Source organism: Pseudomonas fluorescens, assembly GCF_040448305.1.
GTDB classification, from domain to species: Bacteria; Pseudomonadota; Gammaproteobacteria; order Pseudomonadales; family Pseudomonadaceae; genus Aquipseudomonas; species Aquipseudomonas fluorescens_BH.
The window spans coordinates 288358-344785 of sequence record NZ_CP148752.1 but is presented as its reverse complement, the minus strand read 5'-3'; the positions used below and the strand labels follow the sequence as shown (position 1 = coordinate 344785).

The window sequence follows — 56428 nt, the reverse complement described above, 5'->3', positions numbered from 1 at the left end:
CGGCGAAGCGCCGGCGATGCAGGAAGTGTTTCGCGCCATCGGACGCTTGAGCCACTCCAACATCACCGTGCTGATCAATGGTGAATCGGGTACCGGTAAAGAACTGGTGGCCCACGCGCTGCATCGCCACAGCCCGCGCGCCGCTTCGCCGTTTATTGCGTTGAACATGGCGGCGATCCCCAAAGACCTGATGGAATCCGAACTGTTCGGCCATGAAAAAGGCGCATTTACCGGCGCGGCCAACCTGCGACGCGGGCGCTTCGAACAGGCGGATGGCGGGACACTGTTCCTCGATGAAATCGGTGACATGCCAGCCGACACCCAGACCCGCTTGCTGCGGGTACTGGCCGATGGCGAGTTCTACCGCGTCGGCGGCCATGTGCCGGTGAAGGTCGATGTGCGCATCATCGCCGCGACTCACCAGAATCTGGAAACGCTGGTGCATGCCGGGAAATTCCGTGAGGACTTGTTCCATCGCCTCAACGTGATCCGCATCCATATCCCGCGCCTGTCCGATCGCCGCGAAGATATCCCGACCCTGGCCAAGCACTTCCTCGGCCGCGCCGCCCAGGAGCTGGCGGTCGAGCCGAAACTGCTGAAAAGCGAAACCGAGGAATACCTGAAGAACTTGCCGTGGCCCGGCAACGTGCGTCAGCTGGAGAACACCTGCCGCTGGATCACGGTGATGGCTTCGGGTCGCGAAGTTCACATCGGCGACCTGCCGCCGGAGCTGCTGAGCCTGCCGCAGGACTCGGCACCCGTGACCAACTGGGAACAGGCCCTGCGCCAGTGGGCTGACCAGGCCCTGGCCCGTGGTCAGTCGAGCCTGCTCGACAGCGCCGTGCCGGCCTTCGAGCGGATCATGATCGAGACCGCCCTCAAACACACCGCCGGTCGCCGCCGCGATGCCGCCGTATTGCTGGGTTGGGGCCGCAACACCCTGACCCGCAAGATCAAGGAATTGGGGATGAAGGTTGATGGCGGGGATGATGATGAGGGGGATGAGGGTTAAACAGCCTTTAGTACTTCGCTGTCAGTTACATCCAATCGCGAGCAGGCTCGCTCCCACAGTGGATTTTCGGTGTTTTCACTATCGTGTAGACACCATCGAACCCTGTGGGAACGAGCCTGCTCGCGATGCTTTTAGAGCCATCAATGCACCGACTGAATGCACCGTGAACCGCAATCGCGCACAAAAACAGCTTCGAAACCCTGCCTGCTTTCGCAATCGAATACCTTTCGAAAAAACACGAAAGCCCCGAATTTCGGGGCTTTCAGCGCTTCAAACCGGCTTTTTGTTTCTCTTTGTGAAAACTGGCACGCCCCCTGCAATAACCCTTTCAAGTGAATCAGTTCACCCACCCGGTTTCGGGGACCTTGGTACAGGCAGGCCGGGGATTCCCCTCTTTACATCGGCTCACACCGCACCCGCGACGAGCCCAGCCGTTTTGGGGCCCTTGATACAGGCAGGTCAGGGGTTCCCTCTTTACACCAGGCTCACACCGCATTCGCGACGAGCCTCCCGTTTCGGGAACCTTGGTACAGGCAGGCCGGGGATTCCCTCTTTTATTGCTCCCGGAGATGGATCTCCAGCCGCCAGCGGTCATCGACCTCGCTACCGGCCCACTCGCCCTGCAGGGGCCGGGCCGCCACCAGTGTCAGCAACAACCCCCCATCGCTCAAACGTACCCGCCAGTTCACGTCCTTGCCGCCGAGCTTGAGCTGACCTTTCTGCGCCTTGCCCTCGGCGCCAAACAGCAGCGCGACACTGCCATCAACCATCTCGCCGTGGGTCTTGGGTTCGTTGTTGAACCACACCACCAGCCCGTCGTTCGTCACTTCCACCTGCTGCAACTGACTGGGGTCTGGCGTGGTCAGGCGACCGATCATCATCCCGACCATCACCCCGACAATTGCCAGCGAGCCCATCACCCGCAGGAATAGTTTCGAACGCACGCCGGCTTGCGGCGTAGAATGCGCGTCATCTTTACCTTCGGAGCCGTGCATGTTTCACGTCATCCTTTTCCAACCAGAAATTCCGCCGAATACCGGCAACGTTATCAGGCTGTGCGCCAACAGTGGCTGCCACCTGCATTTGATCGAACCGCTGGGCTTCGAGATGGACGACAAGCGTCTGCGCCGGGCCGGTCTCGATTACCACGAGTATGCCACCCTGCAACGCCACGCGGACCTTGCCAGCTGCCTGGAGAGCCTCGGCCATCCACGGCTGTTCGCCTTCACCACCAAGGGCTCGCGGCCGTTCCACGATGCCAGCTTCGTTCCGGGCGACGCGTTCCTGTTCGGCCCGGAAAGCCGTGGCTTGCCCGCCGAAGTGCTGGACGCCCTGCCCGGCGAGCAACGCCTGCGCCTGCCGATGCGCGAGGGCTGCCGCAGCCTGAACCTGTCCAATACCGTGGCGGTGGCCGTTTACGAAGCCTGGCGTCAGAACGACTTCAAATAACACTGCATAAAAAATGTGGGAGCGGGCTTGCTCGCGAAGGGGTCATCAGCTTCAACATGAATGTTGACTGAAAAACCGCTTTCGCGAGCAAGCCCGCTCCCACATTGGACTTGCTTCGACGTTCAGAAATGCTTACTGAACGGTCGGAGTCTCGCCAGCAGCCTGCATGCGTTGCAGCTCTTGCGCGTACAGCGCATCGAAGTTCACCGGAGCCAGCATCAGTGCCGGGAACGAGCCGCGGGTCACCAGGCTGTCCAGGGTTTCGCGAGCGTACGGGAACAGGATGTTCGGGCAGAACGCACCCAGGGTGTGGCTCATCGAAGCGTCGTCCAGGTTCTTGATCAGGAAGATACCGGCCTGTTGCACTTCAGCGATGAATGCCACTTCGTCACCGTTTTTCACGGTAACCGACAGGGTCAGCACGACTTCGTGGAAGTCAGCTTCCAGCGTCTTCTGACGGGTGTTCAGATCCAGAGCAACGCTCGGCTCCCACTGCTGGCGGAAGATCGCCGGGCTTTTCGGAGCTTCGAAGGACAGGTCACGCACATAAATGCGCTGCAAGGAGAATTGCGGTGCAGTTTCTTCTTCGTTCGCAGCAGTGTTCTGTTGGTCAGTCATCGCAGATCCTTCTTGATCCAGTGTTCATTTAGGTTTGCTTGTTTGGGGTATTGCCGTCAGGCCCTGAGCAGCGCGTCGAGCTTGCCGGCGCGGTCCAGGGCGAACAAATCATCACAACCGCCCACGTGAGTGCTGCCGATCCAGATTTGCGGCACGGACGTACGCCCGGCCTTCTGGGCCATCGCAGCGCGCACCTGCGGCTTGCCATCGACCTTGATCTCTTCGAAGGCCACGCCTTTGTTCTCGAGCAGGTATTTGGCTCGCGAGCAGTAAGGGCAGTAATCGCTGGAATAGACGACGACGCTACTCATATCACTTCACCAACGGCAGATTGTCGGCTTTCCAGCTGGAGATACCGCCGGACAGCTTGGCGGCGGTGAAACCGGATTTCATCAATTCGCGGGCGTGGGTGCCAGCGGTCTGGCCCATGGCGTCGACCAGGATGATGGTCTTGGTCTTGTGCTTTTCCAGCTCGCCAACGCGGGCGGTCAGTTTGTCCTGAGGAATGTTCAGCGCGCCGACAATGTGACCGGCGGCGAAATCCTTGGTCGGACGAATGTCGATCACTACGCCTGCGTCCTTGTTGACCAGGCCGGTCAGTTCGCCGGTGCTCAGGCTGCGGCCGCCGCCCTGCATTTGATAGGCAATCAGCAACGCCAGCAGAACGACGAAGATACCGACGAGAATGTAGTGGTTAGTGGCGAATTGAATCAGGTTAGCAACCATCGAAGGAGGTTCCAGGGCGTTAAAATGTCGGCCAGTATACACAGCCACTATGGTGGGCCAAACCCCGTCCGGCGGTGACGTGGCTGGAACTTCGCTTTAAACTGCGACTCCTTTTTCCATTACCCCTTTTACCTCAGCCACGAGTGGATTCCATGACTACCACGCCTAAACCTTTGGTCCTGATGATTCTCGACGGCTTCGGTCACAGTGACAGCCCCGAATCCAACGCCATCTATGCGGCCAGGAAGCCCGTACTCGACCGTTTGTGGGCCACAGTACCGAACGGCCTGATCTCGGGCAGCGGCATGGACGTCGGCCTGCCGGATGGCCAGATGGGCAACTCCGAAGTCGGCCACATGAACCTGGGCGCCGGCCGCGTGGTGTATCAGGACTTCACTCGCGTGACCAAATCGATCCGCGACGGCGAGTTCTTCGAGAACCCGACCATCTGCGCTGCCGTAGACAAAGCCGTCGCCGCCGGCAAAGCCGTGCATTTCATGGGGCTGCTGTCCGATGGCGGCGTACATAGCCACCAGGATCACCTGGTCGCCATGGCCGAACTGGCCTTCAAGCGCGGCGCCCAGAACATCTACCTGCACGCCTTCCTCGACGGCCGCGACACCCCGCCGAAAAGCGCGCAGTCGTCGATCGAACTGCTCGACGCGACCTTCCAGGCCTTGGGCAAAGGCCGGATCGCCAGCATCATCGGCCGCTACTACGCCATGGACCGCGACAACCGTTGGGACCGTGTATCCCAGGCCTACAACCTGATTGTCGATGGCCAGGGCGAATTCAACGCCGCCACCGCTCAGGAAGGCCTGCAAGCAGCCTACGAGCGTGGCGAGAGCGACGAATTCGTCAAAGCCACCTCCATCGGCGAGCCGGTAAAAGTCGAAGACGGCGACGCCGTAGTGTTCATGAACTTCCGCGCCGACCGTGCCCGCGAGCTGACCCGCGTGTTCGTCGAAGACAACTTCAGTGAGTTCGAGCGTGCCCGCCAACCGAAACTGGCCGGTTTCGTCATGCTGACCCAATACGCCGCCAGCATCCCTGCGCCGTCGGCTTTCGCTGCCGGCAGCCTGGAAAACGTGCTGGGCGACTACCTGGCGAAAAACGGCAAGACCCAGCTGCGCATCGCCGAAACCGAAAAATATGCCCACGTGACCTTCTTCTTCTCCGGCGGCCGCGAAGAACCGTTCCCGGGCGAAGAGCGCATCCTGATTCCGTCACCGAAAGTCGCCACCTATGACTTGCAACCGGAAATGAGCGCGCCGGAAGTCACCGACCGCATCGTCGATGCGATCGAAAACCAGCGCTACGACGTGATCGTGGTCAACTACGCCAATGGCGACATGGTTGGCCACAGCGGCGTGTTCGAAGCGGCGGTCAAGGCCGTTGAATGCCTGGACCTGTGCGTGGGTCGCATCGTCGATGCCCTGGAAAAAGTCGGCGGCGAAGCCTTGATCACCGCTGACCATGGCAACGTCGAGCAAATGTCCGATGAAACCACCGGCCAGGCGCACACCGCGCACACCACCGAGCCGGTGCCGTTCATCTATGTCGGCAAGCGCGACCTGAAGGTCCGCGAAGGCGGCGTGCTGGCGGACGTGGCGCCGACCATGCTGAAGCTGCTGGGCCTCGAGCAACCGGCGGAAATGACCGGGACTTCGATTCTGGTGTAACCCGACCGCTCAAACACCGAAATACCCTGTGGGAGCGAGCCTGCTCGCGAATGCGGAGCATCAGTCGACATCATTGTTGCCTGACACACCGCTTTCGCGAGCAGGCTCGCTCCCACAGTGGTTTTGGGGTGTTTTTAGATGCAACTCCTGGCCAGTTATCACACAGTCAGAAATGGGCATTTTTTTTGCCGCCCATGGCGGGCATACTAGGCCGTCCCTTTCCCTGGTGCCGCCCGCCCCTATGCTCCGCATCCTGACTGCCCTAGCCCTGACCTGCCTGCTCCAACCGGCTTTCGCTGACGAGCGCGCAGATACCCAACAACAGTTGGACGCCACGCGTCAGGACATTGCCGAGCTGAAGAAGCTGCTGGGCAAGCTGCAGGAAGAAAAGTCCGGTGTGCAGAAAGAGCTCAAGGGCACCGAAACCGAAATGGGCAAGCTCGAGAAGCAGGTCGACGCCCTGCAAAAAGAGCTGAAGAAAAGCGAAGCCGAGCTGCAGCGCCTCGATGCGGAGAAAAAAAAACTCCAGAGCGCGCGCATTGAACAGCAACGACTGATCGCCATTCAGGCCCGGGCGGCCTACCAGAACGGTCGCCAGGAATACCTAAAGCTGCTGCTCAACCAGCAGAATCCGGAAAGATTCGCCCGTACCCTCACCTATTACGACTACCTGAGCCAGGCTCGCCTGGAGCAGTTGAAGAATTTCAACGAAACCCTGCGCCAACTGTCCAATGTCGAGAAAGACATCGCCATGCAGCAGGCGCAATTGCTGGTGCAGCAAAGCAGCCTCGACACCCAGCGTGACGAGCTCGAGAAAGTCCGCAAGGAGCGCCAGCAAGTCCTGGCCAAGCTCAATGACGACGTAAAGGCTCGCGATCAGAAACTGGCGGCGCGCGAGCAGGATCAAGCAGACCTGTCTAAAGTCCTTAAAACCATTGAAGAAACCCTGGCACGCCAGGCTCGTGAGGCAGAAGAAGCGCGACAAAAAGCGCTGATTGCCCAGCAGGAAGCCGAAAAAAAGCGTTTACGTGAGGCTCAGGCGCAGGCAGATGCCAGCGACGACGCCCCACGCAAACCGGTCAGGTCGACACCTGGCGCACTGGTTTCCAGTTCCGGCGAGACCTTTGGCGGCCCGTTTGCGACAACCCGCGGCAAACTTCCCTGGCCTGTCGATGGTCGACTGCTGGCGCGCTACGGTGAAAGCCGTGGCGACGATGCCCGGACCAAGTGGGATGGCGTGATGATCGGCGCATCTGCCGGCAGCACCGTGCATGCGGTGCATGGTGGTCGCGTAGTGTTTGCCGACTGGCTGCGAGGCGCCGGGTTGCTGGTGATCCTCGACCACGGCAACGGTTTTTTGAGTCTTTATGGTCACAACCAGACGCTGCTCAAGTCTGCGGGTGACGTGGTAAAAGCCGGTGAGTCCATCTCCACTGTGGGTAGCAGTGGCGGACAAGATACACCGGCATTGTATTTCGCGATTCGTCAGCAGGGTCACCCGAGTGATCCGGCACAATGGTGCCGCGCGCAAGGATAAGCGCGTTACCTAATTCAGGAGTTTGTTAGACATGCTGCATTTGTCCCGCCTTACCTCGCTGGCCCTGACGATCGCCCTGGTGATCGGCGCGCCTCTGGCGTTTGCCGCTCAACCAGCTCCGGCGGTTGCGCCTGCGGGCACTGCTGCGACCACCAAGGCGCCACTGCCGCTGGATGAGTTGCGCACTTTTGCCGAGGTGATGGACCGGATCAAGGCCGCTTATGTCGAACCGGTGGATGACAAGACCCTGCTGGAAAACGCCATCAAGGGCATGCTCAGCAACCTCGATCCGCACTCGGCCTATCTGGGCCCTGAGGATTTCGCCGAGTTGCAGGAAAGCACCAGCGGTGAATTCGGCGGCCTGGGCATCGAAGTCGGTGCCGAAGACGGCTTCATCAAGGTGGTGTCGCCCATTGACGACACTCCAGCCTCCAAGGCCGGCATTCAGGCCGGCGACTTCATCGTCAAGATCAACGGCCAGCCGACTCGCGGCCAGAGCATGACCGAAGCCGTCGACAAGATGCGCGGCAAGATCGGCCAGAAAATCACCCTGACCCTGGTGCGCGACGGTGGCACGCCGTTCGACGTGACCCTGACCCGCGCCGTCATTCAAGTGAAGAGCGTGAAGAGCCAGTTGCTGGAATCGGGCTACGGCTACATTCGCATCACCCAGTTCCAGGTCAAGACCGGTGAAGAGGTTTCCAAGGCCCTGGCCAAGCTGCGCAAGGACAACGGCAAGAAGCTCAAGGGTATCATTCTCGACCTGCGCAACAACCCGGGCGGCGTGTTGCAAGCGGCGGTGGAAGTGGTCGACCACTTCATCACCAAGGGTCTGATCGTTTACACCAAGGGCCGTATCGCCAACTCCGAGTTACGTTTCTCTGCCACCGGCAAGGACGAAAGCGAAGCCGTGCCAATGGTCGTGCTGATCAACGGCGGCAGCGCCTCGGCTTCGGAAATTGTCGCCGGCGCCCTGCAGGACCAGAAACGCGCCGTGCTGATGGGCACTACCAGTTTCGGCAAAGGCTCGGTTCAGACGGTTCTGCCGCTTAACAACGAGCGCGCATTGAAGATCACCACGGCGCTGTATTACACGCCGAACGGCCGTTCCATCCAGGCCCAGGGCATCGTGCCGGATATCGAAGTACGCAAGGCCAAGATCACCAGCGAGCAGGACAGCGATTACTTCAAGGAAGCTGATTTGCAGGGTCACCTGGGCAATGGCAACGGCGGCGCCGACAAACCGACCGGCACCAGCGGCAAGGCCAAACCTATGCCACAGGACGATGATTACCAATTGGCCCAGGCCCTGAGCCTGCTCAAAGGGCTGAGTATCACGTCCGGCCGTTGAGATGCTTCTGCGGTTGCTGATCGGTCTGTTGTGTTGTCTGGCGGGTGTTGCTCACGCAGAACCCGCCGGATCGACACCCCACAAAGCCTACCTGAGCCTGATCATCGATGACCTGGGGCAGAACCTGCCCCGGGATCGCCGCGTGCTCGCCCTGCCCGGCCCGGTGACCACGGCAATCATGCCCGACACGCCCCACGCCACCGAATTCGCCCGCGAAGCCCATCGCGCCGGCAAGATCGTCATCCTGCACATGCCCATGGATCCGGCCACCGGACCGTTCGCCTGGCATCCCGAGTTGCCCGTCGACGAGCTGGAAAAACGCCTGAACGCTGCGTTCAAAATGGTCCCGTACACCAGCGGCATCAACAATCACATGGGCAGCCGCATGACCGCACAGCCAGCCGCCATGGCGTGGTTGATGGCGGATTTGCAGCGCCGGCATAAATTCTTCGTCGACAGTCGCACCAGCGCCCAGACCGTGGCCGCAGCCCAAGCGCAGAAGATCGGTTTGGCGAGCGTTTCGCGGGATGTGTTTCTCGACGATGAGCGTACTGAAGCAGCGATCCTGACCCAGTTGCAGACAGCGATCAGCCTCGCGCACAGACAGGGCTCGGCGGTGATGATCGGGCATCCGTATCCGCAGACATTGGCGGTGCTGGAACGCGAACTGCCCAAGCTCAAGGCTCAGGGGATCGAGTGGATTGATATCCGGCAGATGATCAGTGTGCGTGGCAATCGGGCGACGGCTGCGCATGGCAAGGATGGCCAGTACCGCCTCCCGACCACCCGGTAATTCCTCGCAGCCCACTCCATTTCGCGATAACTATTTATACCTGTCGGTACACGGATGCGTGCCACGATAGCGCTCACCCTGAATTTCATCACCAAGGAATGGACATGAAATATCTCAGCTTCTTCTTCGCAGGCCTGATTGGCCTGCTGGCTATTTCCGCAGTGCAGGCCCGCGACCTGGGCGAAGGCGCCGTCAACGATTCACCGTCGAGAGCTTTGCAAAACAGCGAACATCTTTATGAAATCTGGAGCGGTGTGGGACGACTCAGCCTCCAATCGGGCGAGACCTGCAGCGCCGTTCTACTGGATACGCGGAACAGACAAGGCCGAGCCACTGGCCCTGCTTATCTGCTCACCAGTGGTCATTGCGTATTCTTTCAGTACGGTTCGGCGCGGACCAATCTGCCTTTGAAAGCCAGCGTCACCTTCCACTACTTTCATGACACGCCTCAGCGTAAGCGCCGATACGCCATCCGGACCGCCCGATGGAGCAGTCTGGTCGGGACCGATCTTGCAGTACTCGAGGTCGACGCGACATTGGCGTCGCTGATCCAGGCCGGGGTCAATCCGCTCAAGCTGGCGTCCCATCAAATCTACGAGAGTCAGGATGCGCTTAACATTGGCGCGCCGAACGGCTTTACCGAACACGGGCTTCGATTGAGCGCCTGTGCTGAACAAACTGCCGGAACATTCATCGATCACCCTGGGGTGTTCCCTTTGGCCATGAAAAACAGCTGCGATCTTCACGCTGGCAGCTCCGGTAGTCCGATGCTGAACCGCCGCACCAACGAAATCACCGGCATCGTCAGTAAAGTCGTGGTTTCGCGCAATACACCAGCGCCGCCTGGCTGTGAGCACTCGACGTCTTGCAGGGCCGCCCGCTTCAACTACAGCTACTCTGCCAACTTCCTGCACAAGTGCTTTATTGACGGTGTCTTCACCAGCGATGGGGCAAACTGTTCGTTGGAGCCGGTCGAGCTGACTGTCACGGAGCCCTGGAAGCTCAAGTCATACGTTCATAGAACGCAAAACCCGGATGGGCAGATCGTATTGCCTACGTGGGACTTCAGGTTCTCCCTCGAGGCGCCCTTCTATCGCTACAAAACGGCCCATAACGCCAGGGACTGCTATGCTCCCGACAATTACAGCGCCGCCATCAGCGCTGAAGACGCTTACATCAATACAGAAATCGGGCCACAAAGCGGCGCACATGCACTTTGCATTATCGGCATCAGTTCCGGGGAACAGCACCTGACAAGGGCGACATTGAATAACGTGTTTACAAGTGCCGTGTACTTGAGCGCTACGCCAGCCGCTCCGTCTCAGGTTGTATCGAAGTGATGGTTACAGATACTTCGCCATGATGTCGTCCACCACGCCTTCCTTGCGCATCTGATCCAGCGCCGCCTGGAGCTTGGCCACCGTCTCGTCCGGCACGTCCTTGTTCAGTGCCAGGTAAAGTTCGGCACTGTTGAAACGCAGTACGGTTTTCAACCCGTTAACCCCTTCCTGGCGCGCCAGATAGCGCCCGGCCGGGTCACCGGTGGCCCACAGGTCGATCTGGCCGTTGACCAGCTTCCTGGCGTTGTCCTGATCACGCAGCACAACGATCGGGTTGAGGCCTTGCTTGGCCAGAGTCTCGGCAATCGCATCGCCCTTGTAGGCGCCGATCTTGTATTTGCGCGCGTCATTCAAGGTTTCGAGGGTGATCTTGCTGTCAGCCTTGGCGAGCATGATCCAGTCGTCCGGGCCAATCGGGCCGACCCACTTGAATAGCTTCTCGCGATCCGGCAACCGGGCCATGACGAATACGCCGTAACCGGGTTTCTCCAGGGTGAGTTTGTAGATTCGCTCCCAAGGGAAACGCAGCGTCAGGCTGTAGGTAATGTCGGCGCGTTTGAACATCTCGCGGACGATATCGGTGGCGATGCCATTGATGTTCTCGTCCTGAGCGAAGTTCTTGCCGTTCTTCGCCATGTTGTACGGCGGGAAGTTCTCCGTCAGCAACACCAGATCGGTATCGGGGCTTTCGGCAGCGTGCGCCCCGTTGATGAGCAACAGAGAAGCACTGGCGAGAACGAGAAGAAAGCGTTTAAGCATGTCTGGCTACCGAAATCCATGGCGTACCCAAGAGTGCCTTGGGTACGCCATGGTGTCCACTGGCCTGTTGTTTAACGCATCACGATTCCGCGATGGGCCATATAGGCCTTGGCTTCCTGCACCGTGTATTCGCCGAAGTGGAAAATACTCGCCGCCAGTACCGCGCTGGCGTGGCCTTCGATAATGCCGTCGGCCAGGTGTTGCAGGTTGCCGACACCGCCGGAGGCGATCACCGGAATGCCCAGCGCATCGCTGATCGCTCGGGTGACGCCCAGGTCGAAACCGTTTTTCATGCCGTCCTGGTCCATGCTGGTCAACAGGATTTCGCCGGCACCCAGGCCTTCCATTTTCTTCGCCCACTCAACGGCGTCGAGGCCGGTTGGCTTGCGACCACCATGGGTGAAGATTTCCCAGCGCGGGGTTTCGCCCGGTCCGGAAACCTTCTTCGCGTCGATGGCCACCACGATGCATTGCGAACCGAAATGCTGCGCGGCTTCGCCGACAAACTCCGGGTTGAACACTGCTGCAGTGTTGATCGAAACCTTGTCCGCACCGGCATTGAGCAGGTTGCGGATGTCCTGCACGGTGCGCACGCCACCGCCCACGGTCAGCGGGATGAACACCTGGCTGGCCATGCGCTCAACGGTGTGCAGCGTGGTGTCGCGGCCATCGACGCTGGCGGTGATGTCGAGAAAGGTAATCTCGTCGGCGCCCTGCTCGTCGTAGCGACGGGCGATTTCCACCGGGTCACCGGCGTCGCGGATGTTTTCAAATTTCACACCCTTGACCACCCGGCCGTTGTCCACGTCCAGGCAAGGGATGATGCGTTTGGCCAGCGCCATGATCAGTCCTCAGCCTTTGTACGAATCGCAGAAAGCTTGCGCTTCAGCGACATCGAGGGTGCCTTCGTAGATCGCACGGCCTGTGATCGCACCGATGATGCCCGGCGCCTTGGCGTCGAGCAGGGTCTTGATGTCACCCAGGTTGTGGATGCCGCCGGAAGCGATCACCGGGATCTTTGTTGCAGCAGCCAGTGCGGCGGTGAACGGTACGTTGCAGCCCTGCATCATGCCGTCTTTGGCGATGTCGGTATAAACGATCGAAGACACGCCGTCGGCTTCAAACTGCTTGGCCAGGTCGATCACCTGGATGGTGCTGATTTCAGCCCAGCCGTCAGTGGCGACAAAACCGTCTTTGGCATCCAGACCCACGATGATTTTGCCCGGGAACGCGCGGCAGGCTTCGGCGACGAAGGCCGGATCTTTCACGGCCTTGGTGCCGATGATCACGTAGCTCACACCCGCTTTCACGTAATGCTCGATGGTTTCCAGGGAGCGGATACCGCCGCCGATCTGGATCGGCAGGTTCGGATAGCGCTTGGCGATGGCAGTGACCACTTCGCCGTTGACCGGCTGGCCTTCGAAGGCGCCGTTCAGGTCGACCAGATGCAGACGGAGGCAACCGCCCTCCACCCACTTGGCAGCCATGCTCACCGGGTCATCGGAGAACACCGTGGAATCTTCCATGCGGCCCTGGCGCAGACGAACACAGGCACCGTCTTTAAGATCGATAGCGGGAATAATCAGCATCTGGCAAACCTTCAAATTTGAATGTTCAGCTTGGCTCGGAAATCAGTTTTTCTCGAGCGCCCACAGATCGCTTTCGATGCTTTCGAACCTCTCTTTGAGGTGCGCCTGCACATCGAAAATCGCCCTGTTGTAATAATGCGGAGCAATTTCACGGGTAAACAACTCAAGAATCTCCGCCGCCTCGAACGAGCCGAGGTCGAGTTCGAAGCGGTCTTCCATGAAGCGCTTGATCTTGCGATTGGCCTCGCTCTCCTGCTCGGGAGTGAGGGTCAGAATCGGCGGTTTCTTCTTGATTGCCATTTACCAGCGACCGTCCCACGCAGCGAAGTTCTGCAGCAACTGCAGGCCATGAGTATGGCTTTTCTCCGGGTGGAACTGCACGGCGAAACGCGAGCCTTCGGCCAGCGCGGCGGCGAAATCGACACCGTAGTGACCGCCACCCACCACCTGCCGCGCGTTGGCGGCAGCAATGTAGTAGCTGTGCACGAAGTAGAACCGCGCCAAGTCCGGAATGTCGTGCCACAGCGGGTGACTGACCTTCTGCTTCACTTCGTTCCAGCCCATGTGCGGGACTTTCAGGTGTTCGCCGTCTTCATGCAGGTCTTTGCCGAAGAACTTCACCGCGCCCGGGAACAGGCCAATGCAGTCGACACCGTCGTTCTCTTCGCTGGTGTCGAGCAAGGCTTGCATGCCGACGCAGATGCCAAGGAACGGACGGTCCTGGCTGACTTCACGCACCAGCGAATCGAAGCCGAGGCGACGGATCTCCGCCATGCAATCGCGAATCGCGCCGACGCCGGGGAAAACCACCCGGTCGGCTTCGCGAATCACATTGGCATCGCTGGTGATCAGGACCTTGCCGGCACCGACGTGCTCGAGGGCCTTGGCCACCGAGTGCAGGTTGCCCATGCCGTAATCGATAACCGCGACTGTCTGCATTACAGGACGCCCTTGGTCGATGGCATTTGCCCGGCCATGCGGTCATCGAGCTCGACGGCCATGCGCAGGGCGCGGCCGAAAGCCTTGAACACGGTTTCGATCTGGTGGTGGGTGTTGGTGCCACGCAGGTTGTCGATGTGCAGGCTGACCAATGCATGGTTGACGAAGCCCTGGAAGAACTCCTGGAACAGGTCAACGTCGAAGCCGCCGACGGTGGCGCGAGTGTACGGCACGTGCATCTGCAGGCCTGGACGGCCGGAGAAGTCGATCACCACGCGCGACAGCGCTTCATCGAGCGGCACGTAGGCGTGGCCGTAGCGGCGGATTCCTTTCTTGTCGCCGATGGCTTTGGCAAACGCCTGGCCGAGGGTGATACCGACGTCTTCCACGGTGTGGTGGTCATCGATATGCAGGTCGCCCTTGCTGACAATATCCAGGTCGATCAACCCGTGACGGGCGATCTGGTCCAGCATGTGCTCAAGAAAAGGAACACCGATATCAAATCGGGCCTTTCCGGTGCCATCGAGGTTGATCGAGGCTTTGATCTGGGTTTCCAGAGTGTCGCGCTCGACAGACGCCTTACGTTCGGCCATCACCAGCTCCGCAAAATCATTGGGCGAAAAAGGCAGCCATTATAGGCGTGCGGGCGCCAAACAGAAACACGCGAGGTGATATCCCTGACGGAGTGAATTCGGGGGTGTCGGCGATAGACATGTCCATACAAGCCATTTCAGACACCCCAAAACAACTGTAGGAGCGAGCCTGCTCGCGATGAGGGTCGTTCATTCAACATTTCTGTCGACTGTCAGACCGCTATCGCGAGCAGGCTCGCTCCTACAGGGATAGTGCGTTTTACTTAGTGAAACAGTACCGCCGTCTTCTGCAGAGTCACCCAAACACCCCACGCCAGCGGAATGCCCACCACCAGCCACGCCGCAATCGCCAGCGGCTTGCTGCCCGGTGCGGCTTTCCACTCCAGCACGCTGCTGCTGTCAGCGCCTTTGTCATGGCCCAGCGCCTGTTCGGCGGCCAGTTCGGCGTCGGTCATGAAGTACTTGTCCGCCACCGGACGCACCAGCAGGTTGCACAGGAAACCCAGCACCAGCAGGCCGGCGAGGATGTACAGGGTGATGTCGTAGGCCGCTGCACGCTCGACGCCGATGCTCAACTGATATTCGCGCAGGTAATTCACCAGCACCGGGCCGAGCACGCCGGCAGCAGCCCACGCCGTCAGCAGGCGACCGTGAATCGCACCGACCATTTGCGTACCGAACAGATCCGCCAGATACGCAGGAACAGTCGCGAAACCACCGCCATACATCGACAGGATGATGCAGAACGCTGCCACGAACAGCGCGATGCTGCCCAGGTGACCCAGGTTCGGAATCAGTCCGTACAGGGCAAAGCCCAGGGCGAAGAACACGAAGTAAGTGTTTTTACGGCCCAGGTAATCCGAGAACGAAGCCCAGAAGAAACGCCCGCCGATGTTGAACAGACTGAGCAAACCGGTGAACCCGGCAGCGATGGCGGCAATCGAAGCCAGTTGCGAGGCGTCCAGTTGACCGAAGGTCAGGTCATTGCCCAGCAACTTGCCAGCGAACACTTCCTGCAACAGCGGCGACGCCATGCCGAGGATGCCGATACCGGCCGATACGTTCAGGCACAGCACCAGCCACACCAGACGGAACTGCGGCGTCTTCCAGGCCACATTCACGTGAACATGACGATGAGTGATCATCGCGTTCGAGGCTTTTTTCGCCGGGGCCGTCCAGCCTTCCGGCTTCCAGCCGGTTGGCGGAACGCGGTAGGACAGCGCGCCACCGATCATGAACACGAAGTAGATCGCGGCCATCACCAGGAAGCTCTGCCACACGCCGACGCTGGTTGGCGAAGCGAAATGCCCCATCAGCGCCGCCGCCAGCGGAGCGCCGACCATTGCGCCGCCGCCAAAGCCCATGATCGCCATGCCGGTCGCCATGCCGCGCTTGTCCGGGAACCATTTGATCAGGGTCGACACCGGCGAAATGTAGCCCAGGCCCAGGCCGATACCGCCAATGACCCCGGAGCCGATCCACATCAGCCAGATCTGGTGGGTATACACCCCCAACGCCGAAATCAGCAGGCCACCACACCAGCACAGAGCCGATACGACACCGGCCTTGCGCGGTCCGGCATGTTCCAGCCAGCCACCCCAGATGGCGGCCGAGCAACCGAGGAAGATGAAGAACAGGGTGTAGATCCAGCCGAGCATCGAGATCGGCCAGTCACACTGGGACGAAAAGACTTGTGCGATAAAACTCATGTCCGGTGCGCAGGCCGCTGGAGCGGTGATGCCCAGCGCCTTGGACAGCGGCAACCAGAACACCGAAAAGCCATAGGCCATGCCGATGCACAAGTGGATGGCCAGCGCGGCCGGTGGCACCAGCCAACGGTTGAAACCGGGCTTGGCGATGATCCGCTCCTTGGACAGGAACGCAGGCTGGTCGGCACTGAAGCCGTCCGCCGTGATGCTCGTGGTCATTGTGTATCCCCCAATTATCAGTATGGTTCGCCAGCCACAGTTCACTCCCGGCCTTTATGCACGCAGGCATGACCGTTTTTTTCGGTGGAGCGCCTAGTTGTGCGACAACAGGTCGCAGAAGGACGGACGAACGGGCAAAGGTTACCATCTGCAAGTGGCAGAAAAACCAAACTGACATCACGTTTTGTACGTCATCTGATCTCCATCGCTTCATGACCTCACAGGAATCACCATGCCGATCATTGTCGAGCCGCTGAACCACGCCACTGCCCAGGATCGGCAGGATCTGCAGAAGATCTACCGCGACGCCCCGGACTGGTTGTTCGCGCCGTTTTCCGGGGAAGCGCAGTTGATCGAGGACTGTTTGCGCGACGGCACACTGATCGCCGGACGCTTCAATGATCGCCTGCTGGGCGCGGCCCGCTTGCAAAGGCACCAAGACGCCTGGCACTTGTCCCAAATATGTGTGCGAAAAATTACCCGCCGCCGTGGTGTTGCCGAGCGACTGGTCGCCGAAGCCCAGAAAATGGCCGCGCAATCGGGCATGACCCTGCGCCTGCTGGCGCCTGCCGGGCATCTGGAGGCTCAGGCGCTGGCCGCGAAGCTGAAACTGCCGCTGGACGTATTGCCGGCGTGATCACTGACCGGTCGTCTGTTCGGGGGCGCTATACTCCTCGGCTAAATTTTGAATTCGATTAACTACAAGGACTCGCCCATGAAAGCGTTCGGCAAAATCCTGGGTCTGGTACTTCTCGGGCTGTTGCTGATCATTGTGGCGCTGGGCTTTGCCCTGACCCACCTCTTCGATCCCAACGACTACAAAGACGAGATTCGCCAGATTGCCCGCGACAAGGCCCACATCGAGCTGACGCTCAATGGCGATATCGGCTGGAGCCTGTTCCCGTGGCTGGGCCTGGAACTGCACGACGCCAGTGTGGCGACCCTGATCAAGCCGGCCGAACCGTTTGCCGACTTGCAGATGCTCGGCCTGTCGGTGCGCGTACTGCCGCTGCTGCGCCGTGAAGTGCAAATGAGCGACGTGCGCGTCGAGGGCCTGAACCTGCGCCTGATCCGCGACAAGGACGGCCACGGCAATTGGCAAGACGTCGGCAAGCTGCCGGCAGCGGCCAACTCCGACGCGACCAGCACCCCGCCGGCCGCTGGCGAACCTGCGTCCGAAGCCAGCGTCGCGGCGGAAAAACCGGCTCAGCCGATTCGTCTGGACATCGACAGCCTGACCGTGAACAACGCACGGGTCGAATACAGCGACGAAAAAACCGGCAAGAGCTTCAGCGCCGAAAGCATTCAGTTGAGCACCGGTGCGGTTCACGACTCCGTCAACATTCCGCTCAAGCTCACGGCTTTCCTGTCAGCCAACCAGCCGGCATTGCGAGTACGCACCGAGCTCAACGGTGAGGTGCGCATCGCACGTGCACTGCAGCGCTATCAGCTCGAAGACATGAAGTTGTCCGGCGAAGTGACCGGCGACCCGCTGCAAGGCAAGACCATGACCTTCTCCGCCCAGGGCCAGTTGGTGCTGGACAGGGCCGCCAATGTCGCCGAGTGGACCGGCATCAAGATCTCCGCCAACCAACTGCGGGCACTGGGTGAACTGAAGGTCAACGACCTCGACAAGACCCCACAAGTCAGCGGCGGCATCTCGATTGCCCAGTTCGACCTGGCGAAATTCGTCGACAGCATCGGCCAGAAACTCCCAGCCATGGCCGAAGGCAGCCTGAGCAAGGTCGAGCTGGTCAGCCGTCTGGCAGCAACACCCACCAGCCTGGCGCTCGACGACCTCAACCTGAAAGTCGACGACAGCACCTTCAGCGGCCGTATCGCCGTCGAAAATTTCGCCAAGCAATCGCTGCGCGCAGTACTCAAGGCCGACACCTTCAACATCGACCGTTACCTGCCGCCAAAATCCGCCGAGGCCAATAGCGCGACACAAGTACGCCAGGCCGAAGTCGCCAGCACCGAAGCCAATGCCATGGTGGGTGCCGGCAGCACTCCATTGCCACCCGCGCCGACCAAGGACGCGTGGAGCAGCGAGCGCTTGTTGCCCGTGGAACGCTTGAGCAAGCTCGATGTGGACGCCGACCTGACCTTCGGCCAGTTGACCCTGCAAAAACTGCCGATCCATAACGCCGCGCTCAAGGCCACCGGCCAGGGCGGCCTGCTGACACTGGCCAACCTGCGCGGCGACCTGTATGAGGGCAACTTCGAAACCACCGGAACGCTCGATGTACGCCAGCCAGTGCCGGCGATGAACCTGCAGACGAAGATCAGCCGGGTACCGGCAGAAAAAATCCTCGAAAGCCAGGGCAAGAACCCGCCGGTCAAAGGCCTGGTCACGCTCAACAGCAGCCTGACCGGTAGCGGCAACAGCCAGAAAGCGTTGATCGAAACCCTCAACGGCAACGCCAGTTTCGTCATCAACAATGGCGTGCTGCTCAACGCCAACCTTGAGCAACAGCTGTGCAAAGGCATCGCCACGCTCAACCGCAAATCCCTCAACGGTGAGCCGCGGGGCAAGGACACACCGTTCCAGGAGCTCAAGGGCAACCTGACCTTGCGTAACGGCGTGGCCAGCAACCCCGACCTGAAAGCGCGCATCCCGGGCATGACCGTCAACGGTGACGGTGACATCGATCTGCGAGTGCTGGGCATGGACTACCGCGTCGGCATCATCGTCGAAGGCGATACCAGCGCCATGCCGGACCCGGCCTGTCAGGTTGGCGACAAGTTTGTCGGCGTCGAGTGGCCACTGCGCTGCCGCGGCCCGCTGGAGCTGGGCGCCAAGGCTTGCCGTTTGGATAACGACCGCATGAGCCAGGTCGCGGCCAAACTGGCTGGCGACAGGATCAGCGAAAAAATCGACGAGAAATGGGGCGACAAGGTCGACCCGAAAATGAAAGACGCGCTCAAGGAGCTGTTCAAGCGATGAGAGCCGAGCAGTTTTCAACGGCGGTGCTGGACTGGTTCGACCGCCACGGCCGGCACGATTTGCCCTGGCAGCAAGACATCAACCCGTATCGGGTGTGGGTCTCGGAAATCATGTTGCAGCAGACCCAGGTCAGCACCGTGCTGAACTACTTCGACCGTTTCATGGCCTCGTTGCCAACGGTCGAAGCCCTGGCGGCGGCACCGGAAGACGAAGTGCTGCACCTGTGGACGGGCCTGGGTTACTACACCCGCGCGCGCAATTTGCAGAAGACCGCGAAGATCGTCGTCGAGCAGTACGGCGGCGAATTCCCCCGGGACGTGGAAAAGCTCACTGATCTGCCGGGGATCGGCCTGTCCACCGCTGGCGCCATTGCCAGCATCAGCATGGGCCTGCGCGCGCCGATCCTCGACGGCAACGTCAAACGGGTGCTGGCGCGATTTACCGCGCAAGAGGGCTACCCCGGCGAGCCGAAGGTCGCCAAACAGCTCTGGGCCAACGCTGAGCGCTTTACGCCGCAGACCCGCGTCAACGCCTACACCCAGGCGATGATGGACCTGGGCGCCACGCTCTGCACCCGCAGCAAACCGAGCTGCCTGCTGTGTCCGCTGGAAAAGGGCTGCGAGGCGCACATGCTCGGCCTGGAAACCCGCTACCCGATCCCAAAGCCGCGCAAAGCCATCCCGCAGAAACGCACGCTGATGCCGATGCTCGCCAACAACGACGGCGCGATCCTGCTTTACCGTCGCCCGTCCACGGGCCTGTGGGGCGGTTTGTGGAGCCTGCCGGAACTCGACGACCTCGACGACCTGCCGCATCTGGCATCGCAGCACTCGCTGGAACTGGGCGCGCAACAATCGCTGCCGAGCCTGGTGCACACCTTCAGCCATTTTCAATTATCCATCGAACCCTGGCTGGTTCAGGTCCAGGAGTCCGGCCATCACGTGGCCGAGGCTGACTGGCTCTGGTATAACCTCGCCACCCCGCCGCGCCTGGGCCTTGCCGCCCCGGTCAAAACCTTGCTCGAACGCGCGGCCGCCGTATTGAACGCAGGAGAGTCGTCATGACCCGCACCATCATGTGCCGCAAGTACAAAGAAGAATTGCCAGGCCTGGAGCGCGCTCCCTTCCCGGGCGCCAAAGGCCAGGACATTTTTGACCACGTCTCGCAAAAGGCCTGGGCCGACTGGCAGAAGCACCAGACCCTGCTGATCAACGAAAAACGCCTGAACATGATGAACGCCGAAGATCGCAAATATCTTCAGGGCGAGATGGACAAGTACTTCTCCGGCGAGGATTACGCCAAGGCCGAAGGCTACGTGCCGCCGTCGGAATAACCCCGATTTATCGGGGGTCGGAACGTAAGCGACGGTAATAATTAAATTTTTTTTGAAAACTTGCTTGACGACCCCCTGAAAAACCCGTTTAATGCGCCCCGTTGCCCAGATAGCTCAGTCGGTAGAGCAGGGGATTGAAAATCCCCGTGTCGGCGGTTCGATTCCGTCTCTGGGCACCACTAATTAATTTCAGGTGGTGCCAAAATCACCCGAAAGCCCACAAGAAGCCCGCCTAGTGCGGGCTTTTTGTTGTCTATGGTTGCCCAAATTGACCTAGGCAGCCCAAAGTTTTGGGGGCAGAGTTGGGGGCATGACCGGTTCGGTCATCTCGCATGCCCCCAAAATGGTGCTTCATGGCCCTGAAAGTCACGCCCCTGAGCGACTCCGCTCTCAAAGCAGCCAAACCTCGGGAGAAGCCTTACAAGCTCGCCGACGGTGAAGGCTTGTATCTCGAAATCATGCCCTCCGGCTCAAAGCTCTGGCGCCTCAAATATCGTCACCTCGGCAAAGAAAATCGATTGGCATTTGGCTCATACCCAGAAGTCACGTTGGTGCAAGCTCGCAAAAAGCGATCTGAGGCACGACAACTGATCTCAGAGGGCAAAGACCCTTCGCATGAACGCAAATCCACCAGACGAGCGCAGAAGGTGGATGGGCTGACATTTGAGACGCTTGCACGGGAGTGGTTTGCTTATAACGCACCTCGCTGGGCAGAAAGCACCACCTACAAAGCCAAGCTGTACCTTGAGAATGATTTGATACCAGGCATTGGCTCTCGAACACTGAAAAGCATTACTCGTCCCGATCTGGTGGACTTGGTTCGCAAAGTCGAGGCCCGGGGGACGCTGAATGCTGCCGGCAAAATTCGCCAGTGGCTGCACCAGATATTCCGTTATGGGTTGGCCAAAGGTGTTGTGGAGGCGAACCCTGCCACCGATCTGGATGTTGTGGCCGCCCCCACGAAAGCGCCCCGCCACCATCCCCACGTCGCCATGTCCGAGTTGCCCGAACTGCTTGCCAAATGCGACAGCGCCAACATCAACCTGTTGACCCGCTGTGCCATTCGCCTGCTGGCGCTTACCGCAGTTCGACCTGGCGAGTTGCGAGCTGCGCCTTGGGTAGAGTTCGATTTGGACGCTGCAACCTGGACAATTCCCAAGGAGCGCATGAAGGCCCGCCGCCCTCACGCCGTCCCCCTACCGAATCAGGCCGTTGAGATCCTGCGCCTGCTTAAACCGATCACAGGCAAATATCCGCTTGTGTTTGCCGGTCAGCAAAACCCCGACCGACCCATGAGCGAGAACACCATCAACAAAGCACTGCGAGTAATGGGTTACGAGGGTCGTCAGACCGGCCACGGCTTTCGCCATCTACTGTCCACTGAGCTGAACGGGCGCGGGTACAACAAGGACTGGATCGAGCGCCAACTGGCGCACGGAGACTCCGACGGCATCCGCGATACCTACAACCACGCCAACTACTTGGAGCAACGCCGGGTAATGATGCAGGACTGGGCTGACTCAATCGACGCGCTATGTGCTGGAGCAGATGTGGTTTCAATTCGGAGCGCCGCTCGATGAGCAAACTAAGCAAATTCAAATCCGTGATACCAATGGTTGCAGCTACCAAATTACTTTCAGATTTAATCGGTGAAAAAGTCGACGTTAACGATTTAATGTCTCTTTATGAAGGTGGATGGCTAAGACTATTTCGTCCGTGCCATGGTGAAATCGTTAAACTCAAACCAATATTCGACGCCGAAACTCACGAGCAACACGCGAGAGACGGACGCTATTTTATGGAAAGCGATTACCTTGCCGGTGTTTCCTATGGCTTTTACCTACCTTGCGATTCAGTTCAAATTGCATCACGCAAGTCTTACGCTGTACGCGATGCAAACGGCGGCTTTTACGCAATAAGAGATATTCAAACTGATGAATATTTGTCCCCGCATGACAACGAGGACGATCCAGATAATGTAAGGGTAATGGCGGTGACCGCTGATTTATATTCACTTGCTGAAAAAGCAAACATGAATGCCGTGCCAGAAAAACCAACAGTCGAAATCATGGCTAACGATCAATGCATATTGATAGACCAAGCCATTTTTAACTTCGCAGTAACTGAAACACAAAATCTGCCAGAGCCCTCCCCTACCAGCACTCAAGAAGTGCCCCCTCCATCATTGAGAATAACTGTTGCTGCGTTGCTGGAAGCCGCGACAAGCGAGCGAAAAAACCACACGCAAACGTCATTAATTGAGTCAATTCTTGAGCGCAACAAAGGCATTCGCGGGCTGAGTGAAAGCTCATTGCAAAAACACTTCAGTGACTCCAACGCCGAGCTTACCCGCTTGCGAAAGACCGCCAAAATCTGAGCCCAACTTGATTGCAATTGAAAAACTGGTTTTTGCAGTTGCAATGACTCGATGGTTGCCGGCCGACAACATTGCATCGTCAGTTACCCACAACGCCCTAGGAGGCGCAGACGATGGCAAACACAACCAGCTCCAACTCAATCACTCGCCGATTCATCAAACGCCAGGAAGTTGAATCGATCACTGGCCTGTCCTGCACCGAAATCTACCGCCGTGTCGCTGCCGACACTTTCCCCAAGCAAGTCACCCTCGGCCCAAAGTGTGTCGTTTGGATCGAGGCCGAAATACTAGCCTGGTGTGATGAGCGCATCGCCGAATGCCGTGGTGAGGCCGCGTAAATGCTCTACATAGAAAAGACCAACCAAATGGCCAGCCAGAATAAATCACACCTCATCGGTAGCATCGGTTCGGCACAGCGGCGTTGGTTGCTCGACTGGATGCGCAACAGTGGCCCAATCGACACTATCACCGCACGCCGCGACCTAAATATTTTGATGCCTGCCTCACGCATCAAAGAGCTGAAAAATCAGGGTTACTCATTCCACACCCAGCGCATCACGATCACTGACGAGCAGGGTCGGTCCCACAGCAATATCGCGCTGTACACCCTTATCGGTGAGCCCGCAGGGAAGGTGGCAGCATGAACACCATTTCCCTGATCCAGTCCCAAGGCGAGGCTCGTGCCGACAGTCGTGTGCTTGCTGAGCGGCTAGGTATTCAACACAAAAACACCATGGAGTTGATCGAGCGCTACGCCGACAAGACTCAGCAATTTGGACTGCTTCCGTTTCAAACGGAGGCAGTGAAAACGCCAGGCGCTCGCGGTGCAAAACATCAGCGATATGCCCTGCTCAACGAGGATCAGGCGTACTTCCTGCTCGCCCTGTCACGCAACACCGAGCGCGTTGTAGAGCTGAAGTCGAGTCTGGTCATGGCGTTTCGTGAAGCACGCTACGGCATGGCCTGCCAAGCGCTGGAGACTCGCAAGCAGGAAGCAAGTCAGAGTGGTCGCCGGCTGGCTCTCTGGCGTTATGAAAAGCCGGGTGCCTATCAGCATGTCGCGCACTTGCGGGAGCAACTGCAGCTCACTTTCGGCCTGGAGGATGTGCGCCCATGATTACCGCACAAGCATTTCTTCCCCTTGCGATGCATTCCCGTAAGCGTTATGGTTTGTCCGTCGCTGCAAAATCAGCGACCGGGTTTGGTCGCCCGAGCAACTTGGCGCAACAGCGCCCCATTCGACAGCAGGCGCTTTTTTTGTGCCCGCCGTTTCGCTTTATGGTGGCTGTGCGTGGGATACCTTCGGGTATGCCGGGTCCCAAGTTCCCGGTCGACCAACCTGCGCACAGCTGCCACCCTAATTCGCTTGGTCGCGGACCGTGGCAGCTCCTAATCAAACTTGGAGCTACACCGATGCAGCACATTCACGCCCTCAATTCGTCCAGCAACAGCCTGGCCATCGCCATCATCGGCGCCGAACTGATCGCCTATCGCATCAACCGCTTGCCCGAGCAACGCGCCCACCTTCTTGGCCTGGTGCAGATGGCCGATACCCTCGGCGCACTGAATAGCACCGACCGCGCCACACTCGCCACCACCCTGATTGAGGGGGAGGCGCCATGAACAACCCCCACCACATCGCCGACGAAGCACTTAATCTGATTGACGCCACCCACGATCACATTGGCTGGCTGACCGCCCTGATGACGGCCATTCGTGCTGACGCCAAACACAACAAGGGTCGCGACCTCGAAAAGCTGACCGGTTTGGGCCAGTACCTGAGCAGCGATTGGGACCACTATCTGGACGGCCAAGCCAAGCGCTTGCGCGACCAGCTGGATGCGGTCGAGGTGTCGCTATGAATGCCCTCAACTGCACACCCGAGACACCCATAGTCGACCTCAACACTGAGCAACGCCGCACGCTGATTGACCTCATCTCAATTGAGCGCAGTCACGCTTCCCACTGGTGGACGATGCTCAACGAAATGCGCTGCCGCGGTGAGTTGCCGCATTGGGTGAAAGAGCAAGCTGTCGGGTCCGTTCCGGATCATGACCATTGGCTAGCCGGTTGCCGCTCCACCAACAAAGCGTTGTTCGGGCATGTCTGTGTGCGCGGTGAAGCCAGCCAGCAGATGTTTCGCTGCCTCCCTGAACTGAGGGGCTAACTGATGACGAATTTTCAACACTGCCAAACGGCGGTGACGCTCTCGGCTTGCCTGAAGAATGTTTACGGGCCGTCGGGTGTCACCCATCACAAGGCCGCGCCCGTTCTTTTTCGTGAAGCACTTCAGTCCGTTTATGGCCCACTCGATTGGCTGCCGGAGCCGAGCGGTGTGATTCATCGCTTTCACGTTCCCGGTGACAAACAGGGCAGCGAAAACGGCTGGTATGTCTTGTACCTGGACGGCATCGCGTCGGGTGCGTTCGGCAGCTGGAAGAATGGCGGGACGCGCACCTGGTGCTCTCGTGAACCGGTCGATCATCGCGAAGCAGTCGAAGTACGTCAGCGCATCGAGCAAGCCAAGCGCCAACGCGAAGCCGAGCAACAACAGCGCCAGCTCAAGGCAGCACTCCGTGCTCAACGTTGGTGGCGCGATGCGCGCCGCGCTGATCCTGCCCACCCGTACCTGATCGCGAAAGGCATCCGCCCGCATGGCCTGCGCCAGAGTGGTGACGCCTTGCTGGTGCCGCTGTATGTAGCGAGCGAGTTGGTCAACCTGCAGCGTATTGCCCACGACGGCAGCAAACGTTTTCTGGCGGGTGGCCGGATCAAGGGCAGCTATTCGCCCTTGGGTGTCATCGTCCCGGGCCAACCGCTGTGCATCTGCGAAGGCTGGGCCACGGGGGCCACGCTACACCAGCACGGCTACGCCGTGGCTTGTGCCATGAACAGCGGCAACCTCAAACCGGTCGCTCTGGCGCTACGCACTCGCTACCCAGAGCAGCCCATCCTCATCGCCGGCGACGACGACCGGCTCACCGATGGCAACCCCGGACGCACCGCCGCCAATGCCGCCGCCGCGCTGGTGGGTGGCCAAGTCGCGTTCCCGGAGTGGCCAGACGACGCTCCCGCCGACCTCACCGACTTCAACGACCTCGCCAATTGGAAACGCGCCCATGTCCCTGCCTGACAGCAACGTCATCAGCCTTCGGCCTGATGCGCCGACCATTGCGCCTGAGCGCCCTTGCTGGGCCGTGTACGAGCACTGGGTGACCAATGAGAAGGGCCGCAAGCTCCGTCCGGGGGTGTACCGCCACGGCTTTAAACGCGCAGCGGGCCAAGACGAGGACGACGCCGACAACGACACCAACGACCGCCCGATCATTGATGAATGGATCGCCAGCCCGGTGACCGTCACAGCGCGAACCACCAACAGCGATGACGGCAGCGAGGGACGCCTGCTGCGCCTGTGCACCGACAGCGGCATCAAGGAATGGATCATTCCCATGGAGGTGTTCGGTGGCAGTGGCGAGGATGCCCGCCGCCAGTTGTTCGGCATGGGCGTCATCATCGCGCTGAAAAAGCGCGCCGCCTTCATGGAGTACTTGCTGGAGCAGCGCCCCGAGGAAGTCTTCGCCACCACCAGCCGCCCGGGCTGGCATGAGTCCGGCGCCTTTGTCTTGCCGGGGCGCACCCTCGGCAGCGACAAGGTGCGTTATCAGGCCAGCGGCAAAGGCCAGAACCTGTTCAGCGTGCGTGGCGAGCTGGCGCTCTGGCAACGCGAAGTCGCCGCCAAGTGCGCGGGCAATCCGGTGCTGACGTTGGCGATTGGCTGTGCACTGGCCGGACCACTGCTGAGTCTGGTTGGCGTGCTCGGCGGCGGCGTGCACCTGGTGGGCGACAGCTCCAGCGGCAAGTCGTTGGCGCAGTTGATTGGCTCCTCGGTGTGGGGTGACCCGGGCGTGTTCGCCGCCAGTTGGGACATGACCAAAGGTGGCTTGGAGATCGAGGCGGCCGGGCGCAATGACACCCTGTTGCCGCTGGACGAAATCAAACGCGCCGATCCGAAGCGTGTGCAGGAGATGGCCTACTCACTGGCCAATGGTCAGGGCAAAGGCACCATGACCCGCGAGCGTGAAGGTCGGGCCAAATTGAGCTGGCGCCTGCTCACCCTGTCCAGTGGCGAACGCTCCCTCTCTGAGCACGCCGCGATTTCGGGCAACGCTGCCCACGCTGGTGCTGAACTGCGCATGGTCGACGTGAACGCCGGCACTCGCGCCCACCGCGCCTTCGATGAGTTGCATGGCCTGGAGGGTGCCGACTTTCACCGCCTGCTCACCGTGGCTGTGAGTGCCCACCATGGTCACTTGGGCTCTGCGTTCGTCGAGCAACTGCTCGCCAGCAACGACCGCCCCGGCCTGTTGGAAAACTTCGCCAACGTGCGCGGCAAGTTTGTTGAGGACAACGCCCAGGCTGGCCGTGTGGCCGACCGCTTCGCCGTAATTGCCTTGGCCGGGGAAATGGCCATCGCCTACGGCCTGTTGCCTTGGGCACCGGGCAGTGCCCTGAGCGACTGCCAGTTGCTGTATGGCGAGTGGCTGTCGCGGGTCGGCAGCGGCAATGCCGAAGACCGACAGATCCTCGCCGGCATCCTCGACTTCATCGACAAGCACGGCAGCAGCCGCTTCTCCGATGTGGATGACCACACACCCGACTCCAAGGTGTTCAACCGCGCCGGGTATTGGGAAGTATCCCTGGGCAAACGCCTGTACCTGTTCAACAAGTCGGCGCTGGTCGAAGCGGCCAACGGCTACGGCCTCAGTCGTGTGGTCAAGGCGCTGGATGGGGTGGGCGCGTTCGCCAAGCGCGACACCGACCGAGACAGTCGCAAGACCAAAAAATATCGCCTGCCCGGTGGCGGGTCGGCGCGCCTGTATGTCGTCGATACCGAAGCCATGGACCTGGAGGCCGCCCATGTATGACCACTCAACACCCATGGCCGACTTCACAGGAACCTAGTTTTGTGGGGAACACGGGGAACAGTGGGAACAGCCAATGTTTCCGGGGCTTTAGGGCGTTCCCCCTTATAGAGATGTTGGGGAACAGGGGGAACACACACCTGTTTTTCTATAAACGACTCTGCCTCTGCCCAGCGATCTGGCGGGAGGTGTTTGGCACGTAGGGCGTGGCCAGCCGCCGATTCACCTCACCTCATTATTTTTTGGAGAACTACCCCATGATTGAAAACACTCAAGCCACCAAACCCAACAACGCCAAATTGCTGAAGGAACTGGAGAGCAAGAAAACCGGGTGGGAGCGGGAAATTAAAGTGCTCCAAGAACAGATCGAGCCATTGCGGGAGACGCTCGCCGGGATACCGTTCCGCCTTGAAGACTGTACTCAAGAGCAGTGGCAGCAACGAGGCCAATTACAGGACGCAATCTCCAAACTGGAGCGCCCCGCTTCAAGTCTCAAGACGCAACTGGTGTACTTGGACAAAGACATCGATCGGCTGTCCACGCTGCTCAATGCTGACAAGCAGATTGTGGCCAACAACAAGCGGGGCCAGGAACTCACCTCAGAGGTTGGTCGCCTCCGGGACGGTGCAGAGCGTGTGCAGGGTTCCATTACTGAAATTGAAGCCAAGCACGAAAGCGCCGCAACAAGTGCTGACATGGCGCTGCAACTGGCTGTGCAAGCGCGTGCTCGAGCAACGGCCACGGGTGACTTTCTCGCCAGTACCGCTGCGGAGAAAGCCTCGCAGGAAGCGACGAAAGAGCGCCAACGTGCCCATCAGGCCAAGGAGAATGACGCTCCCCTGCTGACCGCCTTGCGGGCCGAGGCCGAAGCGATTGATGCACAGATTGCGAGTGCGCTGAAGGAACAGGACATTGCCCGGGAAAACGTCCGGACGTCGCAGATCGCGAAGCTGGAGGACGCCTGGGATCAACAGGTGCAGTCACTGGTTACCATTGGCAATCACCTGGTGAGCCTCGGCAGTAACGAAGCTTTTCGTTCGATGAAAATTCCCCATATGGCAGACCGTAGTCACTCAATTGGCTATCGCGATCTGCTCGACGACCCGTCGGCGCTGCACGGGTGAGGCCGGCCGTAGAAAAGGAAAACCCATACCGCACATGGGTCACCAATGCCGTCGAGCAACCGTTGTGCCGCGGCTTTGAAACCGTGGGCAACAAGGTCGTGTTCTGGTCGGTGGTCTGCTGGGAGGCGGTAAAAACGGCGGGTGAGCGGAGTATCGTTCGTCCGTTTTCCACAGAGCAAAAGGCGCAATGGGCGGTGCAGGTACTGACTGCACATTACCCGGGGCGGGTGTATGCACTGCTACGCCAGATTAGCGAAAAGGATGTCGAGGCTGCTCAGATGGAGGTCTTCGAGCGTTCGGTGATGGATGACGTGGTGGCCTTGGAGCTGGCCGCCAAGTACGCCGCGGCGACGGATTAAATCCATAGCTTTGAGGTGACCGTAGGCCGCTGGATTCCCCCCTGGCGGCCTTTTTCATTCGCATGTCGTTGCAAGTCAAGTCTCCGCTGCAAACGATCAAAACGGTGCGTCATGACAGGCAGCAATCGGCAAACGTAGACATTATCTGAAACAAGACTCCACCACAGCGCGTCCTAGGTCGGGCAATGCCCATCTCAATTCCCGGTCTTCGCCTCCCATGTGGCAAGCAGAAAAAGCGCAGTTGAGCCCGCTAAATTTACTGCCAGCTCTGCATGACGTGGGGCAGCCTTCACTCCGCCCTTTCCCTTTCCGTGGGCATCGCTTAAACGATTCCGAAGGGCACCCAAACCCTCGACAACTGCTGTGCAACCTCCAAGGATCTGCTTGAACACAACCTCTTCATGCTGTGCCTTAGTTAGATTTAAAAGCGAAGCTGTTTGCTTGTAGAGTTTGTTCAGGTCAGGAGTCGTCTCATGGTCACTTGCTCCGGCTTCGTCGAGTATGTGTTTGCATACCGACTCCAGGAGCGTTCGAGCCATCGTGATAGCTCCCTCTGGATCAATTGAACGCCTTTCAAGCGCTTTGGTCCATGCGATGCGAACGTGCTCAGCGTCAATGCGATCCAGCGCCTCTGAAACAACGATATCAGAAGGGTGACCCCCGTCTGATTCAGCGAAGTCAACGAGCTTCCTGAACTCATCCCAAATGAATTGCCTACGCTCAGCATACTTTGGAAATTTCGGCTGGATGAACCCCCAAAACTGGTCCAGGTTCCTGTGACGACGCACCCATCCCGGAACCAGTGACGCCACACGAGGATCATCAAGAACGCTCTGTCGGTAAAGAGGATAATCCCGCTCATCATCGTCGTTCCCGTTTCCGGTGGCACGATTGATATAGATCGATTGCAAGCTGTCAACGTCATCAATGAGAGACATAGCCTTCCACGCCCTCTGCGCCTGTAACTATTAATTCCAAACCTTTATAGCAGTCCCATGATCGTAGTTGACCCGGACGCGTGCCTTTGAGTGTTTCTAAAAGGTCAGACCCATCGAGCAATGCGTTCAGATAGGCGAAAGGGGGAGACGTGTGGTGATGAGCGCTTCGCCTTTGAGGCGGAAAGATAATCCCCCCAAAGTAACATTGGGCACCGTTAGATAGGAGGTCTTTTCAGTCGTTGCTCGGGTGGACAGGCGTTAGATTTGAATATTCGCAAAACTGATCACAAGCCACGAACGGCGGGGCCTGCGAGGCGACCCCACATTTTGTTAAAGCCGAGGTTTGAAACCTTGAAAAAGCCCATTGCAGAGCAAGACAGGAGCAAGATGCCTGGGAAGATTGAAAATGCCTGAAGCACGCGCCGTGTAAGGCCTAGAGCGGTAAGCAGAAATTAATCTTATAAGAGGATTTAAAGCGACGAAGCGAGTGAACCCGAGACAGACTCGGGCCTCAACGGGGGCATTTCATCGGCAAACCTTGTCTCTGTTAGGCGCGACAAAAACTACGTTATGACCGTCAGCAATCAGCCAAAAGCGGACAGATCGGCATCAAGCTGGGTGAGACACATTTTGTGGCCTGAAGGCTGCTAGAGGAGCAGGACCTGCTCACCTCGACGTGGCTGTAGTCGTAAGACCCATCGGCGTTGCATACGTGGATCAGGCCGCCTTTCAAGACTGTCATCGGCTTCTGAACGGTGATGGCCATGGGGAAGTTTCCGGGTTGTTTCGATAGTGGAGTCACCTTCTCTCGGAAGTGCGCAATTGCAAGTAGCTCCCTGGCGCCCGGTCCGGCGGCTGATCTACCTTAAGAATCACCCTCATCATAGACTGGAGCGAATTGATGTTTTCTGCAGATCAGTACATGGCAGCACTGATTGAGCTCGGTAACCAGAAGCAGACGGTGGCTCTGAGCAACGGTTTCGAAATGCTGAAGGCGCACTATCGGTCTGCAGACCGCCTGATCAGCGCTACGCGCCTATCCGAGGCCGTGGGCATGGGGGATAAAGGGCCTGTCGTAGGTAATAGCCAATACGGGAAATTTGCCCACCTCGTCGCCAATGAGCTGAATTTCAAACCCGAAGAACGGTACCCAGATGGAACTCCAGTCTGGACATACACACTGGGTGACGCCCACCAATACAAAGACCGTTACGGGCACTTTCAGTGGATCATGCGCCCTGCCCTAGCCGAAGCCATGGAAAAACTGAACCTGGTCGAACCGGTGGTAGAACACAATGCTTTAGACGATCTAGCGGCCATGGAAGGAGTGGCCAACGCACTCACGGAAAGGGCCCGGATGACCTACCAAAAGGCCCGCATTGGCCAAGGACTCTTCCGAGAAAATCTGATCAAATTTTGGGGAGAGTGCGCAGTCACCGGCTGCAAGCATCTGGATCTTCTGGTCGCGTCCCACATCAAACCATGGCGCAATTGTGAGGTCCATGAGGCCCATGACATGCCTAATGGTCTTCTGCTGAGTCCCAACCTTGATCGCGCCTTCGACAAAGGCTTGATCACCTTCGAGTTCGATGGCCGGATTCGTCTCTCACCACAGCTTAAGCCGGAAACTGCCGCACTTCTTGGCATCACCGACACGATGCGCCTTAGAAAAGAGCTGTTCGATCGTCACCACGTTTACCTTGAGCACCATCACTCCAAGGTATTCAGGAAGACGGCCTAAGGCCCCGGTCAGGCTGGCACCGGTTAGAAGGTGTAGGTATCAGTGTCCGCTTTGGGTTTGTTGCCCTTCGTGAACGACTGCTTTTGGTTGTAGGTGATTCACAACAGTAAAGACATCTTCGAAAACCATCCGCCCTCGCACGGCATGCCGGATATTCAGAAAAAACAATGGGTCCTCCCGAAGGGGTGGGGCTAGGGGGTAATTCGGGCCCCGCGTCTTCGGTATATATGACCTTTTTTCGGTGGTTGGTTGTTGTTTAGTCGCTCACTGCAAGCCCCGCCCCCTATGGGTTTAGCTGGCCTGTACATCGCAACGACTCAGGCTAGCCATATCGATACCTGAATGGCCTAGGTTGGTGTATCGCCGAGGGGCTGCTGCGGATGGCGAAGGCAGTCATTAACGGCATGGCCAGACTGATCGATTACCGATTGGGTCGTTAGATACAGGATCAATTTGGCCACGGCTCGTACAGACAGGTGCTAGATACGGAGATTCTGGTAATCCTCTGGAGCCCTCGCAAAATAAGGGATGCAAGGGTTTTCAGAAAACAACCATAGGTGAGGATTTAAAAACGCCTATCTTTGAGTGCCAGATGCCATCGGTAGACCAAGCCCCTACTGCACATGACCAAAAGCTACATCATGACTGACAGCACCGTCACGGGGGCTGTTCCCTATCTGAGCGTCGGTGTCGACTAGATCAGACGCTTGGGAGGCAACCCTTAAAAACATTAGACTCAAGGAAGCGGGTCGCCGAACGATTAGTTTCCTAGCATCATCTTGATGTGAAATCAGTAAGGGGATGAGGGTATATGGCCTTAAAAAATCCTATGGGCAAGAAGCCAGTCAAGGCAAAGGGCAAGATCAAAAAAGCTAGACCTAAGGCAAAGCGTGACAACTTTCTAGCCTCGACTGTCCACCGCCTACGAGATATGGCCGGTAACGTTTGCTCCTTCCCTGGCTGTCATGTGCACACCCATGGCTCAAAGGCTCTACGCGATGGCCCTTTCAGCGTTGGTGTTGCATGCCATATTAAAGCAGCGGCCCCCGGTGGTCCTCGGTACGACCTTAGTCAGACCCAGGCAGAGCGTAAGGATGTAAGTAATGGGATTTGGATGTGTCAAACGCATTCTAAACTTGTAGATGCAGACGATTCACCTTACCCGGTAGAGACCTTGCATGAATGGAAGCATCTCGCTGAAATTCGTGCGAATGAAATGGTCAATAAGCGAGCCTTTACTGAGTCAGAGTTAAAGGACGCTGCACATACTGAATCAGTGGCATTATTAGATCGATGGGTAAACCGTACCGGAAATCCAATAGACTCTCCTATCAATGAGGTTATGGAAGGTTATGAAGCTGGACTAGAAAGTCTAGATCCACGCTTTAAGGTGCAGGTCAATCGTGATGGGCAACAGATCAGTCACATTATAACCCCAGCTTCAAAAGACGCAAACTTCAGACTTTTAATTAATGACATAGAAAACCTTGAAGGTTTTTTGTCTGCCGAAAAGGCCCTGTTTGAAGAAGGGCGCGAGCTTATTGTGCCCTCATCTAATTTTGAATTTGCTGGCTCAAAGCTATTTGAAGCTATTCACAAAAAATTTGATACCAGTCGTGCTGGTTCAATATCGCTTAGTGGTGTAAAAAAGCCAATCAAGACTAATCTTTATGCTTGTGATTTGGACGGGCATGAATACCTAATAGACTCATTTATATCTAGTTACAGCTCAGGAGCTGTTCGCACCGTAATTAACGGTGCGTGCCTAAACGACTTGCTTGTTTTTAGAGTGGCAATTGAGGGCGACAAAAGCCTTACCAAACTGGATGTGTCGTTTAACCTTGAGGCGTGGCAGGGGTTAAATATTTTAGCGCTTCCACTTTTTAGTAGGCTGGAACGTTCTCTGTCGTACTTAGAGAAAGGGCATTTCATTGTTGAATTTGAAATTGGAAATGATTTACCAAGATTTGATTCAAGTCAAAGTGTCGATATTAGAGTGTTCGTAGATGAATTTGTTTGGATTATTGCGGCTCTCAGCAAAGCTAGAAAAATCGCTGAAAAATGTGAAGGCGCGATTATTTTAGGCGATATTAATATCGATGAAAGCACTCAGCGCTTTCTCAACAAATACTCCCGTCTTATATCTGGCCCAGTCAAAGGCAAGCGCACCCCCTCCATGTTGTGCCGGGGACACTTTAAATTTTATGAAGGCCTTACCATCGACTACCTTAACCCCAAGGGAAAAGTAAATCACATCATAATCAATGAGGTCGATGGTTTTGAATGCAATGTTTTTGGTCAGATAATTAAAGCCCCGAGAATATCAACCAGCTATGCCAACATCGAGTCCCTGGTGTTTTGCGATCTGGACAACAGGGAAAATACAATGCTTGAAGTCAACACAACTGAAGAAACTCTGATTGAATATAATTTGCTTGAAGATGACCATTGGGAGGTGCTTAACAGTTTTCCAATCCCATAGAAGGGTGAGCACCTCCGACTGATGCAAGGTAGCTCAAGATCAGGCACAGCAGCTAGACAACCCACTGCGTATCGAGTTGACGATGCCCCATTGAGTCGATCATGTGACGCCCGTTTGTGGTGAACTCAACAAGGATGATTTCCTATAATGCCGACTCAGGGTTCTGGATGTATTCTGCTTCCTTCTGTGCCGGCCACCGGCGTGCAATCGTGATCCAAGGACATGGACATGGACTTGAATTTGAAAATTGATACATCTGCTCAAGACCGCGTAATCTCATTCGGCAGCGGTCTGGCGGCAATACCAGAGCGCCTGCTATTAGCCCACGCACGAGGCCAGGTCCTCTTTATATGCGGTGCAGGTATTTCGATGCCTGCTCATTTACCCGACTTCCGTCAGCTTGTAGTGGATGTCTATAAAAAGTTGGACCCCAGCGTTTATGCAGTTCTTACGAAGTTACCGCGTAGTGCATGTAACCAATGGGAAGCAGATGTGTCTCACCTCAATGATCCCCAAAAGGCGGAGGTCAAACGGTTTATCATCGGAGACTTCGACGTAGTCCTTGGCATGCTTGAAAGACGCCTTGACGGCCGCACGCATGGTGGCAGTCAAGTTAGACACGCTGTAGCCGAACGTTTGCGAGCTGGCAATACCAAGCCGGCCCCTATTCATCGCGCACTTATGCGACTTGCTGATCGAGGGGGCGCGGTTACTGTCGTCACGACAAACTTTGACCAGCTTCTTGAACGTGCAGGGACGCGTCGCGGCTCTACAATTCAAACTTACTCACTAGGGGCGATCCCCAGACCGACTCGGCAGTTGGATTTCGCAGGAGTGTTTCATATCCACGGCGTGCTTGAGCCGCAGCCAAATCGTGTTTCTGAACTAGTTATTTCGGACCAGGACTTCGGCGAGTTTTATCTACGTCGTCGAGTTGTTCCGGATCTAATTTACGATGCTGCTCGCTTGTACCACTTAGTTTTGGTTGGCTACAGCGCCAACGATCCACCGATGCGATACCTGTTAAATGCGGTAGCTGCAGATGGGTTTCGTTTCGGAGATTTGAAGGAGAGATTCACATTTTTTGGATCTGGCACACCTGACCCTGTCGCGCTTGAGGATTGGAAGGCACGTGGTATCACACCAATACACTACGATGCTCAAAACGACCATTCCGCATTACGAGAGACACTTGAACGCTGGGCGACTTTTTCGGCAAATAATGGAAGTCCTCGCCGTATAGATGCCGAAATTCGCCGGATTGTGAGAAACCCCAGAGCATTATCGCCGGAAGCGGATCGCGACTTGTTCGATCACTTGATTAGAAGAGGCAACACAAGTGAGCGAATTAGATTGTCTGCGCTAGCATCTGGTAGAAAAGCTGACCTCGGTTGGCTCGATGCAATCATTAAAATCGGTGCAGAAAAAGACCAGGATCGCCGCCCATGATTTCGGATTTGGCTTATCTCGATGAGCAAGATCGTGCCTCGCTGCAAGCAATGATTGCGTTTCTCCAGCAACGATTAGCGGACGCTGGAACAATTGATTGGGCGTTGCGTTTAAAACCGCAGCAGCGAGTGGAACGCATTGCCATTGAGTATCTGCTACGAGGTTCTCCTGGACGTAATCTCGATGAACCTTGGAACTCTGCATGGCAGTTGATCGAAGAAAGCTGGACATCTCCGAGGATCGAATCGGATCCATCGACTGCGATCTATGACATTCAAAATCGGCTTCGCGCAGGAGATCGATCGGGTGCAGTCATTTCAAGAATTGTAGCCTGCGTCATGCCGAGCCTGAGTGTTGAAGCACGCGACTCTTGGCACCGCCGATTCGCGAAACGACCAAGTCGCCCTAGAACGTTCGAGCACCTTCTTTCTGCAAAGCTGACCAGCGGCGAGCTAATAGATTTAGACGTGCTGGAACTTGTACAGTTAACAGATGTAGCCTTTCTAAAGGAATTAGGGGTTGCACTGGAATCAGCTGTAAACCTCGGACTTCAAGTAGCTCGACGGCTCGGCTGGAATGATCAAGATCATTTCTGGAAACTTGGGGATTTGCGACGGGTATATTATGCCATCGGGACACCCGATGACGATAATGGCCGTGACCCCGACGCTTTTCACACTGGAATCGCCCCATCAGTCAAACTTCTTTTCGCAGTTGTCGGGCGGATCGCGGAGATAAGCCTTCCTGATGCACAGCAATTCGTCGAACGGTGGAGGGCCGAGCAATCATCTGTCCATACACGTCTTTGGGCAGCCGCTGCTCGCAATCCAGAACTCGTTAGGCCCACACAAGTTATCGCATTCCTTGCCAACCTCGATGATCTTCACTTTTGGAATTTGCACATCTTTCCGGAAATAGCAGAGCTTCGTGCAATACGATTTGGCGATCTAGACCTCCAGTCTCAGAAGACGATAGCCAAACGAATACACAAAGGTCCTCCGCGCAATTTCTGGCCGAAGAAAGTGGAGGCTGAAAAAATCAAAGAGGCCCGAACTTACCAAGCTGTCAGAGAGTTTAGACGGATCGAAGCCGCGGGGGGAGCGTTGCCACTGGATGAACAGGAATGGATGAACTCAAACCTTAGTCGGTTCAGTGATCTGGTAGACATGGGCGTGGACGGAGGGCTTCCGAAAGGCCCAACGGCGTATTGGGTTCAGCCAAATCCAGATTCAAAATATGATTCTATGACTGGCGTTACTCGCTTGCGAGCGTTGGAAGCTGCTCTTTTAACTAGTCGTGACGGTTGGAGTCACAGTCCTGCAGAGGGCGCGAATGACTGGCTTCAAGAGTTCGAAAATACACAGCTAGTACTAGGGGATCTGGAATCTGCTGGTAATGGTGGAGACGATTTCCCCTGTGTCTGGAATCGTTTCGGTTGGGCACACGTACCGACCATGAAAGATGGCAACTCCATTCTTACTCGTGACCTTCAAGCTGAAGCCGAGCGGGTGCTCTCGATGCTGAGTCAGACCACCGAGAACACACTTTCGGTTGCAATCGAGGGCGTCTGCGCCTGGTTGGACGCTTGGCGGACCCAAGTTGTATTTTCCAATCTTGGCTTGCCTGTCTGGGAGAAGGTTTGGCCATTAGCTGTCGAAGCTACCAATATACAAACAGCCCATACAGATGATGCCAATCTCAACGCTTTGGTTCGTAACGCAAACGATGACGACGAGCCGATGGACCTAGATACGCTCAATACGCCTGTAGGGAAGCTAGTGGGCGTATTTATTGAAGCCTGGCGATCACTTGCCGGGGCCGAGGTTCTCTTCGCCGAGAGCACCATCACCCGCACGATGCGGGATACAGCAATCAGTGCAACTGGCCGCAGCGGTTTGATCGTTCGACATCGCTTCATCGAGCATTTGCCGTATTTTCTTCGCTCTGATCGACACTGGGCTGAAGTAAACCTGATCTCGCCATTGTTGATAAATGATGACGCCTCAGTCCCCCTCTGGCGTGCTGTAGCCCGACGTACACGTTACAGCGACGTTCTAAAAATCATCGGCAACGAAATGGTCGGAAGGGCTAATGATCGGCGCCTTGGACGCGAAGCTCGACAAAGCTTGGTATTCAGCCTTGTCATAGAAAGTCTGCACTCCTTCAGAGAGGAGCGTGAACCAGCAGTATCCAATCCAAAAATTCTCCAAATGCTGCGGAATTTGGACGATGAAATTCGTGCCACTGCTGCTAACGCGGTTCAGCAATTTGTTCGAGAGCTATCTGCTAATAAATTAGATGACATAGAAGCACCTGGCGCCGCTGAACTGTTCAGAACGGCGGTCGCGCCATTTCTCAAACAGGTCTGGCCGTCAGAGCGCTCATTAGCCACTCCCGGTGTTAGTGGTTCGTTTGCTGTTCTCCCAGCGGCATCGGAAGATGCTTTTGGTGAGGCCGTCGACGTCATCGAACGCTTCCTCGTTCCATTCAAGTGCTGGTCGTTGATTGCCTACGGCCTATATGGAGAGGTCCACGGAGTGAAGAAGCTTTCTATTATCGACAACGAATACAAAGCAAAAGCCTTACTCCGCCTGTTTGATCTCACCATTGGAAACTCGGATGGAGCAATCATTCCTTACGATCTCACCGAGGCTTTAGATCAAATACAATATGTCGCTCCTGAGCTTACAAAAGATCCGATCTATAGACGACTCTCTACTGCGGCTAGGCGCTAATGGCTTCCAGCTTTTACGCATGCTTGTCGTTTGCATCTACGATAAAATTTGGATGTCTACTGTGGGCTGCGCCAATGCTGTTCGACGATCGTGAATACCTCGCCAAAGAGGCTGCGAGCCTTTTTGAAACACGCCGGGGACCCTGGCAATTTGGTAGAGAGACGGGTGCGAAGACTCGCGCAAATTCGTTAGCGGCACCCCGCCAAAGTTAGTTAACTGGTTAACTCGGCTGGTTAACTTGGCTGAATGCCTTATGGAACGTGGCTTGTAGCCCGGTTAACTAAGCATTTGAGCAGGTTAACTCGGCTGCCCGTCAATTCACCTGAGAGGCAGGCGGGCCGTGGCTTTCAGCGCGGTTAACTAAGGAGTTAACCGACTAAATTACTCGGTTAACTGGTTAACCACTCGAACTGGTCGGTAATATCGGCTGATAGCCAAGCGGGCTGCGGCCTCCAGGCAGTTAACTCAGTTGGTTAACTGGGTTGAAAGTCTTATGGCTCATGGCTTGCAGGCCGGTTAACTAAGCATTTGAGCTGGTTGACTCGCCTATCCGCCAGCGCTTGCAGGTGATAGCTCGCGCTCGCTCCCGCGTTTTGAACGCGGTGCTGATCCGTCATTTCATCGCGACCAATTACAACGGAAATATTGGGGGTGTCGTTCCTCAAAACGATCCCACCAACGCGGTGCGGTGCGGTGGATGGTCTTGCTGATCATCTGCCTTTTCAGCTGATCTTTCCGCCGACCTGGCTGTTTCTGTTCCCCCAAAAAAACACTGGGGTACAAGTTCCCCCGTTCAAGTCCCCGGAAACATTGACTGTTCCCACTGTTCCCCCGTTCCCCCATTTTTTGAAATCAGTCACACATTGGATGGGGGACAATCGCGACAGGTAGGCGTGCCTGCAAGCATTGTTGAGCGCTTTTGAACTACTCTAACCCCGTCTCGCCCAACTTTCCGAGGATGAAATGCTGAAAAAATTTCTAGAATACGAATTTTTCGTTGAGGTCATTCTTATTTCCGTAATTGGGCTTTGTTTACTCATACTCTTGTTTAAGGTGGTAATTCCAAATTTTGGATCTAAATCTCTTACGGCCAGCTGGATGACAATGCTTGGTGCTTTCGTTATATTTGGATATTCAATATTTGTTGAGTTAAAAGAAGAAAAATTCAAGTCAGGCTTTAACACCTACTCATGTTTTACAGAAGACATGAGCCTATTCAACTACATCATTCCATTCTACAACCTAGAAAACTGCGGATTGCTACGATATCAGGAAGATAACTCGATAACCTATCCGAAAGACAACTTAACAAAAGATGACTCTCTGTCAGTGGGTGCTGAGTTAATACTCATCAACGCCATATCTTACATCGCGTCGGATTTTAGAGATTGGCGCTCTGAGAAATACTCTTCCCCAGGCTCTTATCGCATGACGTTCCGCCTGATTAAAGATGCAGGTAGAGATACAGTAATTCTAGAGGGCGAGGTGCTTTGCAAATCTAGCTTTAAATATTTTACATTCCTGCCGAAAGCTGCCAGCACTTTCAGCGGTTATTCTATACTCCCTAGGGGCTGTAAATTATCCCTGAAGGGTAAAAAGCTAGTACTCTCTAATTCTCATTTCTCCTTCGAGGTTGAGCCGTTTGAACTCGGGCGTGTGTATAGAATAGAAAGTGAACACCCCGAAAGCGTATGGGCCACTGACTTTGACGTAAGAGTTTCTTATATATTATTTAAGTCAAAATCTGGGCATTGGCACCGTTCAGAATATGAAGGTTTTTGCCAGGCATTGGCAGAGGGAATTAAAGCGCGTCTTGAAGTGCCAAAAGATCGATGGCCAAAGTCGCGCTCTTGGGCGTAACTGACTCCAATGACAAACGTCCGTTTCCTGCCGGCTTGCTGCCTTCCACTTCATCGGTGCGCATTGGTTCATTCATATGCAGACGGTGGTTCGGCAGCAACGTATGTAAGGGCTTGCTCCTACTAGGGTGTCGTTTGAAGAAACGCCTCCCGACGTGCCGTCCGTCTACGTCAGGCATTGGCATATTTCTTTTTGGGGGCAGATTTGGGGGCAAGCAAATCACCCAAACCACATCAACCCTTTATTTACACGGCCTATAGGCATTGGTTCTGTTCCGTCTCTGGCACCAAATACCGAAAACCCTGAATCGCAAGATTCAGGGTTTTTTTATGCCTGCGATTTGATGAGGCACCGGTCCAGCCACCATCGAAGCGACAATTTCCCACCTCCTCTCGACACGCCAGCAAGTGCCCGTAATGGTTGCCGGGGCTGAGTCCCCCCAAAAGCTTCAGACATTGGAAATCGGCCCTTCCTGACAGTCTCTTGTTTTGTCGGAACGCTCCGTATGCTTTAACGGAATTGGATGACATACGCTGATCATCGGCTTGTGCAGAATCGGAGGGTAAGCTGCCGCACAGGCGGGAGCAGAGACACAACAGGGAAGACAATGACTGAGGCCATTCAACCAGACGTCGAAACCGCTGAGTTTTTTACCGAACAAGAAATCAGAACGTTCAGCTTTGATATCCAGCAGTCAGCATTGCTGCACATGTTCGCCGAAGAACTGGCCGCCATCGGCGGGCCGCAGGCACCCGGAGCCAAGTCCAAAGCCGCTTTGGCAGCTATTGAATTGAAGTTCTCGTTCTCGAAAGACCAATGCGAACTGCTGAGTGCCTATTCCGATGGCCTTGTTTCCGCGTTGATCTTTGATGGGTTGCAAAAAATCTCAGACGTCAGCCCTCCAGATGAACTACCAGACCAGACTTCCCTGGAAAACCGAAGCGACGTCCTTTGTCTGGCCGCCCGTAATCAGATCCTGTTGAAACTGGTAGATAACAGGGCCTTTGCCTACGACATGGACAATGAAGGAAAACTGATTCGACTGGTGGCCAACTTCAAGGGGGGCGGACTGAGCAAAATCCCTACGGAGCCGGACATCAAAGAACTGAGTTCCCACTCAGGCCTGGCGCTTGGCCCACACACCGAGGCGCCTTACTGGTGCGCCATAAACGCAAAAGACGGGCACTCCCCATCGCCGTCGTCGCTCATACTCTCCGCCCTTTGGAACCCGAGCCTGGAACCGACTTCGGTAATTGCGCTGCCACCCGTGCTGGAAAAAATCGGTGTAACCAACTGCCTCGCCCTGACTACAGGGAATTTTCAGTTCACCCGCAGTGACTCCTTCGTCAGTGGCAAGGGAGGGGACGGGCGCAATGTTTCGATACTGGAGTTCGATGACAAGGTCGGATTCGCGGCCCGTTTCAACTCATACCGATTTTCGGTTAACGGCAATGCCTCACGTTTCGTCAAAACGGCCTATGCCGCCCTTTGCCGGGGTGTGCGCGAAGCAACTCCAATCGAATACACGCTGACGCAAGAGTCCGCATTGCTCATCAATAACGTTCGGGCGCTCCACGGCCGGGACATCATCCAAGACAACAGACGGGTGCTAGTTCGCATTTTTGGCCTGTCGAAATTTTCGTCTCCTATCGTTATTTCAGAAGACCCACTGAGGCTGCAGGGCTGACTTTTGGATGACTTGCCAGTAACTGTAAAAGAGGGATCGGAATGTCTTGGGATCTAATTAGCCTGTTAGCGCTCGTCGCATTTTGCGCCGGCTTTTTTGATGCAATAGCAGGTGGGGGCGGATTGATAACATTGCCTGCACTGTTTCTGGCTGGGGTGGACCCTATCAGTGCGATTGCCACGAACAAGTTCCAGGCTGCTTCGGCAACTGTTTCGGCAACTGTAACCTTTGCTCGCAAAGGAATGATCGAGTGGCGCGAAGGCCGTTTCCTGGTTGTCTGCGGATTTATTGGCGGCGCCAGTGGTGCCTTGCTGGTCAGCTCTATTGATAAGCACTATCTGGAAGTTTGCGTACCTATCATGCTGATTCTGGTGGCCATCTATTTTGCGCTCTCACCAAAGCTGGCCAATGAAGATCGACGCAAGAGAATCGGCATTCTGCTTTTTTCGTTTAGCGTTGCGCCGATTCTTGGCTTCTACGACGGTATATTTGGCCCCGGTGTAGGCTCTTTCTTTATCGTCGGATTCGTACTGCTCTGCGGCTTGGGCATGATGCGGGCCATGAGCTTTACCAAACTTGCCAATGCCTCATGCAATCTCGGTTCTCTGTCGGTCTTTATCACCAAAGGTGTGATTATCTGGCCGGTAGCCATTGCCATGGCTTTGGCGGCCTTCGTCGGTGCTCAATTGGGTGCACGGGCCGCTGTTCGGGTCGGGCCACGGCTGATCAAACCTATGTTGATCGTGGTCTGCTGCGCCTTGGCCATCAAGCTGCTGAGCGTAGAAACCAACCCTTTACGCGTTGCACTCATCCAGACATTGGCGTCGTTATGATCATCACGTCGATAATGATCGGCGCTCCAGATGGGGCTGTACGCCGTTCATGACACCACATACAAGAAACCCTGAATCACAAGATTCAGGGTCTGATTACGCCCCCTGGATTTGCAGCCTCCCGTTAACTCGCATCATTCCAGTGGAAAACCAGGTTACGGGCTACACCACTGCCAACATCGGCAACGTCCTGCCGCGTTTCGCCGTTGCGCGTCGCAATGACCGTGTATTTACCGGCAGGCAGTTTCACGTAAACCAGCGGACCGGCGTCATTGAGCGTCAGCACGGTCTGCCCCGGGGCTTTCTGAATAACCACATTCACGTCAGGAGCGTATTCATTTCCCGTCCCGACAGAGAACGTCATGTGCAGGTTATAGCCGGTGGTCTGCTGGATGGCCTTGGACTCATCCTCGCCGATACCGCCGGACAGGTAAGTGATGCCGTTTTGCTCCTGGCTTTGCACCTGTACCCCCGAGCTGTCGATGGGCTCAAGGCTGGCGGCAGGTGACATCGCTGGAAACATCAGCACGCCTACAGCGGTGAGGGGCAACAGGAGTGTATGGAGGTATTTCATGATGACGACTCCCGGGTTCTGCAGAACCCAATCGTTACACTCATTGGATTTTCAGTCGGAGGGAGGGGTTTAGATTGATTTGGCCTGAGTACGAAACGTACTACGCCATTTGTTCCTCAGCCTTCGCCCAGATTCAGACCCGTCCTGCCAGAGGACCCGGTATTTCCTGCCTGTTTTTCAGTAACTCCCGGCATCTTCGAAGGGTGCTCACTTGTCATTCTCTTTCGCTGTTCAACCTGCTGCGGAAGACCTCATGACGGCCCTCACATCCAATGACACTCACGATCCACATCTGGCATCACTGCTTTGCAACCTTGGAAAAATGATCCATCAGGCACGTCAGAAAGTGCTTCGGGCGGTCGATACCGTGCAAGTGCAAACCTGTTGGAAAATTGGCCAGCACATCGTTGAATTCGAACAGAACGGCGCGCGCCGGGCCAGGTATGGCAAAGAGTTACCGTCGACCTTGGCCAAAGTGCTAACTGCGGAGTTCGGAAAGGGATTTGACGCTTCCAACCTTCGGTATATGCGTCTGTTCTATCAAGCCTTTCCAATTCGTGACGCACTGCGTCACGAATTGAGCTGGACCCACTATCGCCGCCTGCTTCGGGTCGACAACGACAGCGCTCGTCTCTGGTACATGAACGAATCAGCCACCCAAAACTGGTCAAGCCGAGCGCTGGAGCGCCAGATCAATACGTTGTACTACGAGCGCCTGCTGGCGAGCCGCGATCGCGGCAGCGTCAAGCAGGAGGCCGCCACCCACATTCAAAACATGAAGGCCAGCCCTCGGGATTTCATCCGTGATCCGGTGGTACTGGAGTTCCTTGGTTTACCCAATGCCGACAAGCTTCAGGAAAGCGAGATCGAACAAGCGCTGCTCGAACAACTGCAGGGCTTCTTGCTGGAACTGGGAAAGGGCTTCGCGTTCATTGCCCGCCAGCAACGCATCATTATCGGCAGCAAAGACTTCTGCATCGACCTGGTGTTCTACAACTACTTGCTCAAGTGCTTCGTCATCTTCGATATCAAGCGCGGTGAACTGACCCATCAGGATGTGGGGCAGATGGACATGTACGTGCGCATGTACGACGACCTCAAGCGCGGCACGCAAGACAGCCCCACCGTCGGCATCATTCTCTGTGCGCAAAAGGATGAATCCGTGGTGCGTTACTCAGTGCTGGAAGGAAACGAGCAACTACTCGCCAGCAAGTACAAGCTTGTCCTGCCGAGTGAAGAACAACTGCGTAACGAACTGGATCGGCAATGGGCAGCACTTGAAGAACGACTGCTCGATCAACAACTGCGTTGAGGCGAATGGATTGTTCATCAACGGCATCAAGACTATCGTTGGCAGCTACCCGCAAAGGACTGACGCCGATGAATTTGCAGGACACACCTCCACTGGCCCCCAGTCACATCGAGTTGCCGCTGCCGGATACCACCCCCGGCAAACCGTTCAAGGAAACCGCCTCGGACGGTTTCATCCTCGGTGGCTTCACCTGGCGACACCCTTCTCGGGACGCCGCTCGTCCGGTCGTGATCATCAATGCCGCCACCTCGGTCCGTTGCCGCCATTACTCGCGCTTCGCCGACTACCTGTTCGCCCGCGGCTTCGATGTCATCACCTATGACTACCGCGGCATCGGCGAGTCGCGGCCGGCATCGCTCAAGGGGCTTCAAGCCTCGTGGACCGATTGGGGAGCGCTGGATTTCGAGGCGATGCTCAAGCGCGCACAGCGTGAGTTCCCAAGGCAGCCTATCGATGTGGTCGGCCACAGCTTTGGCGGCTGTGCAGCGGGCCTGGGGGCGTCCGGGCACCTGATCCGGCGTCTGGTGACGGTCGGTGCGCAATTCGCCTACTGGCGCGACTATGCGCCGGCCCATCGCTGGCGCATGTTCGGCAAGTGGCATGTGCTGATGCCACTGGTGACAATGCTCTACGGCTACTTTCCGGGCAAACGCCTTGGCTGGCTGGAAGACACACCCGCCGGCGTGGTCCGTGACTGGAGCCTCTCCACTGCCCGTTACGAGAAACGCCCCAGCGGCCGCACAATCAGCAAAACCGCCGGACAGCTACCCTTTGCCGGCGTCACCGCGCAAACCCTGGCCATCAGCATCAGCGACGATCCCTACGGCACGGTTCCGGCCATCGAACGCCTGCTTGGCTACTTCACCGGCAGCACAAACTCTCACCTGCGTATCCATCCCCAAGACATCGGCGAAGAAGAAGTCGGACATTTCGCCTTTTTTCGCAGCGCATACCAAGCCACACTATGGCCCATTGCATTGGCCTGGCTGCAAAACGGCGAACTGGCCCCCGATACCCCCGGGCGGCGAGTGCCACGCAGTTAGGGGGCGTTCTCAATTAGTTTTCACGCCGCGCCGGGAAAACTAATTGAGAGCGCCCCCTAGGCCTTTTGCCCCTTCAACGAATACGGAACGACGCCCATGGCCTCCGCCAACAAGCAGCACAAACGCGCCTCCCGCGCCAAGGCCAAGGCCAAGCAGAACCGCACCCAGCGGGCTGCCGCGCCGGTGGAACTGGACCCGAACGATGATCGCATCGACTTCGAATCGGTAGACCTGACCGACATGTTCAAAGAGATGATCGATGCACAAAAGATCAGCCAGCAGACCATGTGCGCGGCCTTTCTGGAACATCCGCTTATCGCACTGGTACTGGAGCAGGAAGGTGAGGAAACAGCGACAGACTTCATCCTCGCTGCTCTGATCGAATATCGCCAATGGTCGGCCGAAACCGACGAGGCCGGCGCCCTGGCGTGGATCGAATCACCGGCCTTCCAGGCTGACTACGTGGCGGCGTCCGACGCCATTGCCGCGCAAACCCAACAGAAACCGAACTGAGTTCCCATGGCCTCCCTGAACAAGCAACAGAAACGCGCCAAGCGCGCAAAAGCCAAAGCCAAGCAGATCAATATCCACGGCCGCAAACCCGCCGCGCTGGACGATGACCTTGACCACCTCGCCGAGCCGATCCCGGAATACACCCTGGCGATGTTCAGCAAAATGCGCGACGCGGAAGCCGTCAGCCGCAACGAAATGCTCTCGGTGCTGCTGACGAACCTCGCCTTTATCATCATCGACCACCCAGAACTGCTGGACATGGAAAACGCCGACGACGAAGGCATGGCCGCCACCCACCTGGCCGCTGACATGCTGATCGACTACCGCATGTGGGCTGACGGCATGGATCGCGAGACCGCCCAGGCCTGGCTGAGCGAGCCGCAGTTCATTGCTGACTTCAGCGCTGCACTGGATGTCTACCGCGAGTCGCTGGAAGCGCCGGAAGAAAAAGCCGAGTAAAGGTTTCGACAGAAACAAAAACGGCCGCTCGTCATCACTGACAGCGGCCTTTTTTGGCTCTGAATCGATCGTTTTCCTTCCGTCAGACACCACGTATATCCCGTTGACATATCCAACACAAAACCTATCCTTTGGACTCATCGCGCCAGCAAAAGCGCAGGAGGTCCAAATGGAACAGACAACCCTTTTCATGAGCAATCGAAGCCAGGCCGTTCGCCTGCCGAAAGCTGTAGCCATGCCAAGCGACGTGAAACGAGTCGACGTCGTCGCCGTAGGTCGAAGCCGAATCATCACGCCCGCCGGTGAAACCTGGGACAGTTGGTTCGATGGCGAAAGCATCACGGCAGACTTCATGACCGATCGCGAGCAACCTGCCGATCAGGAGCGTGAGTCGTTCTGATGATCAAGTACATGCTCGATACCAACATCTGCATCTTCACCATCAAGAACAAACCACAGGTGGTACGGGAGGCGTTCAACCGTCATCACGGCCAACTGTGCATCAGTGCGGTCACGCTGATGGAGCTGATTTACGGCGCGGAAAAATCAGCTGCCCCCGAAAAAAACCTGGCGGTCATCGAAGGCTTCGCCGCCCGACTTGAAGTCCTGCCCTTCGACAATGAAGCTGCAGCGCACACCGGGATGATCCGATCCGAGCTGGCAAAAGCCGGCACACCCATAGGCCCGTATGACCAGATGATTGCCGGGCACGCACGCTCACGCGGGTTTATCGTGGTCACCAACAACCTGCGGGAGTTTGAGCGCGTTCCGGGGTTACGCGTAGAAGACTGGGTTCATGTCGACTGAACACAGAACAATCGACAGAAACAAAAACGGCCGCTTGTCATCACTGACAGCGGCCGTTTTGCATTACACGGTATGGATCAGTTCAGCACTACCGCGCCACGTTCTTCCAGCTTGCGGCGGCGAGCCACCAGCAAGCCGGCCGCTACCACCAGAGCACTGAGCAAGCCGGTCGCGAGAATTTCCACGCGATGGGCATCCTGGAACAGCATGATGGTCAGGGCCGCGACGATGAAGACGATCACCGCGTAGGTCAGGCCCGGGAACAGCCACATGCTGAAGGCGATTTTCTCGCCGCGCGCTATACGCTGCTTACGCATGCGCAGTTGCGAAATCGCAATCACCAGGTACACCAGCAGTGCGATGGCACCGGAGCTGGCCAGCAGGAACTCGAACACCGCAGCCGGAGCCACGTAGTTGGCGAATGTTGCCAGGAACGCGGCGCCAGTGGACAGCATCACTGCCCAGTAAGGCGTGCCACTTTTGTTGGTACGCGTGGAAATCGCTGGCGCATCGCCGCGCTTGCCCAGGGAAAACATCATGCGCGACGACGTGTAGAGCGCCGAGTTCAGGCAGCTGGTCACAGCAACCAGTACCACAATGTCGACGATCATCTTGGCGTTCGGGATGCCCATGCGTTCAAGCACAGTCTGGTAGGAACCAACGCTGGCCAGGATCGGGTCGTTCCATGGCACCAGGGCCACAACGATGAAGATCGATACGAGGTAGAACAAGCCGATCCGCCAGATCACCGAGTTGGTGGCCTTGGAGATTTGCTTGCCCGGATCTTTCGATTCCGCGGCCGCGATGGTCACGATTTCGGTGCCCATGAAGGAGAACATGGTGGTCAGGATCGCGCCCAACACTGCGCCCATGCCGTTTGGCAGGAAGCCTTGGGTGTCGAACAGGTGCGAAACACCGCTGACCTGACTGTTCGGCAGGAAGCCGAAGATCGCCAGGACGCCGAGAACAATGAAACCAATGATCGCCACAACCTTGAGCAGGGCGAACCAGAACTCGAACTCACCGTAGTTCTTTACGCTGAACAGGTTGGTCACGGTCAGCAGCATCGTGATGACCAGAGCGAAGGCCCAGATGTCTACGCCAGGGAACCAGGCATGCAGGATGGTCGCGGCGGCGTTGGCTTCCAGCGGAATCACCAGCACCCAGAACCACCAGTAGAGCCAGCCGATGGTGAAACCGGCCCAGTGACCGATCGCGCGGTCGGCGTAAGTCGAAAACGAACCGGTGTCCGGCGAGGCAACGGCCATTTCGCCGAGCATGCGCATCACCAGCACCACCAACATGCCGGCGGCGGCGTAAGCCAACAGAACAGCCGGACCTGCAGCGGCGATGGCGTGACCCGAGCCAACGAACAAGCCGGCGCCGATAACCCCGGCAATCGACAGCATGGTCACGTGGCGCGGTTTGAGCCCCTGTTCGAGGCCATTAGAGCTTTGGGTACTGCTCATTAAAACTACCTTTGTAAGGAGAAGCGAATGCGTGCATCCCGTTCGGCGGACCTTCTCGTAAAAAGAAGCCAACAGGGCGTTCTGGATTCTGCACGCAATATTTGCGCCAAAATATTTCAAATCCTTCTAATCCGGCGATCTCGCCTCGACCGGACAGTCATCGCAACCCATTGAATTCAATGGCGCTTTGCCAGAGCGTTACCCTGCGACCCACTTTGTGTGGTGAATCAGCGCACCGGAAACACACCTGAAAATGGCTCCGCGCACATTAAAAGTGCACAAGCGGTGCATTTGGCCGGATAGCGCTTCCAACACCCTGTCAAAGCTGGCAACATCGCGCCTTTTTTTGCGGCAGCCACCGCGCTTTTTATCGACAGGCAAGGTTCAAACAGCTGTTCGGTTGTTGATGGGGCGACAGTCTGCTGCGCCGATGCGACAACCTGCCACGCACCAGCCATTTACCGTCCGTAGCGCTGTTGGCTGCCATTGAAACGCTATGCTAGGTTGGCCGCCTCGCCAGGAAGGCCGCCAACAGCAGGAGCGCAACATATATGAGGAACGCACATGGCTGAGGCCACGCCCGCGCTTGAAATCCGCAACTTGCACAAACGCTACGGTTCGCTGGAAGTGCTCAAAGGCATCTCGCTGACCGCCCGCGACGGCGATGTGATCTCGATCCTGGGTTCCTCCGGCTCCGGCAAGTCCACGTTCCTGCGGTGCATCAACCTGCTGGAAAACCCGCACCAGGGGCAGATCCTGGTCGCCGGCGAAGAACTCAAGCTCAAGGCCGCGAAGAACGGTGAACTGGTGGCCGCCGACGGCAAGCAGATCAATCGCCTGCGCAGCGAAATCGGTTTTGTGTTTCAAAACTTTAACCTGTGGCCGCACATGAGCGTGCTCGACAACATCATCGAAGCCCCGCGCCGCGTGCTCGGCCAGAGCAAGGCCGAAGCCATCGAAGTGGCCGAAGCCCTGCTGGCCAAGGTCGGCATCGCCGACAAGCGCCACGCCTACCCGGCGCAGTTGTCCGGTGGCCAGCAACAACGGGCGGCGATTGCCCGCACCCTGGCCATGCAGCCCAAGGTCATCCTGTTCGACGAGCCGACCTCGGCGCTTGACCCGGAAATGGTCCAGGAAGTACTTAATGTCATCCGCGCGCTGGCCGAAGAAGGCCGCACCATGCTGCTCGTGACCCACGAAATGGGCTTCGCCCGTCAGGTCTCCAGCGAAGTGGTGTTCCTCCACCAGGGCCTGGTAGAAGAGCAAGGATCGCCACAGCAGGTGTTCGAGAACCCGCTTTCGGCGCGCTGCAAACAATTCATGTCCAGCAACCGCTAACGGAGCTACCCACATGCAGAACTACAAAAAGGTCTTCCTGGCTGCCGCCGTCACCCTGGCGTTCAGCGCCGGTGCCATGGCCGAAACCCTGAAGATGGGCATCGAGGCGGCTTACCCGCCGTTCAACAATAAAGATGCCAGTGGCAATGTCGTCGGCTTCGACAAAGAAATCGGCGACGCCCTGTGCGCCAAGATGAAAGTCGAGTGCACCGTCGTGACCTCCGACTGGGACGGCATCATCCCGGCCCTGAACGCCAAGAAGTTCGACTTCCTGATCTCCTCGATGTCGATCACCGACGAGCGCAAGCAAGCGGTGGACTTCACCGACCCGTACTACTCCAACAAGCTGCAGTTCATCGCCAAGAAAGACATCGACTTCAAAACCGACAAGGCGGCGCTCAAAGGCAAGATCATCGGCGCCCAGCGCGCGACCCTGGCCGGCACCTTCCTGGAAGACCACTATGGTGACGACATCACCATCAAGCTCTACGACACCCAGGAAAACGCCTACCTCGACCTGACTTCCGGCCGCCTGGACGGCATCCTGGCCGACAAGTACGTCAACTACGAATGGCTGAAAAGCGACGCTGGCCGTAGCTACGAGTTCAAGGGCGACCCAGTGGAAGAAAGCGACAAGATCGGTATTGCCGTGCGCAAGAAGGACCCGATCCGCGAGAAGCTGAACACTGCGCTGAAAGAAATCGTCGCTGACGGCACCTACAAGAAGATCAACGACAAGTACTTCCCGTTCAGCATCTATTGATACTGACCTGCCTGACCGGCGCCTGATGGTGCCGGTTCTCGGCCTTGCCTGCCGCGATTTGAAAAGAAATCCATGATTATCGACCTCTACGGATTCGGCCCGGCGCTCGCCGCTGGCGCGCTGATGACTGTGAAACTGGCACTCTCGGCCCTGTGCCTGGGGCTGGTGCTCGGTCTGCTCGGCGCCTTGGCCAAGACTTCCCCGTACAAGCCGCTGCAATGGCTTGGCGGCACTTATTCGACCCTGGTTCGCGGCATCCCGGAATTGCTCTGGGTGCTGTTGATCTACTTCGGCACGGTCAACCTGATGCGTGCCCTGGGCGAGTTCTTCGGCAACCCCGACCTTGAACTCAACGCCTTCGCCGCTGGCGTGATTGCGCTGGGCCTGTGCTTCGGCGCCTACGCCACGGAAGTGTTTCGTGGCGCGATCCTGGCCATCCCCAAAGGCCATCGTGAAGCCGGCGTGGCCCTGGGCCTGTCGAAGTGGCGCATCTTCACCAAATTGATCATGCCGCAGATGTGGCGCATCGCCCTGCCCGGCCTGGGCAACCTGTTCATGATCCTGATGAAAGACACCGCGCTGGTGTCGGTGATCGGCCTGGAAGAAATCATGCGTCATGCGCAAATCGGCGTGACCGTCTCCAAACAGCCGTTCACCTTCTATATGGTGGCCGCGTTCATGTACCTGAGCCTGACGGTGCTGGCGATGACCGGCATGCACTTCCTGGAAAAACGTGCCGCTCGCGGCTTCGCGAGGAGCACCCAATGAACTGGGAAGTCATCATCAAGTGGCTGCCGAAACTGGCCCAGGGCGCAACCCTGACCCTGGAACTGGTGGCCATCGCCGTGATCGCCGGTTTGCTGCTGGCCATTCCTCTGGGCATCGCCCGCTCGTCGCGCCTGTGGTGGGTACGGGCATTTCCCTACGGCTACATCTTCTTTTTCCGTGGAACGCCGCTGCTGGTTCAGCTGTTCCTGGTCTACTACGGCCTGGCGCAGTTCGACGCGATCCGTAACAGTTCGATGTGGCCGTACCTGCGCGATCCGTTCTGGTGCGCCACGGCGACCATGACCCTGCACACCGCGGCCTACATTGCGGAAATCCTGCGCGGCGCCATCCAGGCGATTCCACCGGGCGAGATCGAGGCGGCACGGGCACTGGGCATGTCCAGACCCAAGGCGCTGTTCTACATCATCCTGCCGCGCGCTGCGCGCATCGGCCTGCCGGCCTACAGCAACGAAGTGATCCTGATGCTCAAGGCCAGCGCCCTGGCCAGCACCGTGACCCTGCTGGAACTGACCGGCATGGCCCGTACCATCATTGCCCGAACCTACCTGCCGGTGGAGATCTTCTTCGCCGCGGGCATGTTCTACCTGGTAATGGCTTACGTGCTGGTGCGTGGCTTCAAGTTGCTGGAGCGCTGGTTGCGCGTCGATGCCTGCCAAGGGCGTTGAAGATTGCGTGTTGACGGGCGAGGCCCTGCTCGCCCGTTTCACCGTGCTGGATGCTTTTCTGACAGAGCATCAGGCACTGTGGAAACCTCGGCCGTTCACTCATCTGCAGCTACCCTGGGAAGCGTCCTACCCGGAGCTGGCCGCATGGCTGCGTGAGCGAACGCTGGAAGACGCGGAAAACGCTCACAACCAACCCGCCCTCCTGAATGCACCGGAACCCTTTGCTTCCTTGGCAAGGATGTCCGTTGCCTTGAGTGCCGTGGATGAATTGCCCGCACTCATGCTCGAAGCGGCCGGCCATCGATTGAACGTCGATGTACCGGGGCGCAAATGGCAACAGATCGAAGCCTTCGCCAGTCGATTGCAGTTTTCCGAAGCACCGCAGCATTGGCTGGACTGGTGCTCGGGCAAGGGACATCTGGGCCGCCGCCTGCTGCAACCGGGGCAACAACTGACGTGCCTGGAATACGACCCGGCACTGGTAACCAGCGGCCAGGCACTCAGCCAGCGTCATCACCTGCATGCACTGCATATCGAACAGGATGTGCTCGCGGCAGGCGCCGCTTGTCTACTGAGTGCGCATCACACGCCCGTCGCGCTTCATGCCTGCGGTGATTTGCATGTGCGGCTGATTCAACTCGCCAGCACCACAGGCTGCAAACAACTCGCCATTGCGCCGTGTTGCTACAACCGGATCAGTCTTGCCCAATATTCGCCGATTTCCTCGGCCGCCAAAGGCTCCGGCCTACAGCTTTCCCTCGACGACCTCGCGTTGCCCATGAGCGAAACCGTTACCGCCGGTGCCCGCGTGCGACGTCAACGCGACACCTCCATGGCCCGGCGTCTAGGCTTCGACTTGCTGCAACGGCAACTGCGCGGCCTGGACGAGTACCTGCCAACCCCTTCCCTGCCCAGCGCCTGGCTGGACAAATCTTTCGCCGATTACTGCCATCACCTGGCCGCACTCAAAGAGTTATCCACAATCGGCCCGCAAGATTGGCAAAGCCTTGAAGCCGCCGGTTGGCAGCGACTGGCCGAAGTGCGCAACCTTGAACTAATGCGCGGACTTTTCCGACGCCCGCTGGAGCTTTGGCTGGTCCTTGACCGGGCACTTTTCCTCGCCGAGCAGGGCTACAGCGTCCGCGTCGGCACCTTCTGCGAAACCCCGCTCACGCCGCGAAATTTCCTGCTCCTGGCCGAACGCGCCTAAACGCACCCGACCTGTGGATAACTCTGTTGATGGAATTATCGTGGATCCAATATCCACGCCGGTTTCAGGGCAAAATCCATACTGTTCATTTTTTATACACCTGCATAAAAAATCGAAAAAACAGGTATTTGCGGACAAATGAGAACGGATCCACAAATTCGGCCTAAACCCAGTGCGCTGCCAATGGCATTGTGCATAAGCATTTAATCAAAACGACATAAATGCCTAATCCCGGACCGCGGACAGGGGAAATTGCACCCTTTCATTACTCTTGATATACACACACTCAAGGGCGCCGGCAGTGCGGCCACGAACAAGAACATTCCTCCGACAGGATGCGCCAGTGACGTTCATTTCCTACGCACAGAATTTCGAAGACATCCGCCTGTGGCGCGCCCTCAAAACCGTCGAGAACGGCTTCTACATCGACGTCGGGGCAAACCATCCCACCCATGATTCGGTCACCAAGGCGTTCTACGACAATGGCTGGACCGGCATCAACGTCGAACCGATGCCCAACTACTACGAAGCCCTGTGCCAGCAACGCCCCAAAGACACCAACCTGCAATGCGCGGCCGGGGAAAGCGCTGACGACCTGACCTTCTACGGCATTGCCGGCACCGGCCTCTCGACCCTCGACCCGGCCATGGCCAAAATGCACATAGACGCCGGCATGGACGTACGCAGCCAAACGATCAAGTCCCGCACCCTGACCTCCATCTGCGAAGAACACGCCCAGGGCCGCGCTATCCACTTCCTGAAGATCGACGTCGAAGGCCACGAAGAGACCGTGCTGCGCGGCATGGACTTCACCCAGTGGCGGCCGTGGGTGATCCTCATCGAAACCCCGTGGGAGCGCGACCAGACCTGGGAAAGCCTCGTCACCGACGCCGGCTACCAATCCATCCTGTTCGACGGCATCAATACCTACTACCTCGCCGAAGAACACCTGAACCTCAAACCCGCCTTCGACATCCCGCCGTGCAACCTGGACGAGTTCCAGTTCTGCAAAGGCCACAACTTCAGCCACCCCGTCAGCGACGCCGAACACCAACTCGCCGCCGCCCTACAACGTGCCGAACAGGCCGAAGCACAGCTGCGCGCGATGCAAAACAGTCGAACCTGGCAAGCCATTCAGAAACTCAAGAAAACCCTGCTGCGCGCCTGACCTGAAGCCCGAACAAAAATAGTCAAAATTCAGGGGTTTACAGAAGCCAACCAATCGCTATAATCGTCGCCCTGACACGCCGGTATAGCTCAGATGGTAGAGCAACTGACTTGTAATCAGTAGGTCCCGGGTTCGATTCCTGGTGCCGGCACCATACAAAACAAAGCCCTCGTAGAAATACGAGGGCTTTGTTGTTCCTATGGTTTGGAAACTCGCTGGAAGCTGCCACATTGCTGCGATAAGCCTATCTTCATCGACAGACCAAACATTGCCCGCGCACCTACCCGTTACAAATTCACGTCAGCGCGGCGTTGACGGGCTCTTACTCCTACCTATAATGCACCCCAACACACCCGCCAAGCCTAGGTTGACCCAGTCAGCAAGCTCAAATCGTGCGGGTTTTTTTTGCCTGGAGAAAGCTACATGAGGCCCTTCGACAAACCGGCCCTCAGCGTAGAACAGCGATTGGAACTGCTAAAGCAACGAGGCCTGCAAGTCGCCAACAACGACCGCGCCATGCGTTTTCTCGAAGTGGTCACGCTGTTTCGCCTGAGCCCCTACATGCGCCCGTTCCAGGAGCAAGGGCCGGAACATACCTTCAAGCCCGGTAGTACACTGAAGGCCGTCGTCGACATCTACCGCTTCGATGGTTCGTTGCGTCGCATTGCCATGGATGCCATCGAACGTGTCGAAGTCGCCATGCGAGCGGCGATCAGCAATCACATGTGCCCCAAATATGGACCTGACTGGATAGCTGACACGCATCACTCTTCTCCTCGTAATACCCACATGACAATCTGCTGCGCCCTCTGCGAGATCAACTGAACAAGGAACGGAAGAAACTTGGACGTGAGATTGATCGCATCAAAAAAAGCAGTCAGGGTGATGGAGTCCAGCAACAACGGATTGAAAATCGCATGCGCGATAACTATTTCCGATTCTACGGCTCGACTTATATCCACCCTGAGTTGCCGCCCGCCTGGGCTGTTCTGGAAGAACTCAGCCTTGGAACGGTATCCACCCTCTTCAATGCCATAGGCAAAAGCGTCGACAAAAAAGCGATCGCTAGCAGATTCAATCTGCCCTTCGAAGTATTGGCTTCCTGGCTCCACACCCTGACCTTCATCCGAAACTGCTGCGCCCACCACTCACGGTTATGGAACCGAGAGCTCTCAATTCGACCATCCTTACCAAAAGAATGGGTCGTTCCGAATG

The 56428-nt window shown here is 57.1% G+C and carries 59 protein-coding genes and 2 tRNA genes (2 of these 61 running past the window's edge); 46 read left to right on the top strand and 15 right to left on the bottom strand.

Translation table 11 applies throughout. The features are described from left to right. Window positions 1–1012 carry the 3' portion of a nitrogen regulation protein NR(I) gene (gene ntrC, locus WHX55_RS01580; RefSeq protein WP_046040882.1) on the top strand. The gene continues 425 nt to the left of window position 1, outside the view, so the window shows 1012 of its 1437 coding nt (coding positions 426–1437); its start codon lies beyond the left edge, outside the window; the stop codon is at window positions 1010–1012. A 554-nt stretch (window positions 1013–1566) separates the two neighbouring features. On the opposite strand, the gene WHX55_RS01575 is transcribed toward ntrC, so the two are convergent. Next, window positions 1567–2007, bottom strand: coding sequence for a hypothetical protein (locus WHX55_RS01575; protein ID WP_150726525.1), 441 nt, complete (start codon window positions 2005–2007; stop codon window positions 1567–1569). On the opposite strand from WHX55_RS01575, the gene WHX55_RS01570 reads away from it, so the two are divergent. After that, a complete protein-coding gene (locus WHX55_RS01570; protein ID WP_150755639.1) occupies window positions 2006–2461 on the top strand; it encodes a tRNA (cytidine(34)-2'-O)-methyltransferase in 456 nt (151 codons plus the stop codon). The two genes, WHX55_RS01575 and WHX55_RS01570, sit on opposite strands and share 2 nt — an antisense overlap. 132 nt (window positions 2462–2593) lie before the next feature. Here the strand turns inward: WHX55_RS01570 and secB are convergent, their stop codons facing one another. From secB to WHX55_RS01555, 3 genes are read right to left on the bottom strand one after another with little or no spacing between them, the layout of a single operon-like run. Next, window positions 2594–3079, bottom strand: a complete 486-nt coding sequence (secB, locus tag WHX55_RS01565; RefSeq protein WP_057397192.1) for a protein-export chaperone SecB — start codon at window positions 3077–3079, stop codon at window positions 2594–2596. Between the two features lie 56 nt (window positions 3080–3135). Further along, window positions 3136–3390, bottom strand: a complete 255-nt coding sequence (grxC, locus tag WHX55_RS01560) for a glutaredoxin 3 (protein WP_150726523.1) — start codon at window positions 3388–3390, stop codon at window positions 3136–3138. 1 nt (window position 3391) lies between these two features. Continuing rightward, the gene (locus tag WHX55_RS01555; protein WP_353741903.1) at window positions 3392–3805 is read right to left on the bottom strand and encodes a rhodanese-like domain-containing protein; all 414 of its coding nucleotides are present in this window, start codon (window positions 3803–3805) and stop codon (window positions 3392–3394) included. A gap of 152 nt (window positions 3806–3957) precedes the next feature. Here WHX55_RS01555 and gpmI point away from each other — a divergent pair, with 152 nt between their 5' ends. The 5 genes from gpmI to WHX55_RS01530 all read left to right on the top strand — a co-directional run bounded on the left by gpmI (window position 3958) and on the right by WHX55_RS01530 (window position 10508). Next, window positions 3958–5487, top strand: a complete 1530-nt coding sequence (gpmI, locus tag WHX55_RS01550) for a 2,3-bisphosphoglycerate-independent phosphoglycerate mutase (RefSeq protein WP_150755638.1) — start codon at window positions 3958–3960, stop codon at window positions 5485–5487. Between the two features lie 241 nt (window positions 5488–5728). Beyond that, on the top strand, window positions 5729–7024 hold the full coding sequence (locus WHX55_RS01545; RefSeq protein ID WP_353741902.1) for a murein hydrolase activator EnvC: 1296 nt from the start codon (window positions 5729–5731) through the stop codon (window positions 7022–7024). A gap of 31 nt (window positions 7025–7055) precedes the next feature. After that, window positions 7056–8375 (top strand): S41 family peptidase, encoded by a 1320-nt coding sequence (locus tag WHX55_RS01540; RefSeq protein ID WP_150726520.1) that lies wholly within the window; start codon window positions 7056–7058, stop codon window positions 8373–8375. A gap of 1 nt (window position 8376) precedes the next feature. Continuing rightward, complete coding sequence (locus WHX55_RS01535) at window positions 8377–9168, top strand: divergent polysaccharide deacetylase family protein (RefSeq protein WP_353741901.1); 792 nt, start codon at window positions 8377–8379, stop codon at window positions 9166–9168. 104 nt (window positions 9169–9272) lie between these two features. After that, window positions 9273–10508 carry a trypsin-like peptidase domain-containing protein gene (locus tag WHX55_RS01530; RefSeq protein ID WP_353741900.1) on the top strand — a complete coding sequence of 412 codons (1236 nt, stop codon included), beginning with the start codon at window positions 9273–9275 and terminating at the stop codon, window positions 10506–10508. Between the two features lie 3 nt (window positions 10509–10511). On the opposite strand, the gene WHX55_RS01525 is transcribed toward WHX55_RS01530, so the two are convergent. From WHX55_RS01525 to WHX55_RS01495, 7 genes are all read right to left on the bottom strand, one after another. Further along, window positions 10512–11267 (bottom strand): ABC transporter substrate-binding protein, encoded by a 756-nt coding sequence (locus WHX55_RS01525; protein ID WP_150726517.1) that lies wholly within the window; start codon window positions 11265–11267, stop codon window positions 10512–10514. 71 nt (window positions 11268–11338) lie between these two features. Next, on the bottom strand, window positions 11339–12109 hold the full coding sequence (hisF, locus tag WHX55_RS01520; RefSeq protein ID WP_007972752.1) for an imidazole glycerol phosphate synthase subunit HisF: 771 nt from the start codon (window positions 12107–12109) through the stop codon (window positions 11339–11341). Between the two features lie 9 nt (window positions 12110–12118). Then, window positions 12119–12856, bottom strand: a complete 738-nt coding sequence (gene hisA, locus WHX55_RS01515) for a 1-(5-phosphoribosyl)-5-[(5-phosphoribosylamino)methylideneamino]imidazole-4-carboxamide isomerase (RefSeq protein ID WP_353741899.1) — start codon at window positions 12854–12856, stop codon at window positions 12119–12121. 42 nt (window positions 12857–12898) lie between these two features. Continuing rightward, entirely contained in the window at window positions 12899–13156 is a 258-nt protein-coding gene (locus WHX55_RS01510; protein ID WP_093227621.1) for a DUF2164 domain-containing protein, read from the bottom strand. Then, on the bottom strand, window positions 13157–13795 hold the full coding sequence (gene hisH / locus WHX55_RS01505) for an imidazole glycerol phosphate synthase subunit HisH (RefSeq protein WP_057712412.1): 639 nt from the start codon (window positions 13793–13795) through the stop codon (window positions 13157–13159). It abuts the gene before it with no gap. Next, window positions 13795–14388: an imidazoleglycerol-phosphate dehydratase HisB gene (gene hisB, locus WHX55_RS01500; RefSeq protein WP_003218037.1), complete on the bottom strand. Its 594-nt coding sequence runs from the start codon at window positions 14386–14388 to the stop codon at window positions 13795–13797. Before hisB ends, hisH begins: the two co-directional genes overlap by 1 nt. A 263-nt stretch (window positions 14389–14651) precedes the next feature. Continuing rightward, entirely contained in the window at window positions 14652–16316 is a 1665-nt protein-coding gene (locus WHX55_RS01495; protein ID WP_353741898.1) for an OFA family MFS transporter, read from the bottom strand. Window positions 16317–16548: 232 nt separating this feature from the next. Here WHX55_RS01495 and WHX55_RS01490 point away from each other — a divergent pair, with 232 nt between their 5' ends. The 17 genes from WHX55_RS01490 (at window position 16549) to WHX55_RS01410 (ending at window position 29378) form a co-directional block, all read left to right on the top strand. Next, on the top strand, window positions 16549–16953 hold the full coding sequence (locus WHX55_RS01490; protein ID WP_150726515.1) for an acetyl-CoA sensor PanZ family protein: 405 nt from the start codon (window positions 16549–16551) through the stop codon (window positions 16951–16953). A gap of 78 nt (window positions 16954–17031) precedes the next feature. Beyond that, entirely contained in the window at window positions 17032–19263 is a 2232-nt protein-coding gene (locus WHX55_RS01485; protein WP_353741897.1) for an AsmA family protein, read from the top strand. Then, window positions 19260–20327 (top strand): A/G-specific adenine glycosylase, encoded by a 1068-nt coding sequence (gene mutY / locus WHX55_RS01480; protein WP_150726513.1) that lies wholly within the window; start codon window positions 19260–19262, stop codon window positions 20325–20327. Before WHX55_RS01485 ends, mutY begins: the two co-directional genes overlap by 4 nt. Continuing rightward, window positions 20324–20596, top strand: a complete 273-nt coding sequence (locus WHX55_RS01475; RefSeq protein ID WP_007989188.1) for an oxidative damage protection protein — start codon at window positions 20324–20326, stop codon at window positions 20594–20596. Before mutY ends, WHX55_RS01475 begins: the two co-directional genes overlap by 4 nt. Window positions 20597–20699: 103 nt before the next feature. Further along, a tRNA-Phe gene (locus WHX55_RS01470) sits at window positions 20700–20775 on the top strand. A gap of 174 nt (window positions 20776–20949) precedes the next feature. After that, a complete protein-coding gene (locus WHX55_RS01465) occupies window positions 20950–22176 on the top strand; it encodes an integrase arm-type DNA-binding domain-containing protein (RefSeq protein ID WP_353741896.1) in 1227 nt (408 codons plus the stop codon). Then, the gene (locus WHX55_RS01460) at window positions 22173–22973 is read left to right on the top strand and encodes a hypothetical protein (RefSeq protein WP_353741895.1); all 801 of its coding nucleotides are present in this window, start codon (window positions 22173–22175) and stop codon (window positions 22971–22973) included. Before WHX55_RS01465 ends, WHX55_RS01460 begins: the two co-directional genes overlap by 4 nt. 113 nt (window positions 22974–23086) lie before the next feature. Beyond that, complete coding sequence (locus WHX55_RS01455; RefSeq protein ID WP_353741894.1) at window positions 23087–23311, top strand: AlpA family phage regulatory protein; 225 nt, start codon at window positions 23087–23089, stop codon at window positions 23309–23311. Then, window positions 23312–23617, top strand: coding sequence for a helix-turn-helix domain-containing protein (locus tag WHX55_RS01450; protein WP_353741893.1), 306 nt, complete (start codon window positions 23312–23314; stop codon window positions 23615–23617). It begins immediately after the preceding gene. Next, the gene (locus WHX55_RS01445) at window positions 23614–24090 is read left to right on the top strand and encodes a Rha family transcriptional regulator (protein ID WP_353741892.1); all 477 of its coding nucleotides are present in this window, start codon (window positions 23614–23616) and stop codon (window positions 24088–24090) included. Before WHX55_RS01450 ends, WHX55_RS01445 begins: the two co-directional genes overlap by 4 nt. A 296-nt stretch (window positions 24091–24386) precedes the next feature. Further along, a complete protein-coding gene (locus WHX55_RS01440) occupies window positions 24387–24596 on the top strand; it encodes a hypothetical protein (protein ID WP_223473849.1) in 210 nt (69 codons plus the stop codon). After that, window positions 24593–24835, top strand: coding sequence for a hypothetical protein (locus WHX55_RS01435; RefSeq protein WP_353741891.1), 243 nt, complete (start codon window positions 24593–24595; stop codon window positions 24833–24835). The genes WHX55_RS01440 and WHX55_RS01435 overlap by 4 nt, the downstream gene beginning before the upstream one ends. Then, window positions 24832–25140, top strand: a complete 309-nt coding sequence (locus WHX55_RS01430; protein ID WP_353741890.1) for a hypothetical protein — start codon at window positions 24832–24834, stop codon at window positions 25138–25140. Before WHX55_RS01435 ends, WHX55_RS01430 begins: the two co-directional genes overlap by 4 nt. A 3-nt stretch (window positions 25141–25143) precedes the next feature. Next, complete coding sequence (locus WHX55_RS01425; RefSeq protein WP_353741889.1) at window positions 25144–26106, top strand: toprim domain-containing protein; 963 nt, start codon at window positions 25144–25146, stop codon at window positions 26104–26106. After that, a complete protein-coding gene (locus tag WHX55_RS01420) occupies window positions 26093–27898 on the top strand; it encodes a DUF927 domain-containing protein (RefSeq protein WP_353741888.1) in 1806 nt (601 codons plus the stop codon). Before WHX55_RS01425 ends, WHX55_RS01420 begins: the two co-directional genes overlap by 14 nt. Before the next feature lie 254 nt (window positions 27899–28152). Further along, window positions 28153–29019 (top strand): hypothetical protein, encoded by an 867-nt coding sequence (locus WHX55_RS01415; RefSeq protein ID WP_353741887.1) that lies wholly within the window; start codon window positions 28153–28155, stop codon window positions 29017–29019. Then, on the top strand, window positions 29016–29378 hold the full coding sequence (locus tag WHX55_RS01410) for a hypothetical protein (protein ID WP_353741886.1): 363 nt from the start codon (window positions 29016–29018) through the stop codon (window positions 29376–29378). The genes WHX55_RS01415 and WHX55_RS01410 overlap by 4 nt, the downstream gene beginning before the upstream one ends. A 194-nt stretch (window positions 29379–29572) precedes the next feature. Here the strand turns inward: WHX55_RS01410 and WHX55_RS01405 are convergent, their stop codons facing one another. After that, a complete protein-coding gene (locus WHX55_RS01405; protein WP_353741885.1) occupies window positions 29573–30316 on the bottom strand; it encodes an abortive infection family protein in 744 nt (247 codons plus the stop codon). Window positions 30317–31217: 901 nt separating this feature from the next. Here WHX55_RS01405 and WHX55_RS01400 point away from each other — a divergent pair. The 7 genes from WHX55_RS01400 (at window position 31218) to WHX55_RS01370 (ending at window position 43103) form a co-directional block, all read left to right on the top strand. Continuing rightward, complete coding sequence (locus WHX55_RS01400; protein WP_353741884.1) at window positions 31218–32057, top strand: HNH endonuclease; 840 nt, start codon at window positions 31218–31220, stop codon at window positions 32055–32057. An 811-nt stretch (window positions 32058–32868) separates the two neighbouring features. Then, window positions 32869–34539, top strand: a complete 1671-nt coding sequence (locus WHX55_RS01395; RefSeq protein WP_353741883.1) for a hypothetical protein — start codon at window positions 32869–32871, stop codon at window positions 34537–34539. Window positions 34540–34767: 228 nt separating this feature from the next. Further along, on the top strand, window positions 34768–35988 hold the full coding sequence (locus WHX55_RS01390) for an SIR2 family protein (RefSeq protein ID WP_353741882.1): 1221 nt from the start codon (window positions 34768–34770) through the stop codon (window positions 35986–35988). Then, on the top strand, window positions 35985–38723 hold the full coding sequence (locus WHX55_RS01385; RefSeq protein WP_353741881.1) for a hypothetical protein: 2739 nt from the start codon (window positions 35985–35987) through the stop codon (window positions 38721–38723). The genes WHX55_RS01390 and WHX55_RS01385 overlap by 4 nt, the downstream gene beginning before the upstream one ends. A 963-nt stretch (window positions 38724–39686) precedes the next feature. Continuing rightward, window positions 39687–40583, top strand: coding sequence for a hypothetical protein (locus tag WHX55_RS01380; protein ID WP_353741880.1), 897 nt, complete (start codon window positions 39687–39689; stop codon window positions 40581–40583). 607 nt (window positions 40584–41190) lie between these two features. Further along, window positions 41191–42270 (top strand): hypothetical protein, encoded by a 1080-nt coding sequence (locus WHX55_RS01375; RefSeq protein ID WP_353741879.1) that lies wholly within the window; start codon window positions 41191–41193, stop codon window positions 42268–42270. 41 nt (window positions 42271–42311) lie between these two features. Continuing rightward, on the top strand, window positions 42312–43103 hold the full coding sequence (locus WHX55_RS01370) for a TSUP family transporter (RefSeq protein WP_353741878.1): 792 nt from the start codon (window positions 42312–42314) through the stop codon (window positions 43101–43103). Between the two features lie 124 nt (window positions 43104–43227). Here the strand turns inward: WHX55_RS01370 and WHX55_RS01365 are convergent, their stop codons facing one another. After that, window positions 43228–43677 (bottom strand): carboxypeptidase regulatory-like domain-containing protein, encoded by a 450-nt coding sequence (locus WHX55_RS01365; protein ID WP_353741877.1) that lies wholly within the window; start codon window positions 43675–43677, stop codon window positions 43228–43230. A gap of 253 nt (window positions 43678–43930) precedes the next feature. Between WHX55_RS01365 and WHX55_RS01360 the strand changes: the two genes are divergently transcribed. The 6 genes from WHX55_RS01360 to vapC all read left to right on the top strand — a co-directional run bounded on the left by WHX55_RS01360 (window position 43931) and on the right by vapC (window position 47811). Next, complete coding sequence (locus WHX55_RS01360; RefSeq protein WP_353741876.1) at window positions 43931–44989, top strand: PDDEXK nuclease domain-containing protein; 1059 nt, start codon at window positions 43931–43933, stop codon at window positions 44987–44989. A 68-nt stretch (window positions 44990–45057) separates the two neighbouring features. Then, complete coding sequence (locus WHX55_RS01355) at window positions 45058–46032, top strand: alpha/beta fold hydrolase (RefSeq protein WP_353741875.1); 975 nt, start codon at window positions 45058–45060, stop codon at window positions 46030–46032. Window positions 46033–46128: 96 nt separating this feature from the next. Next, on the top strand, window positions 46129–46545 hold the full coding sequence (locus tag WHX55_RS01350; protein ID WP_150755628.1) for a hypothetical protein: 417 nt from the start codon (window positions 46129–46131) through the stop codon (window positions 46543–46545). Window positions 46546–46551: 6 nt separating this feature from the next. After that, window positions 46552–47004, top strand: coding sequence for a hypothetical protein (locus tag WHX55_RS01345; protein WP_353741874.1), 453 nt, complete (start codon window positions 46552–46554; stop codon window positions 47002–47004). A gap of 169 nt (window positions 47005–47173) precedes the next feature. After that, window positions 47174–47404 (top strand): type II toxin-antitoxin system VapB family antitoxin, encoded by a 231-nt coding sequence (gene vapB / locus WHX55_RS01340; RefSeq protein WP_056725827.1) that lies wholly within the window; start codon window positions 47174–47176, stop codon window positions 47402–47404. Further along, window positions 47404–47811: a tRNA(fMet)-specific endonuclease VapC gene (gene vapC, locus WHX55_RS01335; protein ID WP_150755626.1), complete on the top strand. Its 408-nt coding sequence runs from the start codon at window positions 47404–47406 to the stop codon at window positions 47809–47811. The genes vapB and vapC overlap by 1 nt, the downstream gene beginning before the upstream one ends. Window positions 47812–47888: 77 nt before the next feature. Here the strand turns inward: vapC and gabP are convergent, their stop codons facing one another. Together gabP and WHX55_RS01325 are read right to left on the bottom strand one after the other, a co-directional pair. After that, window positions 47889–49280 (bottom strand): GABA permease, encoded by a 1392-nt coding sequence (gene gabP / locus WHX55_RS01330; protein ID WP_353741873.1) that lies wholly within the window; start codon window positions 49278–49280, stop codon window positions 47889–47891. Window positions 49281–49507: 227 nt separating this feature from the next. Further along, window positions 49508–49738, bottom strand: a complete 231-nt coding sequence (locus WHX55_RS01325; RefSeq protein WP_353741872.1) for a hypothetical protein — start codon at window positions 49736–49738, stop codon at window positions 49508–49510. Between the two features lie 106 nt (window positions 49739–49844). Here WHX55_RS01325 and WHX55_RS01320 point away from each other — a divergent pair, with 106 nt between their 5' ends. From WHX55_RS01320 to WHX55_RS01280, 9 genes are all read left to right on the top strand, one after another. Next, the gene (locus tag WHX55_RS01320; RefSeq protein WP_007972784.1) at window positions 49845–50618 is read left to right on the top strand and encodes an ABC transporter ATP-binding protein; all 774 of its coding nucleotides are present in this window, start codon (window positions 49845–49847) and stop codon (window positions 50616–50618) included. A 13-nt stretch (window positions 50619–50631) separates the two neighbouring features. Further along, a complete protein-coding gene (locus WHX55_RS01315; protein ID WP_046040845.1) occupies window positions 50632–51381 on the top strand; it encodes an ABC transporter substrate-binding protein in 750 nt (249 codons plus the stop codon). 72 nt (window positions 51382–51453) lie between these two features. Further along, the gene (locus WHX55_RS01310; RefSeq protein ID WP_057712425.1) at window positions 51454–52149 is read left to right on the top strand and encodes an ABC transporter permease; all 696 of its coding nucleotides are present in this window, start codon (window positions 51454–51456) and stop codon (window positions 52147–52149) included. Continuing rightward, window positions 52146–52835, top strand: a complete 690-nt coding sequence (locus WHX55_RS01305; RefSeq protein WP_008046525.1) for an ABC transporter permease — start codon at window positions 52146–52148, stop codon at window positions 52833–52835. The genes WHX55_RS01310 and WHX55_RS01305 overlap by 4 nt, the downstream gene beginning before the upstream one ends. Continuing rightward, the gene (locus WHX55_RS01300) at window positions 52816–54045 is read left to right on the top strand and encodes a methyltransferase (protein ID WP_353741871.1); all 1230 of its coding nucleotides are present in this window, start codon (window positions 52816–52818) and stop codon (window positions 54043–54045) included. The genes WHX55_RS01305 and WHX55_RS01300 overlap by 20 nt, the downstream gene beginning before the upstream one ends. Window positions 54046–54388: 343 nt before the next feature. Beyond that, window positions 54389–55213: an FkbM family methyltransferase gene (locus tag WHX55_RS01295; RefSeq protein WP_353741870.1), complete on the top strand. Its 825-nt coding sequence runs from the start codon at window positions 54389–54391 to the stop codon at window positions 55211–55213. 78 nt (window positions 55214–55291) lie between these two features. After that, a tRNA-Thr gene (locus WHX55_RS01290) sits at window positions 55292–55367 on the top strand. Window positions 55368–55636: 269 nt separating this feature from the next. Beyond that, a complete protein-coding gene (locus tag WHX55_RS01285) occupies window positions 55637–56038 on the top strand; it encodes an Abi family protein (RefSeq protein WP_353741869.1) in 402 nt (133 codons plus the stop codon). Between the two features lie 92 nt (window positions 56039–56130). Continuing rightward, on the top strand, window positions 56131–56428 hold the 5' portion of the coding sequence (locus WHX55_RS01280) for an Abi family protein (RefSeq protein ID WP_353741868.1). It continues 200 nt past the right edge of the window; the window shows 298 of its 498 coding nt (coding positions 1–298); its start codon is at window positions 56131–56133; its stop codon lies off the right edge, out of view.

Bases quoted from the DNA above. Each gene is read 5' to 3' on its own strand.
- hisH (WP_057712412.1), bottom strand. From the start codon at position 13,795: ATGCAGACAGTCGCGGTTATCGATTACGGCATGGGCAACCTGCACTCG.
- WHX55_RS01575 (WP_150726525.1), bottom strand. From the start codon at position 2,007: ATGCACGGCTCCGAAGGTAAAGATGACGCGCATTCTACGCCGCAAGCC.
- gpmI (WP_150755638.1), top strand. From the start codon at position 3,958: ATGACTACCACGCCTAAACCTTTGGTCCTGATGATTCTCGACGGCTTC.
- WHX55_RS01305 (WP_008046525.1), top strand. From the start codon at position 52,146: ATGAACTGGGAAGTCATCATCAAGTGGCTGCCGAAACTGGCCCAGGGC.
- WHX55_RS01365 (WP_353741877.1), bottom strand. From the start codon at position 43,677: ATGAAATACCTCCATACACTCCTGTTGCCCCTCACCGCTGTAGGCGTG.
- WHX55_RS01450 (WP_353741893.1), top strand. From the start codon at position 23,312: ATGCTCTACATAGAAAAGACCAACCAAATGGCCAGCCAGAATAAATCA.
- WHX55_RS01355 (WP_353741875.1), top strand. From the start codon at position 45,058: ATGAATTTGCAGGACACACCTCCACTGGCCCCCAGTCACATCGAGTTG.
- WHX55_RS01380 (WP_353741880.1), top strand. From the start codon at position 39,687: ATGCTGAAAAAATTTCTAGAATACGAATTTTTCGTTGAGGTCATTCTT.
- WHX55_RS01440 (WP_223473849.1), top strand. From the start codon at position 24,387: ATGCAGCACATTCACGCCCTCAATTCGTCCAGCAACAGCCTGGCCATC.
- WHX55_RS01495 (WP_353741898.1), bottom strand. From the start codon at position 16,316: ATGACCACGAGCATCACGGCGGACGGCTTCAGTGCCGACCAGCCTGCG.
- WHX55_RS01360 (WP_353741876.1), top strand. From the start codon at position 43,931: ATGACGGCCCTCACATCCAATGACACTCACGATCCACATCTGGCATCA.
- WHX55_RS01460 (WP_353741895.1), top strand. From the start codon at position 22,173: ATGAGCAAACTAAGCAAATTCAAATCCGTGATACCAATGGTTGCAGCT.
- WHX55_RS01345 (WP_353741874.1), top strand. From the start codon at position 46,552: ATGGCCTCCCTGAACAAGCAACAGAAACGCGCCAAGCGCGCAAAAGCC.
- WHX55_RS01375 (WP_353741879.1), top strand. From the start codon at position 41,191: ATGACTGAGGCCATTCAACCAGACGTCGAAACCGCTGAGTTTTTTACC.
- hisF (WP_007972752.1), bottom strand. From the start codon at position 12,109: ATGGCGCTGGCCAAACGCATCATCCCTTGCCTGGACGTGGACAACGGC.
- mutY (WP_150726513.1), top strand. From the start codon at position 19,260: ATGAGAGCCGAGCAGTTTTCAACGGCGGTGCTGGACTGGTTCGACCGC.
- WHX55_RS01525 (WP_150726517.1), bottom strand. From the start codon at position 11,267: ATGCTTAAACGCTTTCTTCTCGTTCTCGCCAGTGCTTCTCTGTTGCTC.
- WHX55_RS01545 (WP_353741902.1), top strand. From the start codon at position 5,729: ATGCTCCGCATCCTGACTGCCCTAGCCCTGACCTGCCTGCTCCAACCG.
- WHX55_RS01405 (WP_353741885.1), bottom strand. From the start codon at position 30,316: ATGTCTCTCATTGATGACGTTGACAGCTTGCAATCGATCTATATCAAT.
- WHX55_RS01385 (WP_353741881.1), top strand. From the start codon at position 35,985: ATGATTTCGGATTTGGCTTATCTCGATGAGCAAGATCGTGCCTCGCTG.
- WHX55_RS01490 (WP_150726515.1), top strand. From the start codon at position 16,549: ATGCCGATCATTGTCGAGCCGCTGAACCACGCCACTGCCCAGGATCGG.
- WHX55_RS01475 (WP_007989188.1), top strand. From the start codon at position 20,324: ATGACCCGCACCATCATGTGCCGCAAGTACAAAGAAGAATTGCCAGGC.
- WHX55_RS01540 (WP_150726520.1), top strand. From the start codon at position 7,056: ATGCTGCATTTGTCCCGCCTTACCTCGCTGGCCCTGACGATCGCCCTG.
- WHX55_RS01530 (WP_353741900.1), top strand. From the start codon at position 9,273: ATGAAATATCTCAGCTTCTTCTTCGCAGGCCTGATTGGCCTGCTGGCT.
- WHX55_RS01555 (WP_353741903.1), bottom strand. From the start codon at position 3,805: ATGGTTGCTAACCTGATTCAATTCGCCACTAACCACTACATTCTCGTC.
- WHX55_RS01285 (WP_353741869.1), top strand. From the start codon at position 55,637: ATGAGGCCCTTCGACAAACCGGCCCTCAGCGTAGAACAGCGATTGGAA.
- WHX55_RS01535 (WP_353741901.1), top strand. From the start codon at position 8,377: ATGCTTCTGCGGTTGCTGATCGGTCTGTTGTGTTGTCTGGCGGGTGTT.
- WHX55_RS01400 (WP_353741884.1), top strand. From the start codon at position 31,218: ATGTTTTCTGCAGATCAGTACATGGCAGCACTGATTGAGCTCGGTAAC.
- WHX55_RS01320 (WP_007972784.1), top strand. From the start codon at position 49,845: ATGGCTGAGGCCACGCCCGCGCTTGAAATCCGCAACTTGCACAAACGC.
- WHX55_RS01445 (WP_353741892.1), top strand. From the start codon at position 23,614: ATGAACACCATTTCCCTGATCCAGTCCCAAGGCGAGGCTCGTGCCGAC.
- WHX55_RS01325 (WP_353741872.1), bottom strand. From the start codon at position 49,738: ATGGCTGGTGCGTGGCAGGTTGTCGCATCGGCGCAGCAGACTGTCGCC.
- WHX55_RS01370 (WP_353741878.1), top strand. From the start codon at position 42,312: ATGTCTTGGGATCTAATTAGCCTGTTAGCGCTCGTCGCATTTTGCGCC.
- WHX55_RS01315 (WP_046040845.1), top strand. From the start codon at position 50,632: ATGCAGAACTACAAAAAGGTCTTCCTGGCTGCCGCCGTCACCCTGGCG.
- WHX55_RS01415 (WP_353741887.1), top strand. From the start codon at position 28,153: ATGATTGAAAACACTCAAGCCACCAAACCCAACAACGCCAAATTGCTG.
- gabP (WP_353741873.1), bottom strand. From the start codon at position 49,280: ATGAGCAGTACCCAAAGCTCTAATGGCCTCGAACAGGGGCTCAAACCG.
- hisB (WP_003218037.1), bottom strand. From the start codon at position 14,388: ATGGCCGAACGTAAGGCGTCTGTCGAGCGCGACACTCTGGAAACCCAG.
- WHX55_RS01455 (WP_353741894.1), top strand. From the start codon at position 23,087: ATGGCAAACACAACCAGCTCCAACTCAATCACTCGCCGATTCATCAAA.
- WHX55_RS01465 (WP_353741896.1), top strand. From the start codon at position 20,950: ATGGCCCTGAAAGTCACGCCCCTGAGCGACTCCGCTCTCAAAGCAGCC.
- vapB (WP_056725827.1), top strand. From the start codon at position 47,174: ATGGAACAGACAACCCTTTTCATGAGCAATCGAAGCCAGGCCGTTCGC.
- WHX55_RS01435 (WP_353741891.1), top strand. From the start codon at position 24,593: ATGAACAACCCCCACCACATCGCCGACGAAGCACTTAATCTGATTGAC.
- WHX55_RS01485 (WP_353741897.1), top strand. From the start codon at position 17,032: ATGAAAGCGTTCGGCAAAATCCTGGGTCTGGTACTTCTCGGGCTGTTG.
- WHX55_RS01570 (WP_150755639.1), top strand. From the start codon at position 2,006: ATGTTTCACGTCATCCTTTTCCAACCAGAAATTCCGCCGAATACCGGC.
- WHX55_RS01510 (WP_093227621.1), bottom strand. From the start codon at position 13,156: ATGGCAATCAAGAAGAAACCGCCGATTCTGACCCTCACTCCCGAGCAG.
- WHX55_RS01390 (WP_353741882.1), top strand. From the start codon at position 34,768: ATGGACTTGAATTTGAAAATTGATACATCTGCTCAAGACCGCGTAATC.
- grxC (WP_150726523.1), bottom strand. From the start codon at position 3,390: ATGAGTAGCGTCGTCGTCTATTCCAGCGATTACTGCCCTTACTGCTCG.
- WHX55_RS01395 (WP_353741883.1), top strand. From the start codon at position 32,869: ATGGCCTTAAAAAATCCTATGGGCAAGAAGCCAGTCAAGGCAAAGGGC.
- hisA (WP_353741899.1), bottom strand. From the start codon at position 12,856: ATGCTGATTATTCCCGCTATCGATCTTAAAGACGGTGCCTGTGTTCGT.
- WHX55_RS01420 (WP_353741888.1), top strand. From the start codon at position 26,093: ATGTCCCTGCCTGACAGCAACGTCATCAGCCTTCGGCCTGATGCGCCG.
- WHX55_RS01350 (WP_150755628.1), top strand. From the start codon at position 46,129: ATGGCCTCCGCCAACAAGCAGCACAAACGCGCCTCCCGCGCCAAGGCC.
- WHX55_RS01425 (WP_353741889.1), top strand. From the start codon at position 25,144: ATGACGAATTTTCAACACTGCCAAACGGCGGTGACGCTCTCGGCTTGC.
- WHX55_RS01430 (WP_353741890.1), top strand. From the start codon at position 24,832: ATGAATGCCCTCAACTGCACACCCGAGACACCCATAGTCGACCTCAAC.
- WHX55_RS01300 (WP_353741871.1), top strand. From the start codon at position 52,816: ATGCCTGCCAAGGGCGTTGAAGATTGCGTGTTGACGGGCGAGGCCCTG.
- secB (WP_057397192.1), bottom strand. From the start codon at position 3,079: ATGACTGACCAACAGAACACTGCTGCGAACGAAGAAGAAACTGCACCG.
- WHX55_RS01310 (WP_057712425.1), top strand. From the start codon at position 51,454: ATGATTATCGACCTCTACGGATTCGGCCCGGCGCTCGCCGCTGGCGCG.
- vapC (WP_150755626.1), top strand. From the start codon at position 47,404: ATGATCAAGTACATGCTCGATACCAACATCTGCATCTTCACCATCAAG.